Annotated in this window: 31 protein-coding genes and 16 pseudogenes; 34 read left to right on the plus strand and 13 right to left on the minus strand. The window is 48.1% G+C overall.

Annotated features, from left to right (window positions below):
• Window positions 1–1,714 (plus strand): Ig-like domain-containing protein (locus tag JCM11969_RS06580; protein ID WP_156319281.1); only part of this gene is annotated, 1,714 nt, incomplete at its 5' end.
• A gap of 622 nt (window positions 1,715–2,336) precedes the next feature.
• Here the strand turns inward: JCM11969_RS06580 and JCM11969_RS20835 are convergent.
• Window positions 2,337–2,633 (minus strand): hypothetical protein, encoded by a 297-nt coding sequence (locus JCM11969_RS20835; RefSeq protein WP_500861339.1) that lies wholly within the window; start codon window positions 2,631–2,633, stop codon window positions 2,337–2,339.
• 31 nt (window positions 2,634–2,664) lie between these two features.
• A complete protein-coding gene (locus JCM11969_RS19785) occupies window positions 2,665–3,999 on the minus strand; it encodes an amino acid permease (RefSeq protein ID WP_500861340.1) in 1,335 nt (444 codons plus the stop codon).
• A 405-nt stretch (window positions 4,000–4,404) separates the two neighbouring features.
• Between JCM11969_RS19785 and JCM11969_RS06590 the strand changes: the two are divergent.
• The 8 genes and pseudogenes from JCM11969_RS06590 to JCM11969_RS06620 all read left to right on the plus strand — a co-directional run bounded on the left by JCM11969_RS06590 (window position 4,405) and on the right by JCM11969_RS06620 (window position 11,377).
• Window positions 4,405–5,792, plus strand: a pseudogene (locus tag JCM11969_RS06590) (ethanolamine ammonia-lyase subunit EutB).
• A gap of 23 nt (window positions 5,793–5,815) precedes the next feature.
• Window positions 5,816–6,648: pseudogene (gene eutC / locus JCM11969_RS06595) on the plus strand (ethanolamine ammonia-lyase subunit EutC).
• A gap of 649 nt (window positions 6,649–7,297) precedes the next feature.
• A complete protein-coding gene (locus JCM11969_RS17040) occupies window positions 7,298–7,723 on the plus strand; it encodes a KxYKxGKxW signal peptide domain-containing protein (protein WP_082409217.1) in 426 nt (141 codons plus the stop codon).
• Between the two features lie 113 nt (window positions 7,724–7,836).
• Window positions 7,837–7,992, plus strand: coding sequence for a hypothetical protein (locus JCM11969_RS17640; RefSeq protein WP_156319282.1), 156 nt, complete (start codon window positions 7,837–7,839; stop codon window positions 7,990–7,992).
• Window positions 7,993–8,024: 32 nt separating this feature from the next.
• A complete protein-coding gene (locus JCM11969_RS06605; protein WP_054709645.1) occupies window positions 8,025–9,008 on the plus strand; it encodes a hypothetical protein in 984 nt (327 codons plus the stop codon).
• Window positions 8,969–9,616 (plus strand): hypothetical protein, encoded by a 648-nt coding sequence (locus tag JCM11969_RS06610; RefSeq protein WP_054709647.1) that lies wholly within the window; start codon window positions 8,969–8,971, stop codon window positions 9,614–9,616. Before JCM11969_RS06605 ends, JCM11969_RS06610 begins: the two co-directional genes overlap by 40 nt.
• Window positions 9,617–9,754: 138 nt before the next feature.
• The gene (locus JCM11969_RS06615; RefSeq protein ID WP_054709649.1) at window positions 9,755–10,831 is read left to right on the plus strand and encodes a hypothetical protein; all 1,077 of its coding nucleotides are present in this window, start codon (window positions 9,755–9,757) and stop codon (window positions 10,829–10,831) included.
• Between the two features lie 3 nt (window positions 10,832–10,834).
• Window positions 10,835–11,377: a phosphoribosyltransferase family protein gene (locus JCM11969_RS06620; protein WP_054709651.1), complete on the plus strand. Its 543-nt coding sequence runs from the start codon at window positions 10,835–10,837 to the stop codon at window positions 11,375–11,377.
• Between the two features lie 95 nt (window positions 11,378–11,472).
• On the opposite strand, the gene JCM11969_RS06625 is transcribed toward JCM11969_RS06620, so the two are convergent.
• From JCM11969_RS06625 to JCM11969_RS06635, 3 genes are all read right to left on the minus strand, one after another.
• Entirely contained in the window at window positions 11,473–11,868 is a 396-nt protein-coding gene (locus JCM11969_RS06625) for a hypothetical protein (RefSeq protein WP_054709654.1), read from the minus strand.
• Window positions 11,869–12,018: 150 nt separating this feature from the next.
• Window positions 12,019–14,580, minus strand: coding sequence for a DUF5776 domain-containing protein (locus JCM11969_RS06630; RefSeq protein WP_082409218.1), 2,562 nt, complete (start codon window positions 14,578–14,580; stop codon window positions 12,019–12,021).
• Between the two features lie 518 nt (window positions 14,581–15,098).
• On the minus strand, window positions 15,099–16,724 hold the full coding sequence (locus JCM11969_RS06635; protein WP_054709660.1) for a peptide ABC transporter substrate-binding protein: 1,626 nt from the start codon (window positions 16,722–16,724) through the stop codon (window positions 15,099–15,101).
• A gap of 841 nt (window positions 16,725–17,565) precedes the next feature.
• Here JCM11969_RS06635 and JCM11969_RS06640 point away from each other — a divergent pair.
• The 3 genes and pseudogenes from JCM11969_RS06640 to JCM11969_RS06650 all read left to right on the plus strand — a co-directional run bounded on the left by JCM11969_RS06640 (window position 17,566) and on the right by JCM11969_RS06650 (window position 21,789).
• Window positions 17,566–19,461, plus strand: coding sequence for a glycoside hydrolase family 2 TIM barrel-domain containing protein (locus tag JCM11969_RS06640; protein WP_054709663.1), 1,896 nt, complete (start codon window positions 17,566–17,568; stop codon window positions 19,459–19,461).
• Window positions 19,442–20,407 carry a beta-galactosidase small subunit gene (locus JCM11969_RS06645; RefSeq protein ID WP_054709667.1) on the plus strand — a complete coding sequence of 322 codons (966 nt, stop codon included), beginning with the start codon at window positions 19,442–19,444 and terminating at the stop codon, window positions 20,405–20,407. Before JCM11969_RS06640 ends, JCM11969_RS06645 begins: the two co-directional genes overlap by 20 nt.
• A gap of 429 nt (window positions 20,408–20,836) precedes the next feature.
• Window positions 20,837–21,789 (plus strand): annotated as a pseudogene (locus JCM11969_RS06650) (aldo/keto reductase).
• Between the two features lie 494 nt (window positions 21,790–22,283).
• Here JCM11969_RS06650 and JCM11969_RS06655 read toward each other — a convergent pair.
• Together JCM11969_RS06655 and menB are read right to left on the minus strand one after the other, a co-directional pair.
• Window positions 22,284–23,697: pseudogene (locus JCM11969_RS06655) on the minus strand (o-succinylbenzoate--CoA ligase).
• A gap of 12 nt (window positions 23,698–23,709) precedes the next feature.
• Window positions 23,710–24,531, minus strand: a pseudogene (gene menB / locus JCM11969_RS06660) (1,4-dihydroxy-2-naphthoyl-CoA synthase).
• 34 nt (window positions 24,532–24,565) lie between these two features.
• On the opposite strand from menB, the gene JCM11969_RS06665 reads away from it, so the two are divergent.
• Window positions 24,566–24,937, plus strand: a complete 372-nt coding sequence (locus JCM11969_RS06665) for a PaaI family thioesterase (protein ID WP_054709673.1) — start codon at window positions 24,566–24,568, stop codon at window positions 24,935–24,937.
• Window positions 24,938–24,975: 38 nt separating this feature from the next.
• Here JCM11969_RS06665 and JCM11969_RS06670 read toward each other — a convergent pair whose 3' ends face one another.
• A complete protein-coding gene (locus JCM11969_RS06670; RefSeq protein WP_225353167.1) occupies window positions 24,976–25,398 on the minus strand; it encodes a MerR family transcriptional regulator in 423 nt (140 codons plus the stop codon).
• A 417-nt stretch (window positions 25,399–25,815) separates the two neighbouring features.
• Between JCM11969_RS06670 and JCM11969_RS06675 the strand changes: the two are divergent.
• From JCM11969_RS06675 to JCM11969_RS06695, 6 genes and pseudogenes are all read left to right on the plus strand, one after another.
• Window positions 25,816–27,191 (plus strand): annotated as a pseudogene (locus tag JCM11969_RS06675) (FAD-dependent oxidoreductase).
• 167 nt (window positions 27,192–27,358) lie between these two features.
• Window positions 27,359–27,598 carry a hypothetical protein gene (locus JCM11969_RS20355; protein WP_369523205.1) on the plus strand — a complete coding sequence of 80 codons (240 nt, stop codon included), beginning with the start codon at window positions 27,359–27,361 and terminating at the stop codon, window positions 27,596–27,598.
• Window positions 27,547–28,146 carry an alpha/beta hydrolase fold domain-containing protein gene (locus tag JCM11969_RS06680; RefSeq protein WP_369523206.1) on the plus strand — a complete coding sequence of 200 codons (600 nt, stop codon included), beginning with the start codon at window positions 27,547–27,549 and terminating at the stop codon, window positions 28,144–28,146. Before JCM11969_RS20355 ends, JCM11969_RS06680 begins: the two co-directional genes overlap by 52 nt.
• 286 nt (window positions 28,147–28,432) lie before the next feature.
• Window positions 28,433–29,320, plus strand: coding sequence for a 3-hydroxyacyl-CoA dehydrogenase (locus JCM11969_RS06685; RefSeq protein WP_054709676.1), 888 nt, complete (start codon window positions 28,433–28,435; stop codon window positions 29,318–29,320).
• A gap of 219 nt (window positions 29,321–29,539) precedes the next feature.
• Window positions 29,540–30,375: pseudogene (locus JCM11969_RS06690) on the plus strand (undecaprenyl-diphosphate phosphatase).
• Between the two features lie 179 nt (window positions 30,376–30,554).
• Window positions 30,555–31,298 (plus strand): hypothetical protein, encoded by a 744-nt coding sequence (locus JCM11969_RS06695; RefSeq protein WP_054709679.1) that lies wholly within the window; start codon window positions 30,555–30,557, stop codon window positions 31,296–31,298.
• Window positions 31,299–32,022: 724 nt separating this feature from the next.
• On the opposite strand, the gene JCM11969_RS06700 is transcribed toward JCM11969_RS06695, so the two are convergent.
• Window positions 32,023–32,340: a hypothetical protein gene (locus JCM11969_RS06700; protein WP_054709682.1), complete on the minus strand. Its 318-nt coding sequence runs from the start codon at window positions 32,338–32,340 to the stop codon at window positions 32,023–32,025.
• Window positions 32,277–32,957, minus strand: coding sequence for a LysR family transcriptional regulator (locus JCM11969_RS06705; protein WP_054709685.1), 681 nt, complete (start codon window positions 32,955–32,957; stop codon window positions 32,277–32,279). Before JCM11969_RS06705 ends, JCM11969_RS06700 begins: the two co-directional genes overlap by 64 nt.
• 166 nt (window positions 32,958–33,123) lie before the next feature.
• Between JCM11969_RS06705 and JCM11969_RS06710 the strand changes: the two genes are divergently transcribed.
• From JCM11969_RS06710 to JCM11969_RS20685, 3 genes and pseudogenes are all read left to right on the plus strand, one after another.
• On the plus strand, window positions 33,124–34,092 hold the full coding sequence (locus JCM11969_RS06710) for an NAD(P)H-dependent flavin oxidoreductase (RefSeq protein ID WP_054709688.1): 969 nt from the start codon (window positions 33,124–33,126) through the stop codon (window positions 34,090–34,092).
• A 178-nt stretch (window positions 34,093–34,270) separates the two neighbouring features.
• Window positions 34,271–34,972: an ABC transporter ATP-binding protein gene (locus JCM11969_RS06715; protein ID WP_054709692.1), complete on the plus strand. Its 702-nt coding sequence runs from the start codon at window positions 34,271–34,273 to the stop codon at window positions 34,970–34,972.
• Between the two features lie 9 nt (window positions 34,973–34,981).
• Window positions 34,982–37,575: pseudogene (locus JCM11969_RS20685) on the plus strand (ABC transporter permease).
• Window positions 37,576–38,234: 659 nt separating this feature from the next.
• Here the strand turns inward: JCM11969_RS20685 and JCM11969_RS06725 are convergent.
• Complete coding sequence (locus JCM11969_RS06725) at window positions 38,235–39,767, minus strand: multicopper oxidase family protein (RefSeq protein ID WP_054709694.1); 1,533 nt, start codon at window positions 39,765–39,767, stop codon at window positions 38,235–38,237.
• An 87-nt stretch (window positions 39,768–39,854) separates the two neighbouring features.
• Entirely contained in the window at window positions 39,855–40,010 is a 156-nt protein-coding gene (locus JCM11969_RS18200; protein WP_169790389.1) for a hypothetical protein, read from the minus strand.
• Window positions 40,011–40,252: 242 nt separating this feature from the next.
• Between JCM11969_RS18200 and JCM11969_RS06730 the strand changes: the two genes are divergently transcribed.
• The 6 genes and pseudogenes from JCM11969_RS06730 to JCM11969_RS06760 all read left to right on the plus strand — a co-directional run bounded on the left by JCM11969_RS06730 (window position 40,253) and on the right by JCM11969_RS06760 (window position 51,095).
• Window positions 40,253–40,714, plus strand: a complete 462-nt coding sequence (locus JCM11969_RS06730) for an AP2 domain-containing protein (RefSeq protein WP_054709697.1) — start codon at window positions 40,253–40,255, stop codon at window positions 40,712–40,714.
• A gap of 336 nt (window positions 40,715–41,050) precedes the next feature.
• Window positions 41,051–42,027: pseudogene (locus JCM11969_RS06735) on the plus strand (aldo/keto reductase).
• A 192-nt stretch (window positions 42,028–42,219) separates the two neighbouring features.
• Entirely contained in the window at window positions 42,220–42,831 is a 612-nt protein-coding gene (locus tag JCM11969_RS06740) for a helix-turn-helix transcriptional regulator (RefSeq protein WP_054709700.1), read from the plus strand.
• A 590-nt stretch (window positions 42,832–43,421) separates the two neighbouring features.
• Window positions 43,422–46,009 (plus strand): annotated as a pseudogene (gene ppdK / locus JCM11969_RS06750) (pyruvate, phosphate dikinase).
• Window positions 46,010–46,293: 284 nt separating this feature from the next.
• Window positions 46,294–48,201 (plus strand): annotated as a pseudogene (locus tag JCM11969_RS06755) (sugar MFS transporter).
• Window positions 48,202–48,874: 673 nt separating this feature from the next.
• Window positions 48,875–51,095, plus strand: a pseudogene (locus JCM11969_RS06760) (alpha-galactosidase).
• Window positions 51,096–51,728: 633 nt separating this feature from the next.
• On the opposite strand, the pseudogene JCM11969_RS06765 reads toward JCM11969_RS06760, so the two are convergent.
• Window positions 51,729–52,738: pseudogene (locus JCM11969_RS06765) on the minus strand (aldo/keto reductase).
• A 215-nt stretch (window positions 52,739–52,953) separates the two neighbouring features.
• Here JCM11969_RS06765 and JCM11969_RS06770 point away from each other — a divergent pair.
• From JCM11969_RS06770 to JCM11969_RS17650, 6 genes and pseudogenes are all read left to right on the plus strand, one after another.
• A pseudogene (locus JCM11969_RS06770) lies at window positions 52,954–53,660 on the plus strand (AzlC family ABC transporter permease).
• Window positions 53,647–53,971: pseudogene (locus JCM11969_RS06775) on the plus strand (AzlD domain-containing protein). The pseudogenes JCM11969_RS06770 and JCM11969_RS06775 overlap by 14 nt, the downstream one beginning before the upstream one ends.
• A 281-nt stretch (window positions 53,972–54,252) precedes the next feature.
• A complete protein-coding gene (locus JCM11969_RS06780; RefSeq protein WP_065901025.1) occupies window positions 54,253–55,041 on the plus strand; it encodes a DUF975 family protein in 789 nt (262 codons plus the stop codon).
• Between the two features lie 338 nt (window positions 55,042–55,379).
• Window positions 55,380–56,614: pseudogene (locus JCM11969_RS06785) on the plus strand (multidrug efflux MFS transporter).
• Window positions 56,615–56,697: 83 nt separating this feature from the next.
• The gene (locus tag JCM11969_RS06790; RefSeq protein WP_054709704.1) at window positions 56,698–57,075 is read left to right on the plus strand and encodes a TetR/AcrR family transcriptional regulator; all 378 of its coding nucleotides are present in this window, start codon (window positions 56,698–56,700) and stop codon (window positions 57,073–57,075) included.
• On the plus strand, window positions 57,072–57,239 hold the full coding sequence (locus JCM11969_RS17650; RefSeq protein ID WP_156319284.1) for a hypothetical protein: 168 nt from the start codon (window positions 57,072–57,074) through the stop codon (window positions 57,237–57,239). Before JCM11969_RS06790 ends, JCM11969_RS17650 begins: the two co-directional genes overlap by 4 nt.
• The last annotated feature ends 432 nt before the right edge of the window (window positions 57,240–57,671 follow it).

The raw sequence follows: 57,671 nt of genomic DNA on the forward strand, positions 1-57,671 counted from the left end.
TTCAACAGATGGGTACACAATTACAGGTAAATCAGCCCCGAACACACCAATTACGGTTAAGAATCAGAATGGTGACCCTATCGCAACCGGGACAAGCGATGGTACTGGTACCTTTACGATTCCAGTAGATCCAAAAGACGTTGACCCAGGTGACCCAATTACCGTAACGCCAGAGGGCGGTGATCCGGTTGATTTGAAAGTGCCAACGGATACGGATGTCCCTGTGATTACTGAGGTTGGTATTACTGGTGATCCAACGAATGGGTACACAATTACAGGTAAATCAGCCCCGAACGCGCCGATTACGGTTAAGAATCAGAATGGCGACCCAATCGCAACCGGGACAACCGATGGTACTGGTACCTTTACGATTCCAGTGGATCCAGGGGACGTTGACCCAGGCGACCCAATTACCGTAACGCCAGAGGGCGGCGATCCGGTTGATTTGAAAGTGCCTACGGATACGGATGTTCCCGTGATTACTGAAATTGGTATTACTGGTGATCCAACGACTGGGTACACAATTACTGGTAAGTCAGCCCCGAACACACCAATTACGGTTAAGGATAAGAATGGTGACCCAATCGCAACTGGCGAAACGGATGGCACTGGTACCTTTACAATTCCAGTTGACCCAGGTGACGTTGACCCAGGTGACCCAATTACGGTGACACCAAAAGATGGCGATCCAACCAAGTTGACTGTACCAGATGGTGATAAACCAGTGATTCAGACTCCTAATATTACTGGAAATTCAACGGATGGGTACGATTTTACTGGTAAGACTGATCCTAAGACACCAGTTACTCTGACTGATCCAAGCGGTAAGGTTATTGGTACTGGCACTTCAGACGAAAATTGTCATTTTGATATTCCAATCAATGCGAAGGACGTCACGCCAAACGAAGAGATTACGGCAACACCGGACGGCGGCGATCCAGCAACGGCTAACGTGCCAAGCGACCCAACCATTGATAATCCACAAGTTACTGGTAATGAGGACAATGGGTATCAAGTGACTGGTAAATCAGCGCCAAATACGCCAATCACGATTTACGACAAGACTGGTAACCCGATTGCCCATGGTGAAACTACTGGTTCAGGGACCTTCACGATTCCAGTTTCAGCTACCGATGTTGACCCGGGTGATCCAATTACAATTGAACCTGAGGGTGGCGACCAAGTGACCGCTAAAGTTCCTGGTGACGGCGGCAACGGCGGCACTACCGGAACGATCACAGGCGGTAATGGCTCAGCCACGAACACAACTGGCGGCAACAACGGTTCCGCAACTAGTCAGACGCCAACCGGGACGACTGGTCAAACTGATACCAATACAACGCCGGCCGATACGGGTAATACCGGAATCGATACGTCAAACGCTGGTGATACCACTGGCACTGATACTGGTTCAGGTGCAACTACCGGAACTGATGTCTCAGGTAATGGCGGCAATGGATTAGTTGAAACGGCAGCTGGTGACACAACTGGTCAGTCAGCTAATGGTGCGCAAACGTCAAACGCGCAATTAGGAACTACTGGGACAATGGCGGCTAATACTGGCAATGCGGATGCAGCATCAACCGGTACTGCTAACACAGCCAACCAGTTACCGCAAACGGATGAGGCTGAGAATAATTTGGCCATCCTAGGCTTACTTGGGGCCATTCTCTCATTCTTCGGACTTGCTGGAACCAAGAAACGTCGTAACTAATAGGAAGACTATTTTAAAAACTAGCGGCTGCTCCCTCAGGCAGTGCTGCTAAAGGAAACCACAGATGGCCATTCGGCTGACTGTGGTTTTTGATGTGGGGAAATAACCGGCACATCGTTGTCCGGTATTCCATCATTTTTAACCCCCTAAACTAAATTATCGATAATAAACTTCTGTTGGCATACTCAAACAGTATTTAATTTTTGTTACAATACGGGTGTTGGTAACGAAGACGCCAATTCGCTATCACAGTTGAGATCAACTCTAGGCGGTTTTTGGCACTTGGCCATTCAGCCCCCAGCTGAGTGGTTAATGTGACGACAACACTGTAAGGTTTGCAACATCTTTCCTATTCCTGATCGAGTAGCTAAAATCGCTTTAAAGTTTATGATAGGGCATCCAGATCGTCGAAACAGCGTTACTGAATATCTCTCGTGATTGTCATTAGACGCTGGGTGCCACAATCCCTCCAGTACCAATTAGATGAAAAATATGACTGGAGTTGACCTCAGGCACTCTGCCTACTGAGTGCATATTTACCAACTACTATTGGCTGTTGTTCCCTCAGATAACAGCCGCAAAAACCACCTGCAATTTGATTGCGGGTGGTTTTTGTTTGGTCTTAGTTCTGGTGGTGTTCTTGATTAGATAAATCGCGTTTGAGTTGAAAATGGGGTGTTAACTGTTGTGCTAACGGGGTTGCAGCTTGGTTGTTTGTAAGCTGTCGACTGAGTGATTCATACGATCCTAACAGTGGGCCAGTGAACGTTTTTCGAGCTGTGGTGAGGTAGTTGATCACCAACAAAACAAGGACGGCGAAAATGATCTTGCCAGTCGCGTAATGCAACACCAAGTGACTTGTCAGTTGAACGTTTGTTGGCGAAACGACCATTAAAATAATGAGAAATCCGATCCACAAACAGGCGATGGTGCCAACGGGGATGCTCCATTTACCGAGGTGCCAAGGCCCATCTTCTTTGCTGGTCCAGATGCCGCGAAATTGGGCGCGTAGTTTTAGCGCAATGGGAATACAGTATGAGCTGTAAAGCCCAATCACACTCATAGTGCCGATGACGGCATAGATGCCATCGGAAATGCCAGCCAAAAAGGCAATGACTGCAATCAGCCAAATGGCGACGGCTGGGGTGTGAAATTTTTTTTGACACGCGTTTCCAATAGTGAGACAACGGTAACCCGTTGTCGCGACTGAAAGCGTAGACCATCCGCGATGATGAGGTGATTGAGGAACACCCGCAGAACCACATGGCGATGGTGACCAGCCAGAGCAGCACGCCACCAAAGCGAGAGCCGACTGCTTGCTGAATAGCGACGATGAACGCGTTGTTCCCGGCGGCTGCAACAGCCGTGGGGTTCTTGATCGATAGGGTGACCAGCGCTAGGAGTGCGAACCCAAAGATCCCAGAAATAGCGACGGAGAGGAACACGCCCCATGGTGCCTGAACCCGGGGATTCAAAGTCTCCTCACTAGTGTGGGCTGAGGCGTCATACCCGGTCAACGTCCACTGTGCTTGTAAGAGGCCAATCAGAAAGGCACCCCAGTATGGCATGTTAGATGACGTCGCGGTTGAAAAAGTTGTGAACAGATAACTGACATGGTGGGTCGGACCGGCGATAAAGAGGACACCGATGATTAAAAAGACGCCAACAACGTGATAGATAGTGGAAACGGAATTGAGTTTTGACACCACGTTGATCCCCACGTGGTTCAGCAGCGCGTGACTCGCGAGAATAACGGCGTAGGTCAACAGAAATTGCATCTTGCTGGGGTTGGCAAAGATCAGATTTGATGAGAACGTCGCACACCCGTAGTCGATTCCGGCCACGATGGTGACCTGGCCGACAATGTTTAACCAGCCAGTGAACCAGCCCCAGGTTGGACCGCCGAGAATTGCTGCCCAGTGGTAAATTGCGCCAGATGTTGGAATTGCTGAAGTCAGTTCGGCCATTGCGGCAGCGACAAACAGGACGAAGAAGGTCACGAGCGGCCAGCCAATGCCCATGATGGCTGGGCCGCCTTGAGTAAACCCGTAACCGTAGTAGGAAACGGCACCAGTCAGAATCGAAATAATTGAAAAGGAAACTGAGAAGTTGGAGAATCCGCCCATGTCGCGCATGAGTTCTTGCTTGTAGCCAAACGATTTTGCAGGACCAGCCGCACTATTCTGAGCCGACTTCCACCGGCGTACCGACTGGCTAGCTATTTTCATGATAAAGACCATCATGCCAAGTGTGAGTACCAGGATCATCATTCCTAAATAAACCATTCAATCACATTCCTTTCACAAACAGGTCGGACATTTAATTGATTACGTGTTAGATTATATAACATTAAAATTAGATTGCAATATTATTTTGAAAATCTGTTATTATAAATGCAAATGATGAAATAAACATGAAAGCTTGCTATATAAGGAAATGATTTTATAATTTCAGCAATTTGAATTAAAATTAGATTAAAATAAAATGAATAAATCTGTTGATTTTCAAAATTTCATGTTATGATTTATGACATAGAAGACGGATGGGAACACGTTCATCCTCAAAATCTTTAAAATGATTAGTATTGTTTGCAGTGGGGTGACTGCTACAACGGCACAACCCAAACTGCCGGTTAAAACGACCGCTGCCACTAGGGTCGCGTTAGTCGAACTGAATAGGAAGGTGAGCAGATGATTTTAAAAGTCACACTCTCGAGAAAACGGTATACGTTTCAATCAGTGAAGGACGTGATGGCGAAAGCCAATGAAGAAAAGTCTGGCGACCAGCTGGCCGGTGTTGCTGCTGCCACCATGCAGGAACGGGTGGCGGCAAAGATCGTGTTATCACAGCTCACACTGAATGATCTCTACGAACATCCGGCCGTTGACTATGACCGCGATGAAGTGACACGACTCATCATTGACGACATTGATGCCGAGGTGTTTTCCCAGATCAAAAACTGGACGGTGGAACAACTGCGCGAATGGTTGCTTGCACTTGATACGGATAACCAGATGATTCACACCATTTCGCGGGGACTGACCTCAGAAATGATTGCGGCTGTCTGCAAACTCATGACGAACATGGATCTGATTATGGCAGCTAAAAAGATCATTAATGAAAAAACAGCGAATACAACGATTGGCCTGCCGGGAACGTTTTCGTCACGCCTACAGCCTAACCACCCAACGGATGATGTACGCGGGATCATGGCGTCAACGATGGAGGGGTTGAGCATGGTCATCGGTGACGCTGTGATCGGCGTGAACCCAGCGACTGATTCGGCAGACAATGTGACTGCGATCCTTAATCGGATGCAATCCTTTATCGACGACTGGCAAGTGCCAACACAGACCTGTGTGCTAGCCCACGTGACGACCCAGATGGCCGCCATTGAAAAGGGGGCGCCGGCTGGACTGATCTTTCAGTCGATTGCCGGTTCAGAGAAGGGCAACACTGCGTTTGGCATTAATGCGCACCTCCTCGCCGATGCCAACCAAATGGGGCATGACATGCTAGAAACGACCGGTCCTAACGTTATGTATTTTGAAACGGGACAGGGGTCAGAACTTTCAGCGGATGCTCATTTCGGTAATGATCAGGTCACGATGGAGGCGCGCTGTTATGGATTTGCTCGCCACTACGATCCGTTTATCGTGAACACGGTGGTCGGGTTCATCGGCCAGGAGTACCTCTATGATGCCAAACAGGTCACTCGGGCCGGCCTGGAAGATCATTTTATGGGTAAATTAAGCGCCTGGCGATGGGGTGTGACGTCTGCTACACCAACCACATGGCGGCTGATCAAAATGATATCGAAAATTTGGCGGTGTTGCTTGCTTCTGCAGGGTGCACCTACATGATGGGCGTCCCTCAAGCGGACGATATCATGCTGAACTACCAGTCAACTGGGTATCAGGAAACGGCCACGTTGAGAGCACTGATGGGCACGAGCCCCATAAAACCGTTTGCGGACTGGCTTGAACGGATGGGCATTACCCGCGATGGCCAGCTAACCGCTCACGCTGGCGATGCCTCACTATTTTTGAATCACGTTGCTGACGGGACGCTCATTTAATGAAGAAAGAGGAGGTCATGCTTATGCTGATACCACCGAAAATTGCACCAATTCCGATAGATGAAGACGGCGCATTGATTGATATTCGAGCGATTGCGCAACAGACGGTACTTGACGTTGCTGATTCGACCAACGCTACGGGTTACCGAGCGTTAAAACAAACCACCCATGCCCGACTAGGACTGGGGCGGGTTGGTACTAGGTATACGACACGGTCTGTGCTTAGATTACGCGCAGATCACGCAGCAGCTAAGGATGCTGTTTGGTCGGACGTGGCGCCGGCGTTTATTGACAAAATGGGATTCATTTCGATTCAGTCGACTTGCCAGACGGAAACTGAGTATCTCAAACGACCAGACCATGGCCGCGCCATAACGGCACCCATGCTGGATAAAGTCAGACACGCGTATCCAAAACCGCCTCGCGTGCTCATTGCCGTGGGTGACGGCCTAAGCTCGGCTGCAATCGAAGCCAATGTGCGTGAGACAATTCCAGTGATTAAACGTGAATTGGCACACCACCACATCAAAGTGGGACCGATTCCCTTTATCCGCTATGCGCGGGTAGCAACTGAAGACTATCTGGGTGAAGCTTTGAGGGCTGATGTTGTGTGCCTGCTGATTGGCGAACGCCCCGGCCTGGTCACGGCGAAGTCGATGAGCGCTACATGGCGTATCGACCTACTGTGGGGATGCCGGAATCACGGCGAACCGTGATCTCGAATATTCATCCTGATGGCATTCCAGCAACTAAAGCGGGTACTGCCATTGCAGCAGTTATTGTCCAAATGTTGACCGAAAAAACATCGGGCCTTGAACTGGGCAGTCGACAGCTAAAATTGAATACACTTGCTTGAAATTAATAGCGACCTTAACAGATACTGCGGATAGGCAGAACTGTTAAGGCCGTTTGTTTTTTAATAAACACAATTTAGTTTGATGACACTTTATAATATTTGACGTTTAATTTCGTGGAATCACGTGACCATTAATCATCGATAATCGTACATAGTGTTTATAAAAATAGTATTTACAAATTGTAACCAATAAATTTGACTCAGTTAGCGAATAATTAGGCTTAAAAACAATTCGCAAACTGAAGTTTATTTTGACGTTGATAAGAAATACAACACTGTGTCGAAAAAACCTTAATTTGTCAGTATTTTAGTGGATCGTTAACACTAAGCAAAAGATACCCAACAGATTAAATGGTAATTTTTAAAGTCGTTTATTAATTTATTAGAATAATGACGAACTGAAGAAAACCATAAAACCATAAAACTATTATTTCTTTATATAATTCTCTAATTTTTTATTGAATCGCACCCTAGTTTTACATAAAAAAGCTCTTAAAAACTATATAAACTTTTTATAATATTTGGTACATTAAGACTGCGTAAGGGATTACAACCTAGTCTCTTGGTGCACGCGATGAAGTAGGCTGTATCTCATCATCGCACGGTAAATCAATTAGGAGTAATTGGATTTTCGAGGGAGGAAAACACAATGGGAAAAGGTTCAAAGAATTTGTCGAAGAATAATCGGCACTTAGCTACCATTAACGATAACGAGAAGGTACATTACCGGATGTACAAGGGCGGTTCAAAATGGCTCGTCGCCGGAATTGCAACGTTCTCACTGGGGATTGCGTTCTTGGGAGCACCAGCTGTTCACGCCGATACTGCAACGGCTACTGAACCAGCTACTACTGTAACAACTGGCACGACATCAAGCACTTCGAGTGCAGCACCAGCAGCTGCTTCATCATCTTCAGCTTCAACTAATTCAGCTGCTAGCTCAGAAAGCTCATCTGCAGCCACAGCTAAATCATCATCACAATCAGCTGCCCCTGTCGCACAAGCACTAGCTGCAAGCACAACTGGACTAGTGAAGCTGCTTCAGCTTCAACAACGAAGCAAGCCGCTGTCGTAACGACACCAACTGATCCAGTTGCTAAGGCCGCTGCAACGAACGACGAAACACCAGCCGTTGCAACTGACCAAGGTTCAGCAACTAAGACCACATCAACAACTGAAATCAAATCAGTGCCAAACACCATTGACTCAAATGGGACGACTAGTGCAGATAAGACTTCAGACGCAGCAACCGCTGTCGATCCAACTACAGGTTCAGCACTTATTAAAACGACCATTGGCGGCACTTCATCAACAACTGCTGATAACAGTGCAACAGCTGCTTAGGCCAAACTGATGCCAGTGGCAACTTATCAAGCGTGACTAACGCTAACAATGCCAACGACCGGGTAAACGGTGACTACGGTGACTTGAACGTTACTGATAGCTCAAACGATAACTTAGCCGGGACGACCATTCAGGATGGTAAGACGGTTGCCGGTACTGCCGCTGATATTATCAACGATCAAGGTGCCGTTTCAACCGATTCAACTAACCCACAAACGCGGGCAGCTGTTCTGTATGCTTCTGGTAAAAACACAGGTATCTCACTTTCTGTATTAGGCAGCAACGAAAGCGGGACCACCTTTACGTTACCAACTGACATTGCAACTAATGCCAACATTGGTACCTTTGATGTTACTGAAGCCAGCTCAGTTGGCTTGACCATCAAGGATGAATCAACTGGTGAAACCTTCCAGATCACTGACCCAGCAATCGCACAAAAGTACGCTGTTGGTGACAAGATCACTGGTGAAGCCGTTGTGACAACAACCATTACTGGTGACGGATTGCAAAATGCCCTCTCCGCTGTTACCAGCGCTGCTAACAGCGTTGACAACTCACTTGCAAGTGCAGGTAGCGGTATTATTGGCTTAGTCAACACCGCATCTGATACCTTGAACGGTGCCATTACTTGTGCTAACACAATCGCTGCACCAATTCTGTCATTATTAAATACGCTGGGCATCAGTACCACTGGTACCACTACCCAGATCCAAGGTATTCAGGAAGCATTGGAACGTTACGCTACTGGTATCCAACAAGCACAAGCTGAAATCACTTCAATGACTGATTCAGCTACTCAACTTGCTTCAAAGGGGATTTCAATTACCACCCTTCAACCAGTTGTTGACCTTGGCAACGGGACCTACGAAGTTTTGACGACTGATAGTCTGTCAACCATCGTATCTAACGCTATCAACACTTACATCACTGGCTGGACACTGGTGTTAAGGACAGTCTCCAAGCACTGTCAGGGACTTTGGAAGATGCCAATGGCGACAATGCCATTCAAGGTTTAGGACTTGTTGGTGATGCAATCACTACTGTTCTGAATGGCATTACAAACACTGTTGCTAACGGTATTACGACTATTAGTAACTTGAACTCACAATCAGCAACCAGCTTGAATGGCTGGGTACAAACTGCTATCAGTGGTGGTCTGGGTGTTCAAATCGACACTGCATTACCAATCACTTACACTGACCCTGATCTGTCAACCAACACACCAGGTTCATTCACGAGTGAAACGATTGCAGTTGCTACCAACATCTACGGTGCAACCACTGATTCAAACACCTCGATCGTTTACCAAAACGTCAACAAGGCTAGTTTGAAAGCTGCTATTGCTAACGCCTCAACTGATCCTTCAAACGCAAACGCCTTAGCTTCTGCTAATACAGTATTGGCTGACCCAAATGCCTCACAAAAGGATGTTGACGCTGCATTCAAAGCCTTAGCTGAAAAGCCACAAGCTGTTGTAAGCACTAACACAGTACCAGCCGGTTACATTGCATCTGCTGTTATTACTGGCCAATCAGGTCAATCAGCTGCTGATGCGCTGGCTGCTAACATGAACGAAGCCTTTACGACTACTGTTGTCTGGGTTTTTGTTTTGCTTATTTTTTGAACATTTGTAGATAGACACGAACTATAAAGACTAATAAAACGATTTACGTTCTTAATTAGTTCAAATGAACTTCATTTTTAAACTAATCTGCGGTAAACTAACGGTGAGAGACGAACTTGTTTCATTAGGAGGAATTTCATGCACTGGTTAGCTGATCTACTCGCCGCAATCGGGGTGGTGCTCAATGGGCTGCCCCAAGGTATCATGGCAATGACCCTTGGATTCGCGGTTTTCCCAACGAGTTTTTCATTCATTTTAGCATCGGCAGTCAACGGCGCGTTCGGGTCCGTTGCGCCAATTTCATTTCAGGCCGAGTCACTGGCGTTAACGGGTAACCTTGGACGCACATTCCGTGAGCGAACATCCATTATTTTCGGTGGGTCCATCATCATGTTAGTGATTGGGCTGACGGGCTCGCTATCCAAAATCGTGAGCCTTTTGGGGAATGACATTATGTCCGGCATGATGGCAGGGGTCGGCATTATGCTGGCTAAGATTGCCATCGACATGACCAAAACAGAGAAACGAACGGGTTGGTTATCGATTGCGGTCGCGGTTGTCACCTATATCCTGACCAAGGATCTCGTGTGGACGATTGTCCTGTCAGTTGTCTTGTCTAGCCTTTACGCGGCGTTCGGTGAGCATTATCGCGCTGATCTGCCGGAACATGTAACTGCCCGGCGGTTCTTTTTATCGAAGCCGATTGTGAATCGAAATGTGATTCGTGGCGCGCTGAGTCTAGCGTGCCTGAACATCGGCGCAAACATTTCCTACGGGCTGATCACCGGACAAATGACTGGTATCAAACCGAATCCCGTTAACTTGAACTTACTAACGAGCACGCAGGCTTTGGCAGATATGGGCACTAGTCTGTTGGGCGGGGCGCCCGTTGAAAGTATTATTTCCGCAACCGCAAGTGCCCCAGAACCCGTGATTGCCGGTATTATGATGATGCTGATCATGGCCGTTATTTTGTTGGTGGGCTGGTTGCCAAAAATCGGTCGCTATGTGCCGAGCGCTTCTATTGCCGGGTTCTTGTTCATTCTTGGCGCGGTTGTGATCTTTCCAGAAGACGCGGCTGCGGCCCTGGGCGGTGCGCACATCATGGTACCGGCCATCACACTTGTTGTGACTGCGGTCTTCGATCCATTTGCCGGTTTGATGACTGGTGCTGTGTTGAAATTTGTCTTGCCACTTGTTGGCTTAGGAGTGTAAAAAATGACCGAGACGTATGACTTAAAACTAGGGCCGTTGACCCGCAAATTACCGTTGATTCCGATTAATGATCAGGTGACCATTGCGTCGTTCGTTTTGTTAGGCGACGCCGAGTTGACGCATTACGCGGCGGAACAGTTGGCGAAACGTGTGGCGGATGTCGACTTCGACTACATTGTCACCATTGAAAGTAAGGGCATTCCGTTGGCTCAAGAGCTTAGCTGGCTGACGCATCACGACCGCTATATCGTTTTACGGAAGTCTGAGAAGGATTACATGGTTGATCCAATTGACATGCCCGTCAGTTCGATTACAACCAGTGCCGACCAGAAATTGGTACTGGATGGGACGGATGCTAAACTGTTGGCGGGGAAGCGTGTGCTTATTGTCGATGATGTGATCAGCAGCGGCGGGTCAATTGAGACCGCACATCAGCTACTAGATCAGGTTGGCGCCAAAGTGGTTAAGCAGCTGGCGATTCTGGCTGAAGGGGATGCTGCTGACCGCGAAGACATCCACTTTTTGGGGAAGCTGCCTTTATTTTAGAGAGTGGCCGGAAACGGTAGCCGAGAAAGTCCCAAAAAAAGGAGACTTAGGCGGTTCCTCCAAATGTAGAAGAGCCACTTAATACCTCAAAATAATTAACTATTCATCAAAATCAAGCTCACAATTGCTAATAGAACACCAATCGCATTCTTAACCGTAAATCCCTGGTGAAAAACAACGATCACGATCGGAATCAGAATAACGGTCATCGCCATGTTAACGGTCACGGCCGTGGTGCCCGCTGACCACCCAACCTTATAACAGAGGATGTAGCCGAATTCAATGAAGATAATGGCCAACCCCATGGTGACCGATGCGATGTTGAGTTGTTTCACATTGGTAACGATGGTGTGGTGATGACTGAGGAAAAATAAGATCAATGATCCGACTAGCGCAACGGCGTAAGTGACCACCACGGAAAAGAGGGGGTCAACCTTACTGGAAACGCTGCGTGCGGACAGGTGATAGCCTGCATTTGCGATGATGGTCATGATAAGCGGCCAGAAGTATGCCGTAGTCAGGGTCCTTTCAAATGAAGTGTTGTCTTTATTATAGCTTCAAATGAGGATTGACTGGTTGGCAAAACGAAAAAACACCCTGACTCAGTTTGAGCCAAGGGTGTTTTTGTGTGATTAAATAGGTTATTTAACTGCCTTTACTAAGGCTGAGTTACCACTAATGTAGCCGCCAGCAACCTTGTAACGCAACGCATTACCTTTGTGCTGAGCGCGACCATTGGAGTAGTCCCACTTTTGAACGGTGAAGACGTGCTTCGTTGAATAGTGCTTGATCTTGTGAGTCAAATTCTTGTCTGAATAGAGATTTAACGCTCCACGGTTGGCGACCTTAGCCGGGAAAGTCGGCTTGGTTGGCGACGTCCATTGCTTGTTGCCGCTGATGTAGGTACCGTTGGTTAACTGGTAACGGGTGGTAAGGCCGCTCTTGATCACTTTGGTCACCTTAACTGCGGTCCCTTGCTTGAGCAACGTTGCCCGGTGTGATTTGTTGAAGGTCTGTGTCTTGTAGGCGTAGGTGCCAGCAGGGTTGATCACGTAAAGCTTGCTGTAGCCACCTTGCCAGTAAAGTGGGGCAGTGTAGCTGTCGTTCGCCGTGATGTACCCCTTCTTGCCAGACTCAGTTGTGACCTTGTACCGCAATACACCGTTGGCTGATTTTGCCGTGCCGTTAATGGTGAAAATTGGGGCGTAGATGCGCGTCTTTTTGGCGTAACCGGTCACACGATTTTTAGTCGAGAACGTTGGCTTGCTGTAAAGGTTGAGTGCCTTTTTAGCGTAGACCTTTTCACCGATTGAAGCGGTATTTGCTGACGTTGTCGTTTCAGTATCAGTACCAGTTGCTGTGCCCGTGGTGCTTGAACTGGACGAGCTGCTTGATGAAACGTTGTTTGCGGATGAGCTGCCTGTGTCGGTGCCACCGTTGCCGGTTGTGCCGTTGTTACCAGTGCCGCCATTGTTGTTTGATGAACTGCCGGTACCGGTGGGGGTGTTGCCGTTTGATGAACTGTTTGAGTCAGATGAGCTGTTGCCGTCGGAGGAGCTATTCGAATCTGATGAACTACTGCTGTCTGACGAGCTGTCACTGCTTGATGAACTGCTGTCTGCTGGTGCGCTGACCGTTAAGTGGGCAACGGCACTGTAGGTGTTTGTGCCATCGTTATAGGTAATGTCAACTTCGTATGTGCCCGGCGTATTCGTATCAGGCGTGCCATCTGGATAAGTGATCTTTAAGCTGCCGTCACTCGCTGCAGTAGCAGGATCAACCGAATTGCCGTTTGCATCGGTAATCGAGCTGATGTAGGAAGCTGCGTCTGGAAGAGTAGCACCTGGATCGATGGTCTGGTCTTGTGGTGTGACGGTATCTGCACCGTTGTTGACTGTGACGGTGTAGGTACCGCCGTAACCGCCTGGCAGTGAGCTGCCGAAGAAATTACCAAACCCAAAGCTAAAACTGGTGACACTTGGATCCACAGTAAAAGTTTGCGTTGTTTGGTTATAGGTGACACCAGTGCCTTTGATACCACTCACAGCAATCTGATTAACTTGTGATTCCCCGCCAACATTAAGCGTGATGAGTTGAGAAAGCGGCAGTTGTAGACCGCCAGTGGTACTGGTTATTAGTGCTTGACCAGTGGTTGGAGTTGTTGAGGCCGTTTTTGTTGGTGACTGAGATCCTAAAGCACTGGAACCATAAGTCACATCAGCAGGAAGGGTAATATCATTCAATGCATTATCAGCCAAAGCCATTTGACCCATGATGGTTAGAACTGTTCCACCGTCAAATTTTGTCATAAATTGTGTATTAGAACTTGTGTTCATGAAAGCGTTAGCACCTAACGAAACGACAGAATCCGGTAATATAACTTGACCAATTTGGGTCTGCATGAAGGCACCTTGGCCAATGCTGAGTAGATTTGTAGCTTGAGACATGTCTAAAGTTGTAATCGGCTTTGCAACCGCAAAAGCCTTACTGAGGATACTTGTGACCTTGTAAGTTGTGCCGTTATAGTCAACGGTAGCTGGAATTGACAGGCTGGTGCCTTTTTTTGCAGCCGCCGTTCCACCGCTGATGTAAGCAATATTATCGCCGCTATCACCAGTAAAAACTTTATAGATGATGCCCTGGCTATCAGTATAGGTTTGTGCGTTTCCTGGAACCGTTGCGCTTGCCGAGTAAGAGAACAGCATGTATTCAGCACCGTTAAAGTATACCCAACCAGATACCGCAGCACCCTCATAGCCCATGTTTGTTGATTGGTTGTATCTGACATCAATGACGCCAGCAGCCACTGCGGCATTAATTTGATCTGCAGTCAACGCTTGAGCATCAGTGCTGTCTCCAACAGTTCCTTGTGCCGAAATGAAGTCAGAGGCTTGTATTGTATGACCAATCGGCACTGACATAACATAGTTAAGGGTACCATCTGAGCCGACAGTACTGCTTGGTGTCACGGTACCACCTTCAGAAATACTCGTTACAGTAATGGACTGGCCATCATAGGTAAACGTGTTGTTCGAGTCTGCTTTTGCCACAGTTGGTTTAGTTAACGATGTGTTGTTCAACCCTAATTTGTGGCCCAACTGCGTCGATCCGAGTTCCCCAGCACCCAGTATCGAAGCGCTTACCAAAGTGACTAAACCGACTTTCCCCGCAATCCTAATTGTTGCTGTTTTGTGTTTCATCATAATTCCCCCGAATTATACATATTTTTGGATTAAGTTTACTTCTCCAGTAATCCTAGAAATAATGTTAACTTAGGAAAAATTTAAAAGCAATTAAAGGAAACCGGTAAAAATAATGTTCAACAGTTCAACGATAATTGATGCAAATCGGGGTAAATAGTGGGTGAGTTAGTGATAGTTATGTTGGGGTTTTAAGATGGTTACACACTAGTATTTGGTGAGGGTGTTGTGAATTATATTATTTTGAATTTTGTCATTTAATAGTATAGAAATGGGTAGTTATGGTTTGGTAAACAAGAACAGGCCTCCTCACCGAAAATGATGGTGAGGAGGCCTGTTCTTGTATGCATTTGGTATGCAGTTTTTTGAATGGTTTTTTACTGTTGAAAGTTACATAGCTGAAACGTGCTCCACAAGGCTGAGGCTCCTGCATAAGCAACTTCCGGCACAAAATCCCAAGCCCAGGGATTTTATGCCGAAAGTTACTTATGCTCCGCCCTCAAAACGCCTTGTTCCGCACTCTACTTCGTATAAGCCTCCTTCAAATTCCAGTTGGCACCGGCTGAATTATAGATCCAGCCCTTAAATGAACTGCTGATCATCCACGGTGATCCTGATTGATAGAGTGGGGTGATACCTTGGTCCTTCAACAGGATGTTTTGCGCCTTGACCATGTCGTTCCAACGCGCTTCTGGGTCGTTGGCGTCCGTTGTTGAGGAGGCCTTAATCAACTTGTCGTATGTCTTGTTTGACCACTGTGGCTGGTTACTTGCGTTGTTGGTGGTCAAAATGTTCAGGAAGGTGATTGGGTCTGAGAAATCAGCGAACCAGTCTGACAAGGTCATCTGGAAGTTATGTTGTGATTGCTCAGCTAATACCGTTTGTGACGGAATGTTCTTATCCGTTATCTTCAGGCCTGGCAAATTCTTTTCCAAAGTACTTTGCAGGTACTGGGTAACTTGTTCAGTGTCCGAAGAATTACCAGCTAACAGTGTGATGTGCGGGTTCGAAATCCCAGTCTCTTTCAGACCTTCCTTCCAAAGTTTTTTAGCTTCGGTTGGGTTGTACTTCATGGAAGCAGGGGTGGTGGCATCAGATGTAAAATCTTTTCCCGTCTTCGGGTTAACGGCCAGGCCCTTTGAAACGAAACTCCCGTTATTAAACGACCCATCGCCTAAGACCTTTTGCGTCAGGGTATTTCGGTTAACGGCCATCGAAATGGCTTCCCGAATCTTCAGGTTCTTAAACAGCTTCATTTTTTGGTTCAATGAAAGGTAGTAAGAACTTGATGTTGGCAAATTCGTCAACGCTTTGTTGTTCTTCAAGTTCTTGGACTGATTCCCAGTAATGTTGGTGGCAATCAATTTCTTCGAGTTGTATTGGTTCAAGCCGGTTTGCGGGTCCTTTGTGACCTGGTAGTTGATCGTGTTGAGTTTGACATGTTTTTTGTCCCAATACGTGTTATTCTTCGTCAACTTCCATGCTGTACTGGTCCCGTTCCAGCTGGAGAGCTTAAACGGGCCATCGTAGACCATTTTGTCACTGCGCGTCCCATACTTAGCACCATACTTCTCGACCACTTTTTGATCCTGTGGGAAGAAGACTGGGAACCCAAGCAAGAGTTTGAAATAGGGAATCTGTTGTTCAAGGGTGATCTTCAATTTGTATTTCCCCAAAGCCTTGATTCCTAGAGTACTGGCTGCCTTTTTACTATCCTGAATGGCATCTGCGTTCTTGATACCACTAAAAAGATATCCATATTGGGACTTCGTTTTTGGATCAACGGTCCGTTGCCACGAGTAAACAAAGTCGTGGGCGGTCACGGTGTCGCCGTTACTCCACTTTACCCCGTGACGAAGGGTGATCGTGTAAGTCTTACCATCCTTTGACTTGGTCAGCGTCTTCGCGATTGCCTTTTCCGTCTTACTATTTTTGCCAAGACGGTACAGGCCTTCCTCGGTATTGTTTAACATGTTAAACGTTCCCAGTGCAGTAGATTTTGACAGATCCATTGTTGAAATCTCACTATCAGTCGAAAGCGTGATCGACTTACTTTTGGAACTAGAACTACTGTTAGAACAGGCTGCCAACAATAACGCCGCACCAGCAACACCAACTGTCGCTAGCCATTTATGCTTAACGTTCATAAAAAGGTCCTCCTCACACACATTCACAATGACATCACATAATATTTTAATTTTTCTTTAATGTTAGATTACCACACATTTGAGAATTGTTAAGCAGTAAAATAATAAAAATTTACAGTATTCAGTGTTGTAGGCCTATTAAATGGCTTGAATTCGGTATTTATTGGGTAAATATTCATTATTTAATATTAAAAGAATATTAGGAGGGTGCTGATGTGATTTGAGGCAGTATTTGGTTAAACATGTTTCATGGGTAGGGGATTGCAATGTGCGGAGACTGGGAAATGCTAGGTTGGATAGTGCTTTTTTGCGTTTTATTGGGTTTGATTTGCAGTGTTAGGCAATCGAGTCTGAACTAGTTTCGCGGAGCGTGGGTTAACGGGGAGGATACTCTGACCAAAAGTCAGGTAGTTCTATGTTGTCCCATACTAATAAGAGGTAATTGTGATGTGGTTCTCGGCAATCGTGCGGAAACGAGTTCCGCAAGGCACGGGGCTAACGTGTAGTGGACGATGACCAAAAAGTCAGGTAGCTCTATGTCGGTTCATTCTAATGAGAAGTAATAGTGATGTGGTTCTCGGCAACCGTGTCTAAACGAGTTTCGCAAGGCACGGGGCTAACGTGTAAGTGACTCTGACCAAAAGTCAGGACCGGACTTTTCGGTCAGAGTCACTTACACACCGCCCCTGACCCGCCTTGCTCCACTCTCTACTAGTAATTTTTTACTAAAAAGTTTATCATATTAAATGTAAGCGCTTCATCATTTCTTGAAAGAGGTGGTGAAACGTCACATCCAAGTCGTTTAGTTTCTCACACTAGAGATATAAAGGGAGGCCTTTTTTTGAAAGCAGAAATTAGCTGGCTGGACGATCCGGAAACGTTTCGGGTGAACCAGTTACCTGCTCGCAGCGACCACCGTGGGTTTCAATCCACGGCGGAAGCGACAACTAGGCAATCGAGCTTAGAACAGTCCTTAGATGGTGATTGGCAATTTCAATTTGCGCAAACACCACAGGAGCGGCCAGTTGGGTTCTATGACCCGGATTATGACCGGACTCATTTTGATACCATTACTGTCCCCGGTCACATTGAGATTGCCGGATACGGACAGTTAAAATACATTAACACGACCTATCCGTGGGAAGGTAAAGACTTCCGGCGGCCAGCGTATGCGCTGGGTGATGGCGATACCGGTAAGGGCATGTTTAGTGAAGGTGAAGATAACACGGTTGGCGCCTATGTCACCAACTTTATCCTGAACCCTGCTTTGCGTGATAAGCGGGTAATCGTGCAGTTTGACGGTGTTGAAGAAGCGATGTATCTCTGGCTCAACGGGCAATTTGTCGGCTACGCTGAAGATAGTTTTTCCCGGTCTGAATTTGATCTGACGCCGTACCTGAAAGACGGCGAGAATCTGATGGCGGTCGAAGTCTTTAAACGCAGTACTGCAGCGTTTATTGAGGACCAGGATATGTTCCGGTTCTCCGGTATTTTCCGTAGTGTCCGGTTGGTTGGCAAACCAGCTGTCTTCCTAGAAGACCTGGCGATTCGACCTGATGTTTCAGCTGATTACACCGACGGCAAGCTGAATTTGGCGCTTAAACTGTCACAAACGGACGACGCACCAGCCGCTGAGATCCGCGTCAAGGTCACGGATGGCGACGGGCGGGAAGTCTTATCACTCACGAAGCCAGCAGCTGAATCAGTGACATTTGAAAATAACGTCTTCAAAAAGGTCCATTTGTGGAATCACATGGATCCTTATCTGTACCATCTACAAATTGAACTCACAACAACGGATGGGACGACACTTGAGGTCGTGCCATATGACTTTGGCTTCCGTAAGGTTGAACTCAAAAACAAGATCATGCTCTTAAACGGTAACCGGATCATTATTAACGGTGTCAATCGGCATGAATGGGATGCAAAACGGGGCCGCGCTGTGACGGATGAAGATATGCATTACGACATGCAGGTCTTTCATGATAACAACATCAACGCGGTTCGGACGTGTCACTATCCAGACCAAATTCCGTGGTACTTCCTGTGTGACCACGAGGGCATCTACATGATGGCTGAAAATAATTTGGAATCACATGGTTCCTGGCAGAAAATGGGTGCAGTTGAGCCGTCCTACAACGTACCGGGGTCAGTGCCACAGTGGAAAGCCGCTGTTATTGACCGGGCGCGCAGCAACTATGAAGCCTTTAAGAACCACACGGCTGTCCTATTCTGGTCCCTTGGGAACGAATCTTATGCCGGCGATGATATTGCGGCCATGAATAAATTCTACAAGGACCACGATGACACCCGCTTGACCCACTATGAAGGCGTCTGTCGTAATCGAAAGTACGAGGATCAGATTTCTGACATGGAATCCATGATGTATGATCCGCCAGTCGAAATTGCGAAGTATCTTGAAAATGATCCGAAAAAGCCGTTTGTGAACTGTGAATACATGCATGACATGGGCAATTCCCTTGGCGGCATGAGTTCCTACGATGCGCTCATTGATAAGTATCCAATGTATCAAGGCGGGTTTATCTGGGATTACATCGACCAAGCGCTGTGGACGGAAGACGAAGTGACTGGCGAACCAGTGCTTCGTTACGGCGGGGACTTTGATGATCGCCATTCAGATTATGAATTCTCAGGTGACGGACTGTTATTTGCAGACCGGACACCAAAGCCAGCAATGCAGGAGGTGAAGTACTACTATGGCAAACACATCAACTAAGGTAAAGGTGATCTTTGGTGATGCCTCGTTGGGCCTGCGTGGCACCAACTTCGGCTATATCTTTAGCTATGACCGGGGTGGTCTGGAATCACTTGTTCAAAATGGCAAGGAATGGTGTTACCGGATCCCGCGCCCAGCATTTTGGCGGGCAACAACGGATAATGATCGTGGTAACCAGTTCTACGTAAAATCTGCCCAATGGTTAGCGGCTGACATGTTCAGTCAGTGTGTGAAGATCGAAGTCTTCATCGACGGCCAGAGTGTGGGGTTCCCGATCTCACCAGAAAACAACAAATACTCAAATCAGGAATACGCGGATGAGGCCGCAGTTGAATACACGTATCAAACGACCACGACCCCCGCTACTACTGTAACAGTGCGCTACACGGTCGACGGTTCCGGCAGCATCCAAGTGGCCGCCTACTACAATGGTGCCAAAGGGCTGCCACAGCTGCCCGTCTTTGGATTGCGTTTCACCATGCCCACGGCCGCAACTGGGTTCGACTACCAAGGGCTGTCAGGCGAAACCTATCCCGACCGGATGGCTGGCGGCGTTCCCGGCACCTACCACGTTGACGGCCTGCCCGTTTCACCCTACATGGTGCCACAGGAATGCGGCATGCACATGGCGACTGACAGTGTGACAGTCAACCGCGACCAAACGTTAAACAACGCTGATACCTCGCGTGCCAACTTCTCATTGCACTTCAGCAAGGCTAACAAGCCGTTTGCATTTAGCTGTCTGCCCTACACACCTGAAGAACTGGAAAACGCGACACATATCGAGGAACTGCCATTGAAACGTCGGACCATTCTGACGATTTACGGTGCGACTCGTGGTGTTGGTGGGATCGATTCCTGGGGTGCTGACGTGGAGGAGCAATACCATGTGAGTGCTGAGCAGGATATTGCGTTTGGGTTTGTGATCGATGGACCTGAGCAGTAATTAGATAGGTATTTTTGGAGCGGTGACTTTGGTTGCTGCTCTTTTTTTGGTGGGAGGGTTGCGTGTCAGGTGGGGGATTAGGATGCTAGGGTTATCTTTTATATTGTCGTGACGTGTTTACCGAGGTAGAAGGCCTCTGTGTAAGCAACTCTGATCAGAAAAGTCAGACCCGGACTTTTAGGGTGTTCGGTAAATGAGTGGTGCCGGCTCCTACGCATCCTTGATATATAGACTAAACGTGTTCGGCAAGGCAGAGGCTCCTGTGTAAGTAACTCTGGTCAAAAAAGTCAGGCCCGGACTTTTCTGACCAGAGTTACTTACACTCCGCCCTCTAACCGCCTTGCCTCACACTCTACTTGACTTACAGTACCCTCTAACTCCTATAATATACGGTGTAAAGAAACTTCACTATTTAGGAGGGTTTCAGATATGAAAGAAGTTGCGATTGGCAATTCCAATTTAAAGACTTCAGCCGTTGCGCTTGGCATCATGCGCATGCTGAAGTTGAATTCTGATGAGGCTGCGTCCGTTTTGGACACCGTTCATGATCACGGTGTTAACTTTATCGACTCAGCTGATATTTATGGCTCAGGTCAATCTGAAGAGGTCTTTGGCGAAGCGTTGAAGAAAGCTGGCGTTAAGCGTGAAGACTGATCATCCAGTCAAAGGGTGGCATCATTTTAGATCCTAAACGCAGTCACGATGACCTTGTGTTTGGGATGCGGTATGATTTTTCTAAGGACCATTTGATTGAAGCTGTCGACGGTATTTTGAAACGGATGCAGATCGATTATTTGGACTTTTTCCTGTTACACCGACCAGACCCACTGATGGAACCAGACGAAATTGCTGCGGCATTTGACGAACTGCAGGCGGCTGGCAAAGTCCGCCACTTCGGTGTTTCTAACTGTAACCCTAACCAGGTTAACCTGATTCAATCTGCGGTTGACCAAAAATTGATGGTGAACCAGTTGCAGTTTAGTGTCATGCATGCTGGCGCCATTCGTGCCGGGTTGCACGTGAACATGGAAGACGATGCCAGTGTCGACCACGATGGCGGCATGATTGAATACTCACGGTTACACAACATGACGATCCAAGCATGGTCTCCATACCAGTATGGCCTGTTTGAAGGTCCATATATTGATAACCCAAAGTTCCCTGAATTAAACAAGAAGCTCCAAGAGTTGGCTGATGCAAAGGGCAGTACCAAAAACGGTATTGCAACGGCCTGGATCCTCCGTCACCCAGCAAATATGCAGGTGATCTTGGGGTCAATGAACAAGGAACACCTGACAGAAAGTATTGCCGGTGCCGATGTTCAGCTGACGAAGCAGGAGTGGTATGATTTGTATTTTGCGGCTGGGAATGATTTGCCGTAGAGTGTGAGGTAAGGCGGTTTAGGGGCAGAATGTAACGGACTCTGGCAGAAATGCCTGGGTTTGGCATTTTTGCCAGAGTCCGTTACATGGCCGCCCCGTGCCTTGCTGAACACGTTTCAGCAATGTAAAAGTAGCGCACGTTGCCAAGACCACTTCATAGCAGAAATACACCAAAGTCCGGTTCTGACTTTTTGGTCATAGTCCGTTACACGTTAGCCCCGTGCCTTGTTGAACACGTTTCGGCATGGTAGCCAAGAAAGCTAAAAATTAAAGTAGCTAAAAACTAAAAACAGCCCCGGATCGACATGTGATTGTCGGTTCGAGACTGTTTTTTGATTTAAAGTTAGTATTGAAGGCATTTCTAGGCCACCGAGCGGAAACGTGCTCCAGAAAACTGAGGCTACTGCCTAAGCCAACTCTGCAAAAATGCCAAGTTCAGGCATTTCTGCCAGAGTTGGCTTAGGCTCCGCCCTCAACCCGTTTTCCTCCGCACTCTACAATAGTTTCCTCAACACCACCCGCTGCACCTTCCCACCAGCATTCACCGGCAGCGCATCAATCGCAATAAACCGTTTTGGCACCTTATAGTGGGCCAAATGGTCGCGACCATACTGCTTAAACGTCAGCGTGTCCAGCGGTTCATCTGCCACCACGAACGCTACGGGTACCATGCCCCAAGTGTCGTTGGGTTCGCCAACCACCGCAATATCACGGATTCCGGGGCAGTTTTGGTAGACTGCTTCAATCTCATCCGGGAAAATATTTTCGCCACCCGAAATGATCATGTCATCCAGCCGGCCGTCGACAAAGAGGAAGCATCGTAATCCAGTTGACCCACATCGCCAGTTTTGTACCAACCATCCGCAGTTGTTTTGTCAAATAGGGCGGTTGGCCGGTTGAGGTAACCTGGCGTCAGGGCGGGGGTCTTCAACAGAATCTCGTTGTCATCGCTGATCATGAGTTGCGTGCTAAATAACGGCTGACCCGCTGACCCAATCTTAGCGGCCGCATCCTGGTTGCTTAGCGCGACGATTTGCGAACACGTCTCCGTCATCCCGTACGACTGGACAACGCTGATATGCAGCTGCTCGCAGCGTTTAAGCGTGGTGCGATCAATTGGCCCGCCACCAAGCAACATGGTTCTAAAGTGAGCATTATATGGGGCTGAGTTCGTTTCTTGAAACGCCAATAACTTTTTCAGCATGTAGGGGACGACCGACATCGCAGTGACCGGTTCGTTGACCAGAATCGTGTTAATGGCTTCAGCGTCAAACCGTTCAGTTAAGCGCACCGTCATGCCGTAGATCAGTCCGCGCATCATGATTGAAAAACCGCTGATGTGAAAGATCGGTACCGCACAGAGCCAGTCATCATTTGGCGTCAGACCAAGATTCAGTGCTGAAGCTAAAGCTGAATTGTAATGGTTGTCAAACGTCTGTAAGACACCTTTTGGGGCACCCGTTGTCCCAGAAGTATACATGATGCTGGCAACTTGCGGCAGATCAAAGTCTGATTGCAATGATTCGGGATCGGCGGCCGTTGCCAATAAAACACTGAATTGAATAAACGCCTCAGGAAAATCAGTCCGCCATAAATCGTCTGCGACTAGACAAGTGCTGGCCTGGCAGTCGACAAATTCACGCAACAGTTCCGCCGTCGTAAGCCGTTTGTTGAGCCAGACGATCGTCCTACCAGAGCCTAGGAGCGCCATGGCGATTCGGTAGCCTGCCAGTGTATTGTTTGCTAGAACGGCGACCCGCGTTTGAGCCGGGATGTTGTTGGCGGTTAATTGACCGGCAATATGGCCGGCATCAGTCGCGAGCGCCTGAAAGCTCAGTTGTTGTTTGCCGTCCGTCACCGCGATTCGGTCAGGCTGAGGCGTGCTTGTTTACATAACCAATTATCCAAACGATCGCCTTCCTATGGGAACTTTGGGTACTTATCGAAATCTGGCTTGCGCTTTTCGTTAAACGCATCGCGGCCTTCCTTACCCTCATCCGTTTGGTAAAACAGCATCGTCGCGTCACCGCCAAGTTGCTGCAACCCGGCCAAACCGTCCGTATCAGCGTTCATGGCTGCCTTAATAAACCGCAGGGCAGTCGGTGATTTCGTCAAAATTTCATTACACCAGTCCAGCGTGACAGATTCGACGTCAGCCAGTGGGGCGACTTTATTGATCCAGTTCATTTGGTAGGCTTCTTCCGCGCTGTAGAAATGGTTGAGGAACCAGACTTCCTTAGCCCGTTTATGGCCGATGACACGTGCCAGATAGCAGGAACCGTAGCCGGCGTCAAAACTACCGACCTTGGGACCAGTTTGGCCGAACTGGGCGTTGTCAGCAGCAATGGTCAGGTCACAGACCAGCTGGAGAATGTTTCCACCGCCGACTGACCAGCCTTTCACCATTGCGATGACCGGTTTTGGAATGATCCGAATCAGGTGTTGCAGGTCCAGCACGTTGAGTCGGGCAATGTGGTCGTTGCCGACATACCCGCCGTTGCCGCGAACGGACTGGTCGCCACCGGAAGAAAAGGCCTTGTCGCCCGCACCGGTTAAAATAATCACGCCAATTGTGGTATCATCACGACAGTAAGTAAACGCGTCGATCATGTCCTGAACCATGCCAGGCGTAAACGCATTCAATTTGTCGGGCTGGTTCATGGTGATCTTCGCAATTTTATCTGCGCGTTCAAAGAAGATCCAGTCGTAGGTTTTTACAGTCTACCATGTCACTGATGTCAATTTAACTCATCCTTTCAGATTTGAGGTTATTATGATGCATAATTTATTAGAAACGTTAGGGATAAAGCAGGTTTCAGTTTCAAAAAACAACGTTATTATATCACTAAATATAACGGATGCGATTAAACAACCGTACGGAATCGTTCATGGCGGCATTAACGCTGTGTTAGCAGAAAGTGCTGCGTCCATCGGTGGTAACGCAAATTTGGATGACGCGCACGTTGCGGTGGGGCTGGATGTGCATACGCATCATTTAAAACCAGCTGCAACTGGCGAGCTCGTTGCCAGCGCGACGCCAATTAGAATTGGCCGCACGACGCAGGTCTGGCAGGTTGAGACCCGAGTCGGAGAAACCTTGACCAGCTTTAGTACGGTGACGTTGGCGGTCACGGTCAAACCAGCCTAAAAATGGCATCGGTGCGTAATGTACCGGGCCATTTTTGATTAGCTGACTTTGTTTGGTTTAACCCGTTTTGAGTCATCAATTGTGATGGGCGAATTCGGAATGTCGCAGTTCGCGATGACCGCATCCTCAGTGCCTGCGTCACAGGCAGCTTCGAAGTAGCGTACTTTAAAATTGAGTTTGTCGAGATGTTTTTGCAGCTGTGCCATTTGGTCGTGAACGGCTTCTTGCTGAGCTTTAAAAATGGCCAAACGGTCGGCTAACGTTTCGTCGCCAGCCATCGACATTTCCACGAATTTGCGGATTTCGCTAAGCTGCATGCCAGTGCCTTTTAAACACGTAATGAGGTCGATGAAATCAAGGTCATGCTCAGAAAATTCGCGCCGACCAGCTTTATTGCGGTGAACGAAGGGCATGAGGCCTTCGTGGTCGTAGTAGCGCAGCGTGTAGCTGCTGAGGCTGATCTTTCAGCAACTTGCCCGATTGAATACATCATGGGTGGTTTCCCCCTTAAGTAGTAGTGGGTCTAGTTTACCACTTAGAGTCGACTCTAAGTAAACTTACATTGTGTGTTATTTAGTTTTGCAAAATTGGAATATAGTGTGTTAAGGTAAGAGTGTTCAAGAAAGCGGTTTAACTGTAGGCTATGAAGTCGATTATGCTGTGATTTTAGCAGGCTGACAGAACAAAGCGACAGTTACAACGGAGTAGGTTTGAAATTCCGATATAAAATATGAATAAGAAACTTATTCATATTTTTCTTGAAAGCGGTTGACTATTGTTTATAATCATTCTAACATAGAAGGCGAAACGAAAAAGCTGGTTCGTGAGCGGGCTGACAGGATTAGTGGGCTGACGAATCATTGGGAGGCTATATTTTTATGTCAAAGACAAAGGTTATTGTTGTTGGTGCATCACATGGTGGTCACCAATCTGTTTTGGAATTAACACGCAAGTATAAAGATCTCGACATCAAATTATTTGAAGCAGGCGACTTCATTTCATTTATGTCATGTGGGATGGAATTATATCTTGAAAACAGTGTCACAGATGTCAATGACGTCCGTAATTTCCGGCCAGAAGACCTGGAAAAACGCGGCGCAGAAGTATACGCTAACCACGAAGTAACCAAGATCGATACTGATCACAAGCAGGTTGCTGTTAAGGACTTAAAGTCTGGCGAAACGCAGAATTATGACTACGATAAGTTGATCCTGAGTTCAGGGGTAACGCCAAACGATTTACCGGTTCCTGGCCACGATTTGGAAAATGTTTATCTGATGCGGGGTAAGGACTGGGCCGAAAAGATCAAGGCAAAGCTCGCTGATCCAACCGTTAAAAACATTACCGTTATCGGTGCTGGTTACATTGGTGTTGAAGCTGCTGAGGCCAGCACCAAAGCCGGCAAGCACGTGACCTTGATCGACATGATCGACCGGCCTCTGGGCAACTACCTGGATGCTGATTTGACCGATGTTTTGGCTAAGGAATTAGCTGATAAGGCGTTGACGTCGTTACGGGCGCCCACATTGAATCCTATGAAGGTTCTGGTAAGGTTACCGCTGTGAAGACGAGCGATGCTGAATATCCAAGTGACTTGGTCATTCAAGCAGCCGGCGTTAAGCCAAACACTGCTTGGTTAAAGGGAACCATCGATTTGGATGACCGTGGCTGGATCGAAACGGATGAATATCTGCGCACAAACGTTCCTGACGTTTACGCCATGGGTGACGCTGTGTTAGCTTACTCGATCCCTGCTCAAACCAAGATGCCAATTGCTTTGGCCACTGTCGTTCGTCGTGAAGCGCGTTACGTGGTCGATCACATCTTCGAAAACACACCTTCAGTACCATTCCAAGGTGTGGTCGGTTCATCAGCACTGAGTGTGTTTGATTACCACTTTGCTTCATCTGGCTTAAACACAACCACTGCTAAAAAAGCTGGTGTGACCATCAAGACTTCCTTCTACAAGGATACCTTGCGGCCAGCTTATGTCCCTACTGAAAAGGGCAACCCGGATGTCTATGTTGGGTTAGACTTTGACCCACAGACTCACAAGATCTTGGGTGGTGCCGTCTTATCAACCTATGACATTACGGCTCAAGAGAACGTGATTGCCTTGGCTGTGCAACAAGGATTGCGTTTGGAAGACCTCGCACAAGCTGACTTCTTCTTCCAACCAGGCTTTGATCGTCAATGGAGCTTGTTGAACCTAGCTGCACAACACGCACTGGGCGAACCAGAATTTACTAAATAAAATAAAACGATCATTTTAGCAGCTGTCAGGCGGAATTAAATCCTGATGGCTGTTTTTTGATGCCCTTATTTACGACATTTAGGTCAACGATAACCAAGTTCAAATTATTGACCTGGTCAGCTAATCGCGCGATACTCACTGTGAAATCTGAAAGGAAGTGCATTTTGATGGGGTTGATTACAAAAACTGACGTAGTGTACGATCCAGAGCACGAGTTAAAAACAGATCTTTATTACGATGACAGTAAACCAGCACGGGCGACGATCATTGATATTCATGGCGGTGGCTGGTTCCGCGGAGACAAGGGCAAGGATGCTGACTGGCTGAACGACTGGTTGCTGGCGGCTATGCGGCAGTGGTGCCGAATTATCGGATTACACCTGAAGCTTATTACCCGGCACCCTTAGAAGACATGGCGACACTGGTAGCCTGGCTGAAGACTCAGGATCTGCCGCAACAAACCGCTGTTGTCGGCTCATCGGCCGGCGGAAACATGTCGGTTGAATTAGCCATTCAAACGGGGATGCCTGCGGTGTCATTATCTGGTATTCTCGACATTGATGACTGGCTTGAGCACCACGAAGATGTTGTTGCGGCAGAGGGTGACACGAGCAGTTTCAACAGCACGGCCAGCGCCCAGATTAATCAGGACGGGCACAACGACAGTTTTTATAAGTGGTTTGTGACCAACTACTTTAACGGTGAAACCTCTGAGTGGCAGGCGGCAACGCCGGTGCATCGCATTAGCGACACGACGGGGCCGCTATTCTTGGCGAACTCATTAAACGAATTTGTGCCTACCAGCGGCGTGTTACAGGTTGCGCAAGCGATGACGTATCATCAACGACCGTTTGAGCTGATGATGATGATTCCGGGAACGCGGCACGCTAAGGGGTATTTGGATGACGTTTTTAACCAGACAATGCTGTTTTTAGATGCTCATTTAGAAAAATAATACATTATGCGTATTTAATGAATCGCTAAGATAATTCTTAAATTCTCTAAGAAATTACTGAGAAACAAAAACTAGTTAACTTGTTTAACCATCAACCTTTTGAACGGTTGGGCTAACTGAGACAACTAATGAAATAAGAAACGGCCGTGGCTATTTGATTGCTCGGCCGTTTTTTAATGGCCGGACTGTCAGTTAATTATCATGGCTAGTTAATGAATGGGGTTAACTAATTATGCTACAGTGAGGTTGGAATTAATTTCCAAAACTACACATAGGGGTGAACGATATGAGGATTCAAACGGTAACGGTTGCTGGTGGCGGCACATTGGGCAGTCAAATTGCGTACCAAACAGCATATGCTGGTAAGCACGTCACGATTTATGATATCAATGACGAGGCCTTGACCGCGGCAAAGAATCGACTCCAACGGCTGGACGCATCGTATCAGGGCGATATGCATGCGACTCAGGCAGACCTGGACGAGACGCATGCGCGGATACAGGTTACGAGTGACCCAAACACTGCGTTCGGTAATGTCGACTTGGTTATTGAAGCAATTCCTGAAGTGACCACTATCAAAACCGATTTTTACCATCTCATTTCGGGCATTGCCGATGCCAGAACGATCTTTGCGTCAAATTCATCTACCTTTCTGCCATCGCAATTTGCAGATCAGACAGACCGGCCGAGCCAGTTTGCTAATTTGCACTTTGCCAACCAGATCTGGAAGCATAATACGGCTGAGATTATGGGCCACCCTGGGACTGATCCGAAGGTCATCGCTACGTTAACCACGTTTGCGCATGAGATTTCGATGGTGCCGATCGTGGTGCAAAAAGAACAGCCGGGTTACGTTTTAAATTCACTGTTAACACCATTCCTGGAAAACGCCGCTTATCTTTGGGGCGAAGATATTGCGACACCGCAGACAGTGGATAAGACCTGGATGATCGATGGCGGGGCACCCATGGGGCCATTCGCAACGATTGACCTTGTTGGCTTACGCACCTTCTTCAATATCACGCAGGAACGTCAGGGCGACAATCCAGCGTTTAAGAAGACGTTAGCCAAGGTGCAGCAGATGATCGATGACGGTAATTTGGGGTTGGAAAGCGGTCATGGATTCTACACGTATCCAGACCCGGCTTATCAACAAACGGATTTTCTGGCATAGACTGTCTGGGGTAACAAGCTTACTGATACCCGTTAGATAGCATAAATAAGCCACCTGAACCAGGCTGGTTTTCTCATCAGAAAACAGCGTAGTGCAGGTGGCTTGTTTACGGTTTTCTGTGCTTTTAATGGTCTGAAAAAAAATTCGAACAATCACGATACATTGCGTAGTTATAGAGTGACCCACAAAAATAGGCTAAAGGAGCGACCCATTTTTATGATAGTAACTGTAATGCAAGCCATTATTCTTGGTGTGATCGAGGGGATTACTGAATTTCTACCCGTCAGTTCGACGGGCCACCTCTACCTTGCGAACGCCTTTATCCATCTTCATGAGCCTGTCGCGTTTATCAACCTCTTCATGGTTGTCATTCAACTTGGCGCCATCATGGCTGTTGTCGTGCTGTATTTTCATAAGTTGAATCCAATCGCACCCGGTAAGACAACGACCGAACGTCATGCGACTTGGGTACTTTGGGTAAAAGTGGTGGTTGCGATGTTGCCCAGTTTAGTGGTTGGGCCATTCGTCGACGATTTCATGGATGCACATCTGACCACCTGGCCAGTCATTACGACTACTTTGATCGTGTATGGTGTGCTATTTATTGTCGTTGAGCAGATCAATGCCAATCGAAGACCTAAAACAACAGCGCTGAACCGTCTCTCTCTACCACTCGCCTTTACGATCGGTCTTTGCCAACTCTTATCGCTAGTGCCTGGGACGTCGCGTTCAGGCGCAACTATTTTGGGCGCCATGGTACTGGGAACGAGTCGGTTTGTTGCCACAGAATTCTCCTTCTTTCTGGCGATTCCAACCATGGTTGCGCCAGCGCCTTGAAGGTGCTTAAGTTTACCCTGCATGGTAATCATCTGACTGGCCCAGAGAGTTTTGTCTTAGCAGTAGGTGTGATTGTCTCATTCGTTGTTGCATACGCCGCGATCAAGTTTTTGATGCGGTTCATTCAATACCATGATTTTAAAATTTTCGGGTGGTACCGAATTGCATTAGGCCTGATCATTTTTGGCTATTTTGGTCTTCAACAGCTTATCAAATAATCGGTGAACAGTGGCTACGTGCTTCAAAATATAAATAGTAAAATTTACCCGGCTAAATCCCTTGATTAAGCTAGCTATTACTGATATTTCATGCCATAATGAAACCATCATTTATCGGTCAGCAGTTGCGGTTCATTCGGGGGAATTAGACGCAGTGCTGGAAAGAAGGAGGAGCAGGCATGAGGGTGATTTTGAAACGGGGACTTGTGCTCGGAACAGCTGTATTATTCGGCTTGGGTCTTACTGGTACCATAACGGGGCGAGCAGCAACTAATGCTGCGAGCAACACAAGCTTGGAGGTGACACCCACGCCGCAAGCAGGCATGTCAAGTGGGTCACAGCAAGCCCAAACGGCAGCGGCTAGTAGCACGCAAACAACGACGACACAGGCAGCGAAGATGGGCAGTCTGACGATTACATTTCAGGACACTGCTGGTCGGCTGATTGGATCACCGGTTTATTATAATGGGCCGGTGGGTCAGCTACTGCCAAGTGTTTCTAGTATTGTGCCTGCTGGGTATTCTTTGCTAAGTGGAACATATTATGGGTTTATCCAACCCGGACAACGTGCTGCCACAATTACCGTTGAAAAAACGGCAGATCTGGCACAGACGAGTGGGCAAACGACGTCGGATATTATGACTGTGGTGACGCCTGGTACAACAACCGCAAAAGCATCAGGTGCAACGGCTAAGTCGTCTGACCAGCAGGAACAACCTGTAACTCGAGGAACGAGTCGGTCGAGTAAGGTGACAACAGTAAAGCAGGACTCTTCAAATGCCAAGGTTCATACGCTGCAACTACACCCGACGCATACCCAAGCATTAAGGTCACGCCAACAACAAATAAGACGTTGCCCCAAACTAGCGAAGCAGCGGGCAGTATCGCGTCATTTAGCGGCTGGGGATTGCTGGCTGGTGTGATTGGGTTGGTGAGTGTTTGTGGGTTTGATGATAGAAGGAAGTAGAGCGTGGAAGAAGGCGGTTAAAAGGTGGAGCACAAGCAGACTCTGACAGAAATTCCTGGGTTTGGAATTTGTGTCAGAGTCTGCTTGTGTGCAACCTTTTGCCTTCTGGAACGCGTTTCGGCACGGTAGCCTAGAAAGCCAAGCGCCATATCAAAAAATCACAGCCACAAACCTGTTCCACCCCAATCAAACAACAACAAGACAAAACAACAATTCTGTAAAAATAATTATTGTTAAACAGTTCACAAGATGTTATACTATGACCGTGATCAAGTTCACCACCAGTTGTTTGACTTAAGAACAGCAACTGTGTGCTGGGGAATAGGTAATGCATGTAGTTACCCTGTTAGTGGGATTTAGCGGGGGCATGAGTAGGTTTCACCGAGTGCCAGGTTATAGGGACGTGACACCCACAAACTTACGCACGTTACTTTGGACGACCTGTTGACTGTTAGGCTGGGGAGCCTGATTGTTATTTTGCAGACGTCACTTCGGTAAAGGATACTAGTTGGAGAACTGAATGAAGCAACATTGTTTCTATAACGGTACTGGTCAGTAATCAAGTCGCGTCAATGACTTGGGTGCTGACTTTTTTGATGAGTGCGGCAGAACGCGTTACGGCGCGGCAGTCTAAAATGATGAGTCTTTTGTTTGGTCATAGTGCTCCAGTAATCACAGCGTTACCGGTTGTCGACTAATGCAGATCGTGTTTGAGACAATAGCTGCCAAAGCGCATGACTACAAGCCGCAACTAGGGTACTGGCCTTATTCGTGTGGATGACCGTGTTATCCAGCGCGATGATCTCAGGTGGCAACATCATGAGATTATAGGGCTCATCCGGTTGAATAACGGTGGCTGCGATGGCCATCGTTGTCAACGTGGTTGTTTTGAGATCATAGGCGGCGCGGGTTGCCGTAAAGATATCCGGTAGACTTAGAATTTCTTCAACTTGAATGTGATGCTGTTCAAATAACGCGTTGAGCTGTTGTTGAAGCAATGAGCGGTCTGACAATCCGATATAGTCATAGTGACTAAGTTCACTGAGGTCGGCAGCGGAATAGGGTAGATAAACCGGCCTGGTTCATAGACGCGGCACTCGTTTGAAATTAAAAAGCCGACTTGAGTTTGGTCCAGCGACTGGCAAACAAACGCTGGGTTGTTTTGGCGTGGACCCACGACGATATCCATTTGCTGGCTCAGCAGTAGATTTTCCGAACTACTGGTACTCCGTTCAAAGAAATTCAACCGGTTGTCTGGAAAACTGGCCTTTAATTGCGTTGCAAGTTGGGCCAATTCTGCACTGGCAACGGGTTGATTAAACGCAATGTTGATGGTCTCATTTTCGTGACGCTTGAGCGTCTCTAGTCGTTGCGCCAACGCTTGATTCGTATTTTCAATTTGGGTAAGACTTTGTAACAAAACGGTACCCGCGTCGGTTAGCGTGATTGGCACTTTGTTTCTCAAAATGAGTGTCATGCCATATTTTTGTTCAGCTTCCTTGATGATCTTGGAAACGTAGGGTTGACTCAAATAGAGGCGGGCAGCCACTGTGGTGAGGGTGTCCTCATAGCGGACCGTATTCAAAATGTTAAGTAAAAGTTGCGTGTTGTGCATCAGTTGCCTCCCATTATTTCTAAAAAGTAATAATGACTTTCAAAATATGAATTAGACTTTTGAGACACTCCAATTAATAATGGCATTGTACCATAGAAGTTCATTAATGAACAATCAACGTTGACAAGTTATTATTTCTTTTTAGTAATATAGGAGGCCTATTAAAATGAGTAAAAATCGTCTTTGTGATGTGTTAGGAATTGAAAAGCCAGTGATTCAGGGTGCCTTAGCCTGGTTGACGGATGCTAAACTAGTCGCTGCCGTTGGCAATGCGGGCGGAATGGGTGTCCTTGGCCCCAACGCTGGTCAAACAACGGTCACACCTGATCCTGGTGAAACAGCAGAACGGATGCGTGACGAGATTCGCAAAGTTCGCCAGCTGAGTGACAAACCGTTTGCCGTTAACATTGGCTGGATGACCAGTTTCCCGAATACATTTGCGGAACCCATTTTAAAAGTTGTTTACGAAGAACACGTCCCCGTTGCTCTTTATTCAGGTGAGATCGATACTGACCTGATTAAAGACATGAAGGCTCACGATATGAAAGTCATCTATCGGGAACTGAATCCAACTGTTGAAGGCGCACAACAGGCCGAGGCAGCTGGCGCTGATGCCATCGTTGCCACCGGCTTTGATGAGGGTGGTACCCTGCCTGGTCGCGTGATCGGCACCTTTTCAATTGTGCCGATGCTGGCGGATGCTGTTTCTATTCCCGTCTTGGCAGCCGGGGCCGTTTCGGACGCCCGCACCGCAAAGGCAGCCTTTGATCTGGGTGCTGAAGGCCTCTATTGTGGCACGGCCTTCATCGCCAGCCAGGAGTGTCGGGTGCCCGATAATGTGAAGCAGGCTATTATCACCAACAATGCCGTTGACCTCGGCATGTACAAGACCTGGCCATCCTACTACCGGTCACTGCCTGGCGCATTAGCTGATGAGCTCGTCAAGCGCGATGCCGAAGGCGCCACGCGTGAAGAACTGGCGAAGTTACAAGGCGGTATTCGAAACATGAAGGTCGGGATGCTGGACGGTGATATTGACAAAGGCTATATTTCAGTCGGCACCGGGATTTCGTTAATTCATGACATTAAGCCAGTCAGCGCGATCATTGACACACTGACTGCTGACCTCGACTAAACTGTAATATTTGGGACCTGAACGGTGAATGTTGGCCGTTCAAGTCCCTTTTTAATGCGGTTTGGTACCCACCTGCCAGACTTAAAAAATCATTAACCCACTGAATTACCGGTTGTCAGGCCTTTCATTTACCGCCATAATAGTTCTAAGACGCGTGAGTATGATGGAGGGATTTTTCGTGGCTTACATAGAAGTTAAACATGAATTTAAACGTTATCAAATGGGTGAGACCCAAATTATTGCCAATAATGATGTTTCTTTTGAAGCGGAACAGGGTCAGCTGACCGTTATCCTTGGGCCAAGTGGTGCGGGGAAGTCGACCGTTCTAAACATTCTTGGCGGGATGGACAATCCAAGCGATGGCCAAGTGATCATTGATGGGACTGATATTGCTAAGTTCAATGATAAACAACTGACCGAATATCGGCGGCACAACGTTGGGTTTGTTTTTCAATTTTATAATCTGATTCCGAACTTAACGACCAAGGAAAACGTTGAACTCGCCTCTTCGATCGTAGCCGATGCGTTGGATGCCGCAACGGTGCTTAAACAAGTGGGGCTGGGCGAGCGATTGGATAATTTTCCATCGCAGCTTTCCGGTGGTGAGCAGCAACGGGTCGCCATTGCCCGGGCTTTGGCAAAGAATCCGAAACTGTTACTGTGTGATGAACCCACAGGTGCTCTGGATTATAAGACTGGTAAGCAAGTGCTCAAATTATTAGAGTCCGCCAGCCGCCAAGAGGGTAAAACGGTGTTGATCATCACGCATAACGCGGCGCTCGCTAAAATGGCTGACCGGGTCATCCGCATTAACGATGCTAAAGTGCGCAGCGTTGAGGATAATCCGACCCCAACACCTATCGATGAGATTGAATGGTAGGTGACGAGATTGAAACCAATGACTAAGAACATGTGGCGTGAGATCAGTCACGGTAAGGGCCGATTTATCGCGATCATTTTAATTATTTTGCTGGGTGTCCAAATTTTTGTTGGTATTAAGGCAGCGGGTCCGACGTTAAACGATTCTGCGGATAAAACGGTCAAGGATGCGAAACTCAGCGACGTGCAGGCGTTTTCGACTACTGGGTTTACGCACAAAGACGTTCAACTGGCTGAGAAAGTGCTGGTGCGAAGGCTGAGCTGGTTAAGTTTAAGGATGTTGTCGGTGGCAAAGACCAGGCCGCTGTGGCGTTGTACGGTTACACCAAGGACGCGCGCTACAACAAACTGTCCCTTCGCTCAGGCACATGCCACGAAACGGGCACGAAATCGTTTTAGATGAACTGGCGAAGGACAACGACGGGTATAAGCTCGGCCAAACGTATACCTTCAGTAAATCAGCGAAACTCAAACACCGGTCTTACAAGATCGTCGGCTTTGCGGATTCGCCGATGTACATTGACGATTCCACCCGAGGCTCGGCCGATGTTGGCGATGGCACTGTGCGCTACCTCGCCTATATCCCGCAGCGTGAGATGAACCTGAAAGTGGCTATGATGCTGAACATTGGGTTTCACAATCTGCAGTCAAAGGGCACCTTTACGGATGGTTACAGTGACGCAGTTAACGCTAAGGTGACCGCCCTTAAGAAGGTCTTCAAGCCCCGGGCAGCATCACGGACGAAGGCCCTTCTTGCAATACAGTTGTCACGCTTGATCAACAGTTAGCCAAAATCACTGCTGCTAAGAAGCAGCTGCAACAAGCCGGTCAACAGGGGGGCAGTGCCGCTAATTTGGCGGGACAACAAGATGTTACCCTGACCAAGGAGGCCGCTCAGCTGAAAGCCGCGAAGACTAAGGCACTGGCGCTGGCAAAACCACCTACACATGGCAGGACCGCAATGATCTGCCAGGGTTCCAAGCCTATGGTGAAAGTTCCGACCGGATTGCGGCCATTGCCAACGTTTTCCCGGTGTTTTTCTTCCTCATTGCCGCGCTGATCACCTTTACGACGATCACGCGGATGGTCGAAGAAGCCCGCAGTCAAATTGGGACGTTTAAGGCGTTGGGCTATTCGAAGTGGGCTATTGCGAAAAACTACTTGGCCTATGCGTTAACGGCGGGTCTGATTGGGACGGTACTTGGTGCTCTTATTGGGAACACCACGTTACCGCGAATCGTGCTGGCCTTATACAAGACGTACATTCCGTTGAAATGGGTCGTGAAATTTCAGTGGGGCGATATTGGCTGGGCGCTACTCTTTTCTATGATTGCCACGGTGGGTGCAGCTGCCTATGTCGTTTGGCGTGAACTGACGGAAGGACCGGCAGACCTGATGCGGCCACGGTCGCCAAAATCGGCTAAACGAATCATGCTTGAACGCATCACACCGCTCTGGAATCGGCTGAGCTTCAACCGAAAAGTGAGTTACCGGAACCTGTTTCGATTTAAATCACGGATGTTCATGACCATTATTGGGATCGCAGGCGGAACCGCACTGATCCTGACCGGTTTTGGGATTCAGGATTCAATCGGCGCCAGCGGAACCCGACAGTACAACGACATTATCCACTACCAAGCCACGATGCGTCTGCGCACGGCTGGGCAGGAAGATAAGGCTGATCAGATTTTGAACAACAACGACCAGTACCACAGCCACACGGACGTTGCCGCTAACGTGGGCGACCTCAAGACAAATGGGCACCAGGTCAATGATGTGAACATTTACGCACCCGACAACGTTGCCCAGTTTAAACGCTACGTGACGGTTCGAAACGCCAACACTGGTAAATCATTGTCGCTGCCGAAGAATGGTGTTGTCCTCACTGAAAAGACAGCGGACCTGCTGCACGTCAAAGTGGGCGACCACATTAAGGTCACGACCACCGACAACAAGCAGGGCACAGCTAAGGTGACGGGCATCACCGAAAACTACATGGGGCATTTTATGTATCTCAGCCGTGCGGCATACAAACAGCTGTTGCATGAAACACCAACCATGAATACTTTGCTGGTCCAGTTTAATCATCAAACTGACAAACAACGTAAATCTCTGGCGCATAAGCTCATTAATCACGGTGGTGTTATGGGGACCAGCTACACCAAGGATCAGCAGACGACAGTTTCGACGATGTCTGGATCGCTAAAACCGGTGGTGGCCATCTTCATTTTGCTATCAGGCATCCTGTCATTCGTTGTGCTGTATAATTTGACCAATATCAATGTGTCGGAACGAATCCGTGAGCTGTCGACCATTAAGGTGCTGGGCTTCTACGATAACGAAGTGACAATGTACATTGTGCGCGAAAATATCGTGCTGACGATTGCCGGCATTATCGTGGGCTACGGCGTCGGCGAACTGCTGACAGGGTATATCATGAAGCAGGCGGCGACGGCTCAGGTCATTTTCCCACTAACGATCCATCTGACAGGTTTCATCGTCGCAACTGTGTTGATGGCGGCATTTACGGCCATTGTGATGTTTGTGACGCATAAGCGACTGCAGAAGATTGATATGGTGGGGGCTTTGAGTTCAAGTGAGTAGAGCGTGAAGGCAGAGCGTGGAGCAAGGCGCCTAAGGGGCGGAGTGTAACGGACTCTGGCAGAAAAGTCCGGGTCTGACTTTTTTGCCAGAGTTCGTTACACAGTAGCCCCTTGCCTTGCGGAACGCGTTTCCACTAGAGATGGGGAAAGCGCGTCGGCTTACGCTCTCAGGTGCAAAATCCCGGGTCTGACTTTTTTGCCAGAGTCCCTTACACGTTAGCCCCTTGCCTTGCGGAACGCGTTTCCACTAGAGAAGGGCCAAGCGCGTCGACTTGAGCACTCAGGCGCAAAATCCCGGGTCTGACTTTTTGGTCAGAGTCCGATACACAGTCTTACTTGCCGAACAAGTCTCGGCACAGAGGCCAAGAAAGCCAGCAGTAAAAACCACACAGAGATAACCCTCAGTCCTTAACGCAATCCTTGAGTCTGGAAAATGACTTAAAAGAATAAAACAATTAAATCGTTGTTAAAAGAAAAAGGTTCAGTGAAGAGTGCCGGTTGGCATTTTCACTGAACCTTTTTGGGTTCTTTGATACTATTGTCAAATCTGTTAAGTGGGTTTGTGTATTGAGATTTAATCTGATGAGTAGGGCTTGCGACGTGCTTCTTGTTCACATTGCCCAAACGCGTTCCAGGAGGCAGAGGCTCCTTCCACGCTCTCTACATCGTCATCCCCATCTTCTCATAACTCCCCATACCACCTAACCAAAGGTCCTTCATATCCACACCACGTTCCTCCGCGAAGGCCTTCATCAAGGTTTCGTGATCCATGAGGTCGTATTGCTTATCTGGGTCCTTTGGGTCGTAGACTTGAATCTGGGCCATCATGCCGCCATCTTCGTGCTCAATGATGTGGCAGTGGTACATGAAGACGCCAGGGACCGTAAAGCGTACCTTGATCACCACATGTTCGTCGGGGTTGACCGCGATGACGTCCTTCAATCCCCTTTCGTTTGGGTAAGGAGCGTGGCCGTTTCTCGACACGATGGTAAAGGCCAGGCCGTGCATGTGGAATGGATGGATCATGCCGCCATCCATGTCATTTGTATTCGTAATGTCCCAAAGCTGAGTCTTATTGATCGGCATCTTGTAGTCGATTCGCTGCATACTGAACTTTTTGCCGTCGATCATCACGTACTCATCCATACCAGACATGACTACCTTATGTAGCGGCAAGTCTGGTTCGTAATCTGGAATATCGACGAGGTGTTCTGGCAACTGTGTGTGGTCAGGTGCGAACTCGTGAATTCTAAAATGGACCAACGGTGTGTCGTCTGAATAGAGAATGACTTCGTCGCCAGGCTTGTAATTGCTGAAATCGACGATGATTTCGTGACGTTCCGCGCAGGTCGTCATTAAGTGCGTAAAGTGGACGGGTTCTGGTAAAATGCCATCGTCAGAGCCAATTTGGGTGAATTCAAGGTCGTCGCTAAAGTGCAGTCGCCACTCGCGCCGGTTGGCACCATCGAGAATCCGTAACCGCAGTCGTTGGGTGGTGACGTCAAAGTACGGGTTGATCGTCCCGTTGATCATGGGTGTTGGCCCTTGGACGCCATCAGGATCATAATCCGCACGATAATCCCACTGATTATTTTCATGGAAGTGACGGTCTTGTAAAATGAGTGGAATGTCATCCACACCATAGTTGCGTGGGAAGGGCAGCTTGGCTTCGACATCATCCTGGACGATGACTGGTGCGGCAAGTCCGCGCCAGACCTGGTAGGCTGTTTCTGGGCACGGATGCGCGTGGAGCCAGACCGTTGCAGCTGGTTGGTGAATCTTAAACTGAATGTCGCGGTGGCCATCGGGATAGACGGGGGCGTGACACCCACCGTCTTCAATTGGACCCGGAATGTTTAAGCCATGCCAGTGAAAGGTGGTCATTTCAGGCAGATGGTTTTGCAGGTGCATGTGAATTGTCTTACCATTTTTCATCACAATGGCTTTGCCTAGAAGTGGCGCGCTAAAGCCCCAGGTCTTTGTTTTAGCTCCCGGTAAGAGCTGAGTTTCGCCTTCTTGGGCAGTCAAGGTGTAGTACATATCTGTATCAGTTTCTTGATCTGGTTTTAACAACTCAGGAATCCGAAGTGGTTGTTGCGGGATGTCGGGCACTTCCAGCGGAATATAGCCGCCGTCATGCGTGTTATAGGCCGATTCGTTATAGAAGTAGTCGGTGTAGACTTTTTCTGTCATAGAAAATCCTCCAGTATAGAATCAATTTTTAAATCAACATCAGTTTCAATTTAACACAACGCACAGACGTAGTGAAATGAGCGTGGCTCACCTAGGTCGAAAGGCGTGGACAAGGCCAATTGTTGCTTCCAGCAACATACCGATCGCCATCAGCTGCATGGCAAACATGGTGTGCATCGTGAAAACAGCCCAGATCAAAACCAGATAGAACGCAAAAAAGAAACAGGACCAAAACTTTGACATCAAATGCCTCCTTAATTAACCTGTATCATTTTCTTGTTTAGAACCATTACAAATTATAACGCATCCATCCTAAGTTTCAAGGCCTGAATTTTCATATGATATTATTCTGAAATAAAACCTGAAAATGCGATTGCAATTGTGTTTTTGACATGTCATAATATTTCTTGGCGATTCAAGTCAACTTGAAAACCGAAACCGTATCGCAGATTGATTACGGCAAAAAAGAATAGAGGTAACCCATCGTGAGCAAGCGAATTGACTTGACCGACCGGCGCTTTGGCCGGTTAGTGGTCCTTCAATTTGGCGGTCGCAACGCGGTCAACCAGAATGCAATGTGGTTGTGCCAGTGCGACTGTGGCGAGCGGGTAGTGGTTGATGGGGTCCGGCTACGCTCAGGAACAACAAAGAGCTGCGGCTGTTTACGACGAGAATTATCGAAAAAGCGGGTGCGTCAAAATGATCAGTTCCAACATTATGTTGGCCAAACGGATCAGCTGACGACCAAAAAAGGTGTGGCGTACAGCTCAGTGCGTCAATCAAGCAGAAACAAGTCCGGTGTCGTGGGGGTGTCATTCGACAAACAAACGGGCAAGTGGTTCGCAAGATTGATGGTGCATAAGCATTACGTGTTGATGAAGAGCTTCCCGACTATGGGAGAAGCGATTGAGGCAAGGAAGGAAGCGGAGAGGGTGTATTTGAAGTAGAGAGCGTGGAAGAAAACGGCTTGAGGGCGGAGCCTAAGGGACTCTGGCAGAAATGCCTGGGCTTGGGCATTTTTGCCAGAGTCCCTTAGGCATTAGCCCTCAGTTTTCTGGAACGCGTTTCGGCACGGTGGCCAAGAAAGCCAAAACCACCAGATTTAAAACACAAACCAACATCCAAACCAACACCACAAAACAGCAACCCTCTCCAGGTTGCTGTTTTTGTGTGGTATTAAAAAGCACTTGTTAACACAAGGAAAACACCTTCAGAAACCCCTTTCACAGAATTGTAAATTGTGCGATGATAGACCCACAAGACATACACGGAGGAACTTAAATATGAACTATCGAACCTTAGGCAAAACAGGTTTTAAAATTAGTGAAGTATCACTTGGCACTTGGCAATTAGGCGGCAAGTGGGGTGATCCATTCAGTGAAAAGGATGCCGACGACACGTTAGCTGAAGCATATGCGCAGGGCGTGAATTTCTTTGATACAGCGGATGGCTATCAGGACGGGCACAGTGAACAGGCTGTGGGGCGGTTTGTCACCGCACATCCAGATGTGCACTTTACGACGAAGATTGGCCGTAAGGAAATGCCGTTGACTGCCGAACATTTCAACCCGGAACACCTGCGTCGTTACGTGATGAATCATTAGAAAATATGGGCGTTGATGCTCTGGATATGGTGCTGTTACATTGTCCGCCAATGATGAGTTACTACGATCCGGAAGTCTTCTTTGCCTTAGACGATCTGAAAAAGAGTGGTAAGATCAAAAATTACGGTGTCAGTGTTGAACGGGTCGAAGAAGCCATTAAGGCAATGGACTATGACATTTCAGCAGTTGAAATCATCTTCAACATGTTCCGATTACGTCCAGCAAAGCTGTTTTTTGACCTCGCAAAGAAAAATAACGTCGGCATTCTCGCACGTGTGCCGCTGGCCAGTGGCCTCTTGACGGGTAAATTTAAGGCTGATACTCAATTCGGTCCCGAAGATCATCGGACAACCAACCGAAACGGTGAGCTATTTGATAAGGGTGAGACCTTCTCCGGGGTTGATTATTTGACTGGTGTGAAAGCCGCCCAAGACTTAAAGACTAAGCTTGGGACTGATGATCTCGCTGGAAAGGCACTCCGTTACATTTTGATGTATGATGCTGTATCTGCCGTCATTCCGGGCGCCAGCACACCAAGCCAAATCGAGCGCAACACGCGGGCATCTGATTTACCTGCATTGTCGGCTGAGGAAATGGGTATCGTTCAAGATATTTACGATGCCGAAATTAAGAATCCCGTTGATTATCTCTGGTAAACTAGTTGTAGTTTAACTCTTAGTAACCGTGAAATCCCGCTATCAGCGAGGGTCACGGTTATTTTTGGTTCAAAATGAGGAATCAGTTGTAATAGAACGTCATAATAATGTTATAATTGCGGTATTAAATGTGCTGCCGGGATAAAGAGAATCGGATCATCCGTTACGACAGCAGGACGCGGGGGCGGAATTGTGGAACTCACAGAACGGCAACAAACCATTATCAAAATGTTAAAGGAAACCAGCCCGTTGACTGGTGAAGAGATTGCAACCCAGCTTAATCTGAGCGTACCAACGATCCGTGGTGATCTGCGACTGTTAACGGCCGTGGAGATCTTAGATGCCAGACCCAAGGTGGGTTATGTGTATCGCGGCGAACAACAGGTCGGATTAAACTACGGCGAACTGTTTGAAAAACCAATTGCGGATATTATGCAGGCACCAGTGACCATTCGGGATAACGCAACGCTGGCGGAAGCAGTCAGCAAGTTATTTTTAGACGATGTTGGCTCATTGTACGTCGTGGATCAGGACGGCCGGTTAGTGGGTCTGATGTCACGAAAGGATCTGCTAAGGGCCAGTTTTAATAACAACAACGCCGAGTCGATGCTGGTGAGTGTCATTATGACAAGAATGCCAAACATTGTGACGGTGACAGCGGAAATGACGCTAGTAGCGGTGGGACAGTTGTTGCTGACACATATGGTGGATTCACTGCCAATCGTGGATAAGCAGGATCCGCAAAAATTGGTTGGAAGAATTACTAAGAATCGGATTTTTCAGTATTTTATTGAGCAGGGATAGAGTGTGGAGCAAGGCGTTTTGAGGGCGGAGCGTCAGTAACTCTGGTCAGAAAAGTCCGGGCCTGACTTTTCTGACCAGAGTTGCTTACGCAGTAGCCCTCAGCCATGCGGAACACGTTTCAGCTATGAGGTCAGAAAGCTCGTCGCAACAGGCACTATGGCGAGGAAATCCGGGTCTGACTTTTGTGACCAGAGTTGCTTACGAGTAGCCCTCAGCCTTGCGGAACATGTTTCGGCAAAGCAGCAAAGAAAGCCATCAACCCAAGTAAATCAGAATTATCACAATCAAAAAGTCAAAAAGCCGCATGCGAATCCAATCGCATGCGCTTTTATTTTCCCTTTGAAAACAACTAAACGCCAAAAATGTGCGATGAAAAACACCGCTATTTCCCAACCAAACAATAATAATGTCATAACAGTTAGTTGTTTCCAAAAACATAACGTAATAATTAAACCACCTCTAAAATTTACATATCCCATTATGTCAACGCTTGAAGCATCTTCTATCGAAAATACCTTGTTTTTTAATCACGTTTAATATAAAGTGTAATCAGGAAAATATAACGTGTTATTTGCAGAAAGAGTGATTATATGACAAAACAAATCTATGCGTTTTCGGAAGGTAATATGAATATGCGTGGGTTGCTCGGCGGGAAGGGTGCCAACCTTGCTGAGATGACCAACCTGGGTTTGCCAGTCCCTCACGGCTTCACGCTAACAACGGAAGCTTGTCATGATTATCAAGAACACCAGAAGCTAAGTGACGCGTTACTGACGGAGCTGGATACCGCACTGGATCAGCTGCGACAGGTTACTGGCAAGACATTTAACAGCCAGACTGAGCCGTTGCTGATTTCTGTCCGTTCCGGTGCCGCCATTTCGATGCCGTGGATGATGGATACCATTTTAAACATTGGTCTCAATGATGAGACCGTTGTCGCACTCGCTGACCTGACGCACAACGAGCGGTTTGCCTACGATAGTTATCGCCGCTTGCTTGCGATGTTCGGCAATGTGGTGTACGGCTTGTCCGAGGATGGGTTTGACCAGATCCTTACCACCATCAAACAGCAGCACGGCTATGCCAGCGACCTTGAACTGACAGCGGAGGACCTTAAACAAATCGTCCAACAATTCAAGGCACTGTATGGCACGGATAACGTCCCCGAGTTTCCACAGGCGCCTAAGGACCAGCTATTGGCCGCCATCAATGCGGTGTTTGAATCCTGGAATAACCACCGGGCTCAGGTCTACCGCAAACAAAATCATATTGCTGAAGACCTGGGGACTGCGGTGAACGTTCAAGAAATGGTCTTTGGGAACGCTGGTGAGGATTCCGGAACTGGCGTTGCCTTCACCCGTAACCCCGCAACCGGCGAGAAGCAGCTGTTCGCCGAGTACCTGCTGAACGCGCAGGGCGAGGACGTGGTGGCCGGGATTCGAACCCCGCAGTCGATCGATGTGCTCAAAAAAGAGATGCCGGAGATGTACGCCCAGTTCGCAACGATTGCGACCAAACTGGAAACGCACTATCGCGATATGCAAGATCTGGAATTTACGATCGAACACGGCAAGCTCTACCTGTTGCAGGCGCGAAATGGGAAACGAACGCCGTATGCGGCAGTCAAAATTGCGGTTGATTTGGTGCATGAGGGACTCATCAGCGAGGCGGAAGCACTATTACGGATCAATCCAGAGTCTGTTTCAGCAATGTTGCACCCTGAATTCGATCCAGAAACCCTAGCCAAACAAACTGTGCTCACTACTGGGCTGCCAGCGTCACCAGGCGCTGCGACTGGTCAAGTTTACTTCACGGCTGCTGAAGCAAAGGCTGCTGCTGAAACGGGTAAACAGGTGATCTTGATGCGTCAGGACACCTCGCCGGAAGACATTGAGGGGATGATTGCCAGCAAAGCCATCGTGACTTCCCGTGGCGGGATGACCTCGCACGCAGCGGTGGTTGCTCGTGGCATGGGATCGACGGGGGTGGTTGGTGCTCATGAGATCACGGTTGATTACCAGGCGAAAAAGGCCGTAGTGAATCATCAAGAGATTCACGAAGGCGACTGGGTCTCGGTTAACGGTACCACTGGTGACCTGTATTTAGGTCAGTTAGCAACCAGTGATGCCACGGTGAAGGGCGACCTGTCGACCCTGCTAGACTGGGCCAAGGACACAGCCTCGATGGGCGTTTATACGAATGCGGATACGCCGCAAGATTTCCAAAAAGCGCTCGATTTTGATGCTGATGGCATCGGGCTGACGCGAACGGAGCACATGTTTTTTAAACCAGAACGGCTCCTGCAAATGCGCCGGTTGATCTTAGCTGAGGATGCTGAAGGCAGAAAGGCGCCGTTGGTTGAACTGCAACGGATGCAGCAGGACGATTTCTACCAGTTGTACAAATTGGCGGGCGATAAGTCAGTTACGATTCGACTGCTTGATCCGCCGCTGCATGAATTTTTGCCACACGATGAAAATGAGATCCAGGCGGTGTCGCACCAAACCGGCATTACGCCCGAACGATTACGCGACCGTACCAACGCCCTGAAGGAATTGAATCCCATGCTGGGACATCGGGGCGACCGGCTGGCGGTTACTTTCCCGGACATTTATCAGATGCAGGTTCGGGCCATTATGACGGCAGTGTTGCGACTCCATGATGAGGGGCTTGAAGTGCACCCGCATATCATGATTCCGCTCACCGATTCGAAGTCAGAAATGGGATGGGTCCGCCAGCTTGTTGAAGATCAATTAACAGCGATGATGGCTGACCAGGACTTTAAATTGGCGTACACGGTTGGCACGATGATGGAGATGCCGCGGGCCTGTGTGACCGCAGACCAGGTTGCTGAAGCGTCGGACTTCTTTAGTTTTGGGACAAACGACCTCACTCAGCTGACCTTTGGCTACTCACGTGACGACGTTGGCTCATTCATGCCTGAATACATCAAGCAGGGTATCCTGCCAGCGGATCCGTTCCAGACGGTGGACGTTGAAGGGTTGGTGCGTTGATGAAGATCGCCATTGAAAAGGGGCGCAGTACCAAGCCCGAATTGCCAATTGGCGTTTGTGGCGAAGTTGGCGGCGACCCGGCATCAATTGGGTTCTTCAACACCATTGGCATTACCTATGTATCCTGTTCGCCTTACCGGGTCCCAGTGGCACGCCTAGCTTAGGCACAGGCCACCCTAAAGGCGACGCAAGCCCTGAAGAAGGCCACTGTCTGATCAGGAGGAGTTAAGTTGATTGAAAGCGATTACACTTGTGTTAGGAACCTTCTAATAAACGATGTTGTCGGTAACAGTCAGCTACAAGCCCACGCCCGCTTATCCTGCAGTGATGCAGCCTAGCAGGCACTCGCGGTACCTGCGACAGCCCATTATTATCGGTACCGCGTTGCACTTATTTGCACCACATTATTCACGCGAACCACAATACTGTTTAGTTAGAGGAGTTTCTCATGGAAAGAAAAGGACAAGTCCTTACCTCACGTCTCTCATACGCGTTTGGGGCGTTTGGTCATGATATGTTTTACGCAACACTGTCAACGTACTTCATTATGTTCGTTACGGCGCACCTGTTCGATAAGAGTTCGGGCGCTAACGGGGCCAAAATGATCGGGTATATCACGCTGATCATTATGATCTTACGGTTCGTTGAACTCGCCATCGACCCATTCATTGGGAACACGATCGACAATACGTCGACGCGCTGGGGTAATTTCAAGCCGTGGATCGTTGGCGGTGGCCTGATCAGTGCCATTACGATCGCCATTTTATTTACGAACATGGGTGGCCTGAACGCTCCAACCCAATGTTGTACCTGGTGATTTTTACCATTCTGTACATCACGATGGACATCTTCTACTCGTTTAAAGACGTCGGGTTCTGGTCCATGATTCCCGCCATTTCCTTTGATTCGCGGGAACGTGAAAAAACCGCGACCTATGCGCGGGTGGGGTCCAATATCGGCTCCAACATTGTCGGTATTATGGTGATGCCGATTGTGCTGATGTTCTCACAAGTGTCCAACAATGGTCAGGGGGACAATCGCGGTTGGTTCGCCTTTGCTCTGGTCGTTGCGACGGTGTCCTTTGTCTCGGCCGTTGTTGTTGGCCTAGGAACGAAGGAAAAACATTCAGAGTTGCGGAAAAACAAGGAGAAGACCACGTTTAGAGGCGTCTTAAAGGTACTGACCCGAAACGACCAGTTAATGTGGTTATCACTGACATACGCACTGTACACGTCAGGTATTCAGATCACCAACGCGCTGGAACTCTACTACTTCACCTACATTTTAGGGGATGCATCGCAGTTTAGTATTCTGGCCTCCATCAACGCAGTGATCGGGATCTTCGCCGTGCTGGCCTTCCCACCAATGGCGCAGAAGTTCAGTCGACGAAACGTGTTCTTTATTTCCATCAGTATCATGGTCGTTGCCCTTGCCATTTTCTTATTTGCCGGCAACTCATTGACCCTTGTCCTCCTCGCGGCAGTGTTGTTCTACATTCCACAACCACTCGTTTTCTTAGTCGTTTTGATGATCATCACCGACTCTGTTGAATACGGCCAGTTAAAGTTCGGCCATCGTGACGAATCACTGACACTTTCTGTTCGGCCGCTACTGGACAAAATGGGTGGCGCGATTTCCAACGGTGTCGTTGGGCTGACAGCTGTTTGGGCAGGAATGACTGCCGGCGCCTCAGCTTCTAACATTACAACGCACGGTCACACGGTTTTTAAACTTATGATGTTTGGTGTGCCATTAGCGCTTGTCCTGCTTGGGACGTTCATTTTCTTTAAGAAGGTGACCCTGATGAAGCGGAACACGCTAAGATCGTTGAAGAACTTGAAAAGACCTGGGGCAAGACATTAGGGGAAGACGTGGACTTCATTAGCGCTACGGATGGTGCGATCGCTCTTGACTACGCAGCACCGATCGACGGCGAGTTAGTCCCACTCAACACGGTTTCAGATGAAACTTCGCTTCTGGTAAGATGGGTCAGGGGATTGCCATCAAACCAAGTGATGGTCGCATCTATGCGCCTTTTGACGGCGATGTGAAGGTGACGTTCCCGACGCGGCATGCAATTGGGTTGGTAGCGGAAAACGGTGTCGCAACCCTGATCCACATTGGTATTGGCACAGTCAACATGCGCGGTACTGGATTTGTGTCCTACGTTGAAAAGAATCAGCACGTTAAAAAGGGCGACCTCCTGATTGAATTCTGGCGGCCAGCCATTGAAAAAGCCGGGTACGATGACACCGTCATGGTCGTCATGACCGACCACGCCAAGAATCTCGCCCTGACACATGTAACTGGTTTGATTGCCCATGGGGAAACGCTGCTGACTGTTTCAACGGATTAATTAATCCAGGGGAGAGTGCGTTGCATTCCGCAATTTGGCACGGCATCGAAGTGGCTCGCGAATGAGCTAACTCGATTTCTGCTGCGCAGCTCTCGAGTGGATCTCATTCGACTCGCATGGCACTAAATGGCCAAAATACGGCCATCAAGTGCCATCGACACCACGATGCCGTGCCAAATTGCTTCATTCCACTCACATAGCGCTTACTTTAACCGCTGATTAAGCATGACCAATTGCAGCAACCCGAGTTCGAAGAGAATCCGCCCTCGACTGCAACTAAGGTTATGGACAGCAATGCTTCAAACGTTGTTCGGGGAAGTAATGACAACTCATCACCTGAATGGACGATAGAAATTTGTTGGGTTGTTATCTGCTGGGACAGTTCCACAATGTAGCGTAGTGGAGCTGTTCGGCATTGCAGGCTGTGGTGTCGGTATTAGTTGGCGACCGTATCTTGGTCGGTTACTAATACGGGAGACGTTGAGATACTTGAATTTCTACACAGACATTCAACAACTCCCCCAAAGCGACCCCACCTCAGCCGGCAGGGCCGAACAGCGCAACGCAGCGGTAATTTAGAGCTTTAACCACCAATTACCCCTAATTTCAGGATTGAGATTAGGGGTAATTGGCTTGATAATGGAGACGTAAATAAATTTTAGGAGGAATCATTGTGGCAATTCATGTTGATGAAGCACACCAGTTATTCCACTTACAGACAGCAACTACAAGTTATATTTTTCAAGTGTTAGCTAACGGTCAGTTAGGCCAGTTGTACTATGGCAGTCAGGTTCATGTTCGGCCAGAGTACGCGAATTTAACGAAGCGTGAGCTGAAAAACTCCATGCCAGCGTATGCGTTAGACCAGCCAACGTATCAGTTGGATGCAATCAAACAAGAGTACGCCGCGTTTGGTACCGGTGATTATCACCGGCCAGCGTATCAGGTAACACAGACAAATGGCAGCCGGATCACTGATTTTATTTACGATCACTATGAAGTTAAACAGGGCAAACAGCGTTTAACGGGCTTTCCTTCGACCTTTGACGACAGTGGTGATGATGTTGAGACCCTGGTCATTTATCTGCATGACGAAGTGACGAAACTTGAGATTGCGTTAAACTACACGGTTTTTCCCAATCAGGATGTGATCGTGCGCAGCGCAACCTTCCTCAACCACGGCACTGATGCCGTGACACTCAACAGTGCCTTGAGTGGGCAGTTAGACCTGCCTGACGCCGACTATGATATGGTGCAATTCTCAGGCGGTTGGGCGCGTGAACGTCATCTGATCCGAACGCACTTGCGCTCAGGCATTCAAGCCATTGACAGTGTTCGTGGATCCTCGAGTCCGCAGCAAAATCCATTTATGATGCTTGCCCGACCGGAAACGACTGAGGATGCTGGCGGCGTCTTTGGGTTTAACCTTGTCTATTCTGGGAACTTCTTAGATCAAGTCGAAGTGGATCACTATGACACGACACGTGTGTTGGTTGGTATCAATCCTGAAACGTTTGCTTGGCAGTTAATGCCAGACAAGAGTTTTCAGACGCCTGAGTGTGTGTTCAGTTATACTGCGAACGGGATGAACCAATTGAGTCAACAACTGGCGACGTTCTATTCAGAACATTTAGTGAACTCACAGTATGTGAAGAAGGAACGGCCGATTCTAGTCAATAACTGGGAAGCGACATACTTTGATTTCGATGAAGAAAAATTGCTGAAGATCGTGCGTAAAGCAAAGGAACTTGGCATTGAAATGTTTGTGCTGGATGACGGCTGGTTCGGTCACCGTGATGATGATCACACCTCGTTAGGTGATTGGTTCGTTGACCACAGCAAGTTACCCAATGGCATTGGCGATTTTGCGGGGAAGGTGCATCACCTAGGCTCCAATTCGGCCTCTGGTTTGAACCCGAGATGATTTCGATTGACAGTGAGCTGTATCGCACGCATCCAGAATGGGTGATTCACGCGCCAGATCGGCGAATGACGCCGGGTCGGAATCAATACGTCCTTGATTTTAGTCGGCAAGAAGTTGTGGATTACTTGTATGACATGATGAGCAAGGCCATGGCGGATACGAAGCTTGACTATGTGAAATGGGATATGAACCGCTACATCACAGAGTTGTTTAGCTGCAGCTTGCCAGTGGATCAACAGTTAGAGTTGCCGCACCGTTACATTTTAGGCGTTTACCAACTGTATGAGCGACTGACAAAGGCGTTTCCTGATGTGTTGTTTGAATCCTGCGCTTCTGGTGGCGGGCGGTTTGACCTTGGGATGATGTACTACGCGCCTCAAGCTTGGACTAGCATGATACGGATGCCGTTGAGCGGATCAAGATTCAGTATGGGACCTCGTATGGCTATCCGCAGTCGATGATGGGTGCTCACGTGTCGGTGTCGCCAAACGAACAGATTGGCCGGTACACGCCACTTGAAACAAGAGCGAACGTTGCGTTCTTCGGTGCTTTCGGTTATGAACTGGACATCTCCAAGTTATCAGTAGCCGACAGTGCAACGATTCAGCACCAGGTCGCGTTCTATAAGGCACATCGGTCCGTTTTCCAGTTCGGGAAACTGTACCGAATCACTAGTCCGTTTGAAAAGGACCATAACGTGATGAGCTGGATCGCAGTCGATGAAACGAAGAGCCATGCCATCGCTGTGCGGTATCAGATCTTGAACCGACCAAACGCACCATATCTGCGATTGAAGCTGAAGGGGCTGGATCCAGATAAGCAGTATCGCGTGAATGAGGGTCAGCGGACATACTACGGTGACGAACTGATGAACGCAGGATTGTTTCTGGACCATAATTTCGATGGGACGGCTGGTTCACGGAAGGATGCGGATTTTAGTTCGCGGTTGTTTTTGGTGGATGAAGTTTAGAGTGTGGAGCAAGGCGGTTTAGGGGCGGTGTGTAACGGACTCTGACCGAAAATTCTGGGCCTGACTTTTTGGTCAGAGTCCGTTACACGTTAGCCCCGTGCCTTGCGGAACACGTTTCGGCTATGAAGCATAGGACAACGTCGCAAGGACGGCACGAGAGCTAAAACCATAAAGTCCGGGTCTGACTTTTTGGCCAGAGTTGGCTTACACGCAGCTTTCTGTTTTCTGGAACACGTTTCGGCTATGAAGCATAGGACAACATCGCAAGGACTTCTCTAAATAAATGCCAGTTAAATCCATCGGCTTGCCAATTATGTAATTTTGGTAATATAGCAAATATAAATTACAGTTTTACAGCCAAAAAAGGAATCGAGCAATTGCCTGATTCCTTTTTTTGACTTTTATTTGTCGATAATTCTTTGAATATAAGTTAATTCATTTAAATCTATGAAATTCAGAATTGCGTGGCTTGATTCTGAAGGTGTTCTCGCGACAACTTTCTAGGCAACGGTGCCGAAACGTGTTCCGCAAGGCAAGGGGCGGCCATGTAACGGACTCTGGCAAAAAATCCAGACCCAGGATTTTCTGCCAGAGTCCGTTACATTCTGCCCCTTAACCGCCTTGCTCCACACTCTAGCCCCAGTTCACCCCATCCTGTTCCCCCAAAATCCGATCTATCTCACTCAACTCATCATCAGAAAACGCCAGGTTATCCAGTGCCTTCACATTATCCAACAACTGTTCAGGTCGACTAGCCCCAATCAGGACACAGGCCATTTCTGGATTGCGCAGGTTCCATGCCAGCGCCATTTCTGCCAAGGTTTGGTTACGGGCATGTGCCACCTCGTTTAACGCCTTGACGGTCTTTAAGGTCTGTTCAACCTGACTTGGGTGCAGGAATGGGCTGTTGCTGCTGGCAGCTCGGGAATTCTCCGGGATGCCGTTGAGATATTTATCAGTCAGCAGGCCCTGACACAGAGAACTGAAGCCGACCGCGGCCTTATGGTTTGCCTTCAGAACGGGGAAGAGGTCAGTTTCTGGTTGCCGGTTAAACATGTTGTAGCGCGGCTGGTGAATCACAAACGGCGTATGCAGCTCCTTGAAGCATTTCATAATGGCTTCGGTTTGGGCGCCGTTATAGTTTGAGATTCCCACGTAAAGTGCCTTACCTTGACGAACCAAGGTGTCAAGCGCTTGGGCCGTTTCAAAGACGTCCGTATTAGGATCTGGCCGGTGCGTGTAGAAAATATCCACGTAGTCCAGTCCCATGCGTTTCAGGGATTGGTCCGCGCTGGCAATGATCGATTTGCGCGAGCCCCAGTTCCCATACGGGCCGGGCCACATGTCGTAGCCGGCTTTGCTAGCGATGACGATCTCGTCGCGGTAGGGTTTAAGATCAGTCGCCAAAATGTGGCCGAAATTTTCTTCAGCGCTGCCGGGAATGGGGCCATAGTTATTGGCGAGGTCAAAGTAGGTAATGCCCAGGTCAAATGCCTGTTGAATGATGCGCGCTGATTGTCATACGGATCGACGCTGCCAAAATTGTGCCATAGCCCGAGTCCAAGGGCGGAGAGTTGAAGACCGCTATTGCCAAGGTGATTGTAGACCATCTTGTCGTAACGGGTTGGATTTGCTGTATACATGAATGTTCCCCTTTCATAATAAGAAATCGGTTACATTCAGTATACACTTGTGTAAACTGCTGGGACGACCTTTGCCAGAAATAACTGTTCTTATTGAATATTAATCTTATCCTAGACTCGTGCCCGATAATTGGATGATCAATTCGACAATTACCGTTGACATGACTGACCCTCGTCCCATAAGATAGGACTATGACTAAATTAAGATGATGAAAATGACCGGTGAATTAACTGCCCGGGTCGGGTTTGAAGACACGATTCCAACTGCATTCGGCTACATTGGCATCGGGATAGCATTTGGGATCATTGGCCAGTCCAACCATTTGAGTGTGCTGGAGATCATACTCATGTCACTCATTACATATGCGGGGTCAGCCCAGTTTGTAATCGTCAGCATGGCCGCGCTGCACGCTAATATTTTATCCATCGTCCTGTCCGTTTTTCTGGTGAATTCGCGAATGATACTAATGAGCACCGTTATCGCGCCGTACATGAAAAAGGAAAGTCTATTGCGGAACGTTTGGATCGGGACATTGCTGACCGATGAGACCTTTGCGTTGAGTATGAATAAGTTGAATTACACGGACCACCGGCTTTCCTATTCGTGGTTTAATAGCGCCAACTTAACGGCTTATTTGACCTGGTTTGCCGCCTCTGGTATCGGTGGGGCGCTTGGTAATCTCATTACGAATCCGGAACAGTTTGGCCTTGGGTTTGCGCTGGTCGCAATGTTCATTGGGCTGCTGTACTTGCAGATCATTACTGACAAAACGATCCGGTTGGGGATTCAACTGGGCGTTGTGGCTTTGTGGCCGTGGTAATGTACCTTGGACTCGCGGTTATTCCAGAAAATATCCTACTATTAATTGCTGCCCTGTTAGGGTGCACGTTTGGGGTGACTTTAAAACATGTCCTTAGATAAGTACGTTTTACTGGTGATTATATTCAGCGGTCTGGTGACCTGGCTTTCTCGAATCCTGCCGTTCGTGTTATTGAAGAAGTTTACGTTACCCAAGATCGTGGTCAACTTTCTCAGCTTTGTGCCAATTAGTATTATGACAGCGCTCTGTAGAGAGTCTCCTCGTGCAACATTTAGGATCGCTGCCAAGTCTCAATGTTGAAAATGTCATTGCGAGTGTGCCAACCGTTATTAGCGCGGTGATTTCTAAAAATTTAATGATCATTGTGATCGTCGGCGTCATTTCACTGGGTGTCATCAAATTCGTGATGTAGATGCTGAAAAAAGTCTGGTTTAAAAAAACGAATCAGGCTTTTTTGCGTTATTAAGGCGTGAACCCAGCTATTTACCGACAAATTTAAGGGGAATTAATGGTTGCTTGAAGGGCTTGGTAAGGGCACTATTATGAGGGAGGTTATTTTTGAAAAACGGTGTTATATCAGGGAATAGTACGTGTCTTAAAATCTAAGCATCGTTGACATCGTCTAGTTACTAGGGGTTTTGAAAAAAGTTTGGTACACTTAAAACACAGTGAAGTTTTGAAAGGGGAAGACTCATGGATCGTGCTGAATTAAAGGCACAGGCCAAGGACTTATTGAATGGACACTTTAAGTTTTACTTGGTCTTGTTGCTACCATTTTATATTTTGGATATTGCCTCAGGCATTACCCAGACCATTGAGCGGGTTGATAACACCCAGACCTTGTCTTGGTCGTGGATCATTACGTTTGCCAGCTCATTGCTCATGGTCGGTATCACCTTTGTCATGATTGACCTTGCGCGTGGGGTCGGGGACTATGAAGCGCCCGTTAGCAAGTCGTTTACCATCGCCAACCGAGGGGACTATTTCATCGGGACGATTGGCTTATCGATCGTCATGTTCATCTTAACGTTCCTGTGGTCACTGCTATTTGTTATTCCTGGTATTATTAAGAGCTTTTCTTATTCTCAAGCGATTTATATTTATCGTGACTATTTAGACCAGGGCCACAAGATCAGCTTTTTAGAAGCCATTACGAAGAGTCGTGAGATGATGGACGGACACAAGGCAGAGTACTTTGTGCTCCAACTGAGTTTCATTCTCTGGTGGCTGTCATGTATCGTTATCTTGCCATTCTTCTGGGTAGAACCATACTATCAGCAGACCATGGCAAACTATTACGTGCACCTAGCTGATGGTCAGCGTGAGACCACGGACGAGCCCGTAACGGTCGTTGGTGAAGAAACACCAGTCGATGAAACGACTGCCGACGATGGTGACACACCATCAGAGACGGATGAGACAACGGCGCCTGATAACCAACCAGATGCTGATAAACCAACTGATACGCCGAAGGACGACTAGTAGCAAAAATAAAGACCTGTTCGTACGCTTGTTTAAGTGTCACCAGCGGGTCTTTTTTGTGAGGCAGAGCGTGGAAGAAGGCGTTTAGAGGGCGGAGCGTAAGCCGACTCTGGCAGAAATGCCGGGTTTGGCATTTGTGCCAGAGTCGGCTTACGCTGTAGCCCTCTGCCTTCTGTAACGCGTTTCGGCAAGGTAGCCAAGCAAACAAATTTTAACGATTAGAAATTAAGACGAGTGTCTTGTTTTAGCCAGTCAGTGGTACGGTTACAACCCAAACTCGATTCTGACCGCCCTTATCTCAAACGTTAATCCATGATACACTAATCAGGATTAATTTAATTAGGAGAGAAAAATTGGCTGACACAAATCGAAAGCCACAGTGGCAAAAAAACCTGTATGCGCTGTGGCTGGGTAACTTTATTACGGGTGCCGGTGCTAGTATGAGCTTGCCATTCTTGCCGCTCTTTATTAGCACCATGGATCATTTTTCAAAGTTTCAACTGACTTATACGCCGGGTTGGCGTTTTCGGTCACGTTTTTAAGTCAAGCCATCGTGTCCCCGCTTTGGGGCAAACTGGCTGACCGGACTGGCCGGAAACCCATGTTGATGCGCGCGGCAGCTGGGATGACCATTACAGCAACGTTAACGGGCTTTTCGCCAAACGTCTGGGTCCTGATTGGACTGCGGTTATTACAGGGCTGTTTTTCGGGCTACATCAACAACGCGTATGCGCTGATTGCTAGTGAGGTACCGAATGATAAGAGCGGTCAGACGATGGGGACGCTCACTACTGGCAATATCGGCGGTCAATTGATCGGCCCAATTTTTGGTGGTTACATTGCCGGCTTATTCGGATATCAAGTGCCATTCTTTATTTTTGGGGGCCTGATGTTTATTGCGACAATCGTGACGCTGTTCTTCGTGAAGGAAGACTTTAAGCCGATGGACGTGCACAACCCGTTGGCCAATAAAAACGCGTTTGCGGGCATCAAACACAAGAGTATTGTTTGGGCGATGATTATTTCATCAATGCTGATTCAAGCCGCAACAACGTCGATCAATCCCATTATCAGTTTGTTTGTGAAAGAACTGATGCATGGTCACGGCAACGTTGCCATGACCAGTGGGGTGATTGCCGCGCTGCCCGGGATTGCCACTCTGCTGGCCGCTTCCCGGCTTGGGGCGCTAAGTGATCATATTGGCCCACAGAAGGTGCTCATTGCCGGATTGATTTTCTGCGGTTGCATGTTCCTGCCGATGTACTTTGTGACGAGTGTGTTCACGCTGGGCATCTTCAGGTTTCTGGTGGGGATTTCGGATGCAGCGTTACTACCAGTTACCCAAACGGTCATGACGCTGGATACACCGTCGGAAGCCATCAGTCGAATCTTTAGTTACAACCAGTCCTCACAGGCCATTGGGTCGGTTGTCGGTCCAATGCTTGCCTCACTTGTAGCTGGTGTTCTAGACTACCGTTACGTTTTCTTAATGACTACTGGATTGGTTCTCATTAACTTGGCAGTCGTGGGATTGGCGTATCGCCACGACCGGAAAACGGTTAAAACCGCGTAAGAAACGAGACAATCACTTGAAAGCGTCACAGCGATTCAGTAAAATTGAATTTGGATTAAATTAATAAGTAGGAGTGTCAATTTATGGGCAGAGCACAAGAACGGACGCGGCATCAAATTATTACTGCGTTTTTAGACTTATTAGCAGAACAGTATTTTGTCACCATCAGTGTCTCAAAAGTATCGGATGCCAGTTTTGTGACCCGCAGTACCTTTTATCGGTATTTTAAGGACAAAAACGACCTGCTGTTTAACGCGATTGAAAGCACCATCAGCCAATCGGTTCCAGACCAAGCGCTGATGAACCAATTTGTGAATTATGTGGAAGCATACTGGCCACTGTTGCGGCACTTGTCACCAAGTCGCCAAAGCCGGTCAAACTTAAATGATATCTTAAACCAGATTTTGTGGGATATGTCCATAGAAGGGTCAAGGAGACTCCAACGGACACGGACCCAATGATCCAACTCATGGTAACGGCGGAGCACCCAGACCTCATGATCAGTGTCGTAGAAGGCATGATGATGGGCGTCATGGAGTATTATGTGCAAAACGACGTTGAAAAAATCGATAAGCAAGAGCTTGAAGATACAATGTCGGATATTTTGGGGAAGTTGACAAAGTAAGAGTGTGGAGCAAGGCGGTTAAGGGGCAGAATGTAACGGACTCTGGCAGAAAAGTCCGGGTCTGACTTTTCTGCCAGAGTCCGTTACATGGCCATCCCTTGCCTTGCGGAACACGTTTCGGCACGGTTGCCAAGAAAGCCGTAACCATAACCAGTCGGCGGACCAAAAAGACACAATCCCGGGTCTGACTTTTTTGCCAGAGACCGTTACATGGTCGCCTCTTGCCTTGCGGAACACGTTTCGGCACGGTTGCCAAGAAAGTCAGTAGCCGTAACCAGTCGGCTGATAGAAAGTACAATCCTGGGTCTGACTTTTTTGCCAGAGTCCGTTACACGTTAGCCCCGCTTGTGGAACACGTTTTGGCATTCTTGCCAAGAAAACACTCACTAACCACACACTTTCCCAGCCTAAGCAATTACCAATAGAAAAATA

This window comes from Secundilactobacillus paracollinoides DSM 15502 = JCM 11969 (assembly GCF_001311135.1).
GTDB lineage: Bacteria > Bacillota > Bacilli > Lactobacillales > Lactobacillaceae > Secundilactobacillus > Secundilactobacillus paracollinoides.

What these genes read in the sequence shown, in the direction of transcription:
- JCM11969_RS19785 (WP_500861340.1), bottom strand. Translation starts at nt 3,999, where the DNA reads ATGGTTTATTTAGGAATGATGATCCTGGTACTCACACTTGGCATGATG.
- JCM11969_RS17040 (WP_082409217.1), top strand. Translation starts at nt 7,298, where the DNA reads ATGGGAAAAGGTTCAAAGAATTTGTCGAAGAATAATCGGCACTTAGCT.
- JCM11969_RS06615 (WP_054709649.1), top strand. Translation starts at nt 9,755, where the DNA reads ATGCACTGGTTAGCTGATCTACTCGCCGCAATCGGGGTGGTGCTCAAT.
- JCM11969_RS06620 (WP_054709651.1), top strand. Translation starts at nt 10,835, where the DNA reads ATGACCGAGACGTATGACTTAAAACTAGGGCCGTTGACCCGCAAATTA.
- JCM11969_RS06625 (WP_054709654.1), bottom strand. Translation starts at nt 11,868, where the DNA reads ATGACCATCATCGCAAATGCAGGCTATCACCTGTCCGCACGCAGCGTT.
- JCM11969_RS06630 (WP_082409218.1), bottom strand. Translation starts at nt 14,580, where the DNA reads ATGATGAAACACAAAACAGCAACAATTAGGATTGCGGGGAAAGTCGGT.
- JCM11969_RS06635 (WP_054709660.1), bottom strand. Translation starts at nt 16,724, where the DNA reads ATGAACGTTAAGCATAAATGGCTAGCGACAGTTGGTGTTGCTGGTGCG.
- JCM11969_RS06645 (WP_054709667.1), top strand. Translation starts at nt 19,442, where the DNA reads ATGGCAAACACATCAACTAAGGTAAAGGTGATCTTTGGTGATGCCTCG.
- JCM11969_RS06665 (WP_054709673.1), top strand. Translation starts at nt 24,566, where the DNA reads ATGCATAATTTATTAGAAACGTTAGGGATAAAGCAGGTTTCAGTTTCA.
- JCM11969_RS20355 (WP_369523205.1), top strand. Translation starts at nt 27,359, where the DNA reads ATGGGGTTGATTACAAAAACTGACGTAGTGTACGATCCAGAGCACGAG.
- JCM11969_RS06685 (WP_054709676.1), top strand. Translation starts at nt 28,433, where the DNA reads ATGAGGATTCAAACGGTAACGGTTGCTGGTGGCGGCACATTGGGCAGT.
- JCM11969_RS06695 (WP_054709679.1), top strand. Translation starts at nt 30,555, where the DNA reads ATGAGGGTGATTTTGAAACGGGGACTTGTGCTCGGAACAGCTGTATTA.
- JCM11969_RS06705 (WP_054709685.1), bottom strand. Translation starts at nt 32,957, where the DNA reads ATGCACAACACGCAACTTTTACTTAACATTTTGAATACGGTCCGCTAT.
- JCM11969_RS06710 (WP_054709688.1), top strand. Translation starts at nt 33,124, where the DNA reads ATGAGTAAAAATCGTCTTTGTGATGTGTTAGGAATTGAAAAGCCAGTG.
- JCM11969_RS06725 (WP_054709694.1), bottom strand. Translation starts at nt 39,767, where the DNA reads ATGACAGAAAAAGTCTACACCGACTACTTCTATAACGAATCGGCCTAT.
- JCM11969_RS18200 (WP_169790389.1), bottom strand. Translation starts at nt 40,010, where the DNA reads ATGTCAAAGTTTTGGTCCTGTTTCTTTTTTGCGTTCTATCTGGTTTTG.
- JCM11969_RS06780 (WP_065901025.1), top strand. Translation starts at nt 54,253, where the DNA reads ATGGATCGTGCTGAATTAAAGGCACAGGCCAAGGACTTATTGAATGGA.
- JCM11969_RS06790 (WP_054709704.1), top strand. Translation starts at nt 56,698, where the DNA reads ATGGGCAGAGCACAAGAACGGACGCGGCATCAAATTATTACTGCGTTT.
- JCM11969_RS17650 (WP_156319284.1), top strand. Translation starts at nt 57,072, where the DNA reads ATGATCCAACTCATGGTAACGGCGGAGCACCCAGACCTCATGATCAGT.